Annotated in this window: 56 protein-coding genes and 1 riboswitch (1 of these 57 only partly in view); of the genes, 32 read left to right on the forward strand and 24 right to left on the reverse strand. The window is 50.9% G+C overall.

Annotated features, from left to right (window positions below; all coding sequences use genetic code 11):
- The first annotated feature begins 178 nt into the window (after positions 1 to 178).
- Positions 179 to 281, forward strand: a riboswitch (TPP riboswitch).
- 64 nt (positions 282 to 345) lie between these two features.
- From thiM to ACYVIY_RS18930, 13 genes are all read left to right on the forward strand, one after another.
- Positions 346 to 1,152, forward strand: coding sequence for a hydroxyethylthiazole kinase (gene thiM / locus ACYVIY_RS18870; protein ID WP_460977946.1), 807 nt, complete (start codon positions 346 to 348; stop codon positions 1,150 to 1,152).
- Positions 1,149 to 1,772, forward strand: coding sequence for a thiamine phosphate synthase (gene thiE, locus ACYVIY_RS18875; protein ID WP_460977947.1), 624 nt, complete (start codon positions 1,149 to 1,151; stop codon positions 1,770 to 1,772). The genes thiM and thiE overlap by 4 nt, the downstream gene beginning before the upstream one ends.
- Positions 1,769 to 2,575 (forward strand): bifunctional hydroxymethylpyrimidine kinase/phosphomethylpyrimidine kinase, encoded by an 807-nt coding sequence (gene thiD, locus ACYVIY_RS18880; RefSeq protein ID WP_460977948.1) that lies wholly within the window; start codon positions 1,769 to 1,771, stop codon positions 2,573 to 2,575. The genes thiE and thiD overlap by 4 nt, the downstream gene beginning before the upstream one ends.
- A 165-nt stretch (positions 2,576 to 2,740) precedes the next feature.
- Complete coding sequence (gene tenA, locus ACYVIY_RS18885) at positions 2,741 to 3,391, forward strand: thiaminase II (protein ID WP_460977949.1); 651 nt, start codon at positions 2,741 to 2,743, stop codon at positions 3,389 to 3,391.
- Between the two features lie 209 nt (positions 3,392 to 3,600).
- Complete coding sequence (locus ACYVIY_RS18890) at positions 3,601 to 4,323, forward strand: hypothetical protein (protein WP_460977950.1); 723 nt, start codon at positions 3,601 to 3,603, stop codon at positions 4,321 to 4,323.
- 118 nt (positions 4,324 to 4,441) lie between these two features.
- A complete protein-coding gene (locus ACYVIY_RS18895; protein WP_460977951.1) occupies positions 4,442 to 4,735 on the forward strand; it encodes a hypothetical protein in 294 nt (97 codons plus the stop codon).
- 11 nt (positions 4,736 to 4,746) lie between these two features.
- Positions 4,747 to 5,031: a hypothetical protein gene (locus ACYVIY_RS18900; protein WP_460977952.1), complete on the forward strand. Its 285-nt coding sequence runs from the start codon at positions 4,747 to 4,749 to the stop codon at positions 5,029 to 5,031.
- Positions 5,018 to 5,353, forward strand: coding sequence for a DUF4160 domain-containing protein (locus ACYVIY_RS18905; protein ID WP_460977953.1), 336 nt, complete (start codon positions 5,018 to 5,020; stop codon positions 5,351 to 5,353). Before ACYVIY_RS18900 ends, ACYVIY_RS18905 begins: the two co-directional genes overlap by 14 nt.
- A gap of 65 nt (positions 5,354 to 5,418) precedes the next feature.
- A complete protein-coding gene (locus ACYVIY_RS18910) occupies positions 5,419 to 6,198 on the forward strand; it encodes a TIGR00266 family protein (protein ID WP_460977954.1) in 780 nt (259 codons plus the stop codon).
- A 59-nt stretch (positions 6,199 to 6,257) separates the two neighbouring features.
- Positions 6,258 to 6,548 carry a hypothetical protein gene (locus tag ACYVIY_RS18915; protein WP_460977955.1) on the forward strand — a complete coding sequence of 97 codons (291 nt, stop codon included), beginning with the start codon at positions 6,258 to 6,260 and terminating at the stop codon, positions 6,546 to 6,548.
- 88 nt (positions 6,549 to 6,636) lie between these two features.
- On the forward strand, positions 6,637 to 7,224 hold the full coding sequence (gene gldD / locus ACYVIY_RS18920; protein ID WP_460977956.1) for a gliding motility lipoprotein GldD: 588 nt from the start codon (positions 6,637 to 6,639) through the stop codon (positions 7,222 to 7,224).
- A gap of 27 nt (positions 7,225 to 7,251) precedes the next feature.
- Positions 7,252 to 7,665, forward strand: coding sequence for a c-type cytochrome (locus tag ACYVIY_RS18925; protein WP_460977957.1), 414 nt, complete (start codon positions 7,252 to 7,254; stop codon positions 7,663 to 7,665).
- Positions 7,666 to 7,732: 67 nt separating this feature from the next.
- Positions 7,733 to 7,951 (forward strand): protease inhibitor Kazal-type, encoded by a 219-nt coding sequence (locus ACYVIY_RS18930; RefSeq protein ID WP_460978052.1) that lies wholly within the window; start codon positions 7,733 to 7,735, stop codon positions 7,949 to 7,951.
- A gap of 57 nt (positions 7,952 to 8,008) precedes the next feature.
- On the opposite strand, the gene ACYVIY_RS18935 is transcribed toward ACYVIY_RS18930, so the two are convergent.
- The 4 genes from ACYVIY_RS18935 to ACYVIY_RS18950 all read right to left on the reverse strand — a co-directional run bounded on the left by ACYVIY_RS18935 (position 8,009) and on the right by ACYVIY_RS18950 (position 12,397).
- Positions 8,009 to 9,643 (reverse strand): acyl-CoA carboxylase subunit beta, encoded by a 1,635-nt coding sequence (locus tag ACYVIY_RS18935; RefSeq protein ID WP_460977958.1) that lies wholly within the window; start codon positions 9,641 to 9,643, stop codon positions 8,009 to 8,011.
- Between the two features lie 105 nt (positions 9,644 to 9,748).
- The gene (locus ACYVIY_RS18940; RefSeq protein ID WP_460977959.1) at positions 9,749 to 10,330 is read right to left on the reverse strand and encodes a Uma2 family endonuclease; all 582 of its coding nucleotides are present in this window, start codon (positions 10,328 to 10,330) and stop codon (positions 9,749 to 9,751) included.
- Between the two features lie 93 nt (positions 10,331 to 10,423).
- Positions 10,424 to 11,431 (reverse strand): MlaD family protein, encoded by a 1,008-nt coding sequence (locus ACYVIY_RS18945; RefSeq protein WP_460977960.1) that lies wholly within the window; start codon positions 11,429 to 11,431, stop codon positions 10,424 to 10,426.
- A 138-nt stretch (positions 11,432 to 11,569) separates the two neighbouring features.
- Entirely contained in the window at positions 11,570 to 12,397 is an 828-nt protein-coding gene (locus ACYVIY_RS18950; RefSeq protein ID WP_460978053.1) for an N-acetylmuramoyl-L-alanine amidase family protein, read from the reverse strand.
- Positions 12,398 to 12,650: 253 nt separating this feature from the next.
- Between ACYVIY_RS18950 and ACYVIY_RS18955 the strand changes: the two genes are divergently transcribed.
- Together ACYVIY_RS18955 and gldG are read left to right on the forward strand one after the other, a co-directional pair.
- A complete protein-coding gene (locus ACYVIY_RS18955) occupies positions 12,651 to 15,692 on the forward strand; it encodes a putative LPS assembly protein LptD (protein WP_460977961.1) in 3,042 nt (1,013 codons plus the stop codon).
- A gap of 86 nt (positions 15,693 to 15,778) precedes the next feature.
- On the forward strand, positions 15,779 to 17,446 hold the full coding sequence (gldG, locus tag ACYVIY_RS18960) for a gliding motility-associated ABC transporter substrate-binding protein GldG (protein ID WP_460977962.1): 1,668 nt from the start codon (positions 15,779 to 15,781) through the stop codon (positions 17,444 to 17,446).
- Positions 17,447 to 17,619: 173 nt separating this feature from the next.
- On the opposite strand, the gene ACYVIY_RS18965 is transcribed toward gldG, so the two are convergent.
- The 3 genes from ACYVIY_RS18965 to ACYVIY_RS18975 form a co-directional block, all read right to left on the reverse strand.
- Positions 17,620 to 18,147, reverse strand: coding sequence for a CopD family protein (locus ACYVIY_RS18965; protein WP_460977963.1), 528 nt, complete (start codon positions 18,145 to 18,147; stop codon positions 17,620 to 17,622).
- A gap of 13 nt (positions 18,148 to 18,160) precedes the next feature.
- Positions 18,161 to 19,828, reverse strand: coding sequence for a complex I subunit 4 family protein (locus ACYVIY_RS18970; protein WP_460977964.1), 1,668 nt, complete (start codon positions 19,826 to 19,828; stop codon positions 18,161 to 18,163).
- 66 nt (positions 19,829 to 19,894) lie between these two features.
- On the reverse strand, positions 19,895 to 21,811 hold the full coding sequence (locus tag ACYVIY_RS18975) for an NADH-quinone oxidoreductase subunit 5 family protein (RefSeq protein ID WP_460977965.1): 1,917 nt from the start codon (positions 21,809 to 21,811) through the stop codon (positions 19,895 to 19,897).
- Positions 21,812 to 21,999: 188 nt separating this feature from the next.
- On the opposite strand from ACYVIY_RS18975, the gene ACYVIY_RS18980 reads away from it, so the two are divergent.
- Positions 22,000 to 22,983 (forward strand): hypothetical protein, encoded by a 984-nt coding sequence (locus tag ACYVIY_RS18980; protein ID WP_460977966.1) that lies wholly within the window; start codon positions 22,000 to 22,002, stop codon positions 22,981 to 22,983.
- 101 nt (positions 22,984 to 23,084) lie between these two features.
- Positions 23,085 to 24,041 carry a phytanoyl-CoA dioxygenase family protein gene (locus tag ACYVIY_RS18985; protein ID WP_460977967.1) on the forward strand — a complete coding sequence of 319 codons (957 nt, stop codon included), beginning with the start codon at positions 23,085 to 23,087 and terminating at the stop codon, positions 24,039 to 24,041.
- On the opposite strand, the gene ACYVIY_RS18990 is transcribed toward ACYVIY_RS18985, so the two are convergent.
- From ACYVIY_RS18990 to ACYVIY_RS19010, 5 genes are all read right to left on the reverse strand, one after another.
- Positions 24,038 to 24,652, reverse strand: a complete 615-nt coding sequence (locus tag ACYVIY_RS18990; protein ID WP_460977968.1) for a 2OG-Fe(II) oxygenase — start codon at positions 24,650 to 24,652, stop codon at positions 24,038 to 24,040. The genes ACYVIY_RS18985 and ACYVIY_RS18990 overlap by 4 nt on opposite strands.
- A gap of 21 nt (positions 24,653 to 24,673) precedes the next feature.
- On the reverse strand, positions 24,674 to 24,985 hold the full coding sequence (gene nuoK, locus ACYVIY_RS18995; protein WP_460977969.1) for an NADH-quinone oxidoreductase subunit NuoK: 312 nt from the start codon (positions 24,983 to 24,985) through the stop codon (positions 24,674 to 24,676).
- Entirely contained in the window at positions 24,969 to 25,514 is a 546-nt protein-coding gene (locus ACYVIY_RS19000; protein WP_460977970.1) for an NADH-quinone oxidoreductase subunit J family protein, read from the reverse strand. The genes nuoK and ACYVIY_RS19000 overlap by 17 nt, the downstream gene beginning before the upstream one ends.
- 41 nt (positions 25,515 to 25,555) lie before the next feature.
- A complete protein-coding gene (locus ACYVIY_RS19005) occupies positions 25,556 to 27,202 on the reverse strand; it encodes a 4Fe-4S dicluster domain-containing protein (protein ID WP_460977971.1) in 1,647 nt (548 codons plus the stop codon).
- Positions 27,203 to 27,294: 92 nt separating this feature from the next.
- Entirely contained in the window at positions 27,295 to 29,700 is a 2,406-nt protein-coding gene (locus tag ACYVIY_RS19010) for an alpha-ketoacid dehydrogenase subunit alpha/beta (protein WP_460977972.1), read from the reverse strand.
- 243 nt (positions 29,701 to 29,943) lie between these two features.
- On the opposite strand from ACYVIY_RS19010, the gene ACYVIY_RS19015 reads away from it, so the two are divergent.
- The 6 genes from ACYVIY_RS19015 to ACYVIY_RS19040 all read left to right on the forward strand — a co-directional run bounded on the left by ACYVIY_RS19015 (position 29,944) and on the right by ACYVIY_RS19040 (position 35,542).
- Positions 29,944 to 30,390 carry a DUF1573 domain-containing protein gene (locus ACYVIY_RS19015; protein ID WP_460977973.1) on the forward strand — a complete coding sequence of 149 codons (447 nt, stop codon included), beginning with the start codon at positions 29,944 to 29,946 and terminating at the stop codon, positions 30,388 to 30,390.
- 161 nt (positions 30,391 to 30,551) lie between these two features.
- A complete protein-coding gene (locus ACYVIY_RS19020) occupies positions 30,552 to 31,700 on the forward strand; it encodes an acyltransferase family protein (protein ID WP_460977974.1) in 1,149 nt (382 codons plus the stop codon).
- 113 nt (positions 31,701 to 31,813) lie between these two features.
- Positions 31,814 to 32,263 carry a GatB/YqeY domain-containing protein gene (locus ACYVIY_RS19025; protein WP_460977975.1) on the forward strand — a complete coding sequence of 150 codons (450 nt, stop codon included), beginning with the start codon at positions 31,814 to 31,816 and terminating at the stop codon, positions 32,261 to 32,263.
- Positions 32,264 to 32,352: 89 nt separating this feature from the next.
- Complete coding sequence (locus tag ACYVIY_RS19030) at positions 32,353 to 32,859, forward strand: CvpA family protein (RefSeq protein ID WP_460978054.1); 507 nt, start codon at positions 32,353 to 32,355, stop codon at positions 32,857 to 32,859.
- 75 nt (positions 32,860 to 32,934) lie between these two features.
- Entirely contained in the window at positions 32,935 to 33,990 is a 1,056-nt protein-coding gene (gene rlmN / locus ACYVIY_RS19035) for a dual-specificity RNA methyltransferase RlmN (protein ID WP_460977976.1), read from the forward strand.
- A gap of 130 nt (positions 33,991 to 34,120) precedes the next feature.
- Positions 34,121 to 35,542 (forward strand): inorganic phosphate transporter, encoded by a 1,422-nt coding sequence (locus tag ACYVIY_RS19040; RefSeq protein ID WP_460977977.1) that lies wholly within the window; start codon positions 34,121 to 34,123, stop codon positions 35,540 to 35,542.
- Between the two features lie 19 nt (positions 35,543 to 35,561).
- Here the strand turns inward: ACYVIY_RS19040 and ACYVIY_RS19045 are convergent, their stop codons facing one another.
- Positions 35,562 to 36,365 (reverse strand): lysophospholipid acyltransferase family protein, encoded by an 804-nt coding sequence (locus ACYVIY_RS19045; protein ID WP_460977978.1) that lies wholly within the window; start codon positions 36,363 to 36,365, stop codon positions 35,562 to 35,564.
- 532 nt (positions 36,366 to 36,897) lie between these two features.
- Here ACYVIY_RS19045 and ACYVIY_RS19050 point away from each other — a divergent pair.
- Together ACYVIY_RS19050 and ACYVIY_RS19055 are read left to right on the forward strand one after the other, a co-directional pair.
- Positions 36,898 to 37,590: a porin family protein gene (locus ACYVIY_RS19050; RefSeq protein ID WP_460977979.1), complete on the forward strand. Its 693-nt coding sequence runs from the start codon at positions 36,898 to 36,900 to the stop codon at positions 37,588 to 37,590.
- Positions 37,591 to 37,863: 273 nt separating this feature from the next.
- A complete protein-coding gene (locus tag ACYVIY_RS19055; RefSeq protein WP_460977980.1) occupies positions 37,864 to 38,895 on the forward strand; it encodes a fatty acid desaturase in 1,032 nt (343 codons plus the stop codon).
- Positions 38,896 to 38,978: 83 nt separating this feature from the next.
- Here ACYVIY_RS19055 and ACYVIY_RS19060 read toward each other — a convergent pair whose 3' ends face one another.
- A complete protein-coding gene (locus tag ACYVIY_RS19060) occupies positions 38,979 to 41,090 on the reverse strand; it encodes a protein-disulfide reductase DsbD family protein (RefSeq protein WP_460977981.1) in 2,112 nt (703 codons plus the stop codon).
- 142 nt (positions 41,091 to 41,232) lie between these two features.
- Positions 41,233 to 42,066 (reverse strand): phytanoyl-CoA dioxygenase family protein, encoded by an 834-nt coding sequence (locus ACYVIY_RS19065; protein WP_460977982.1) that lies wholly within the window; start codon positions 42,064 to 42,066, stop codon positions 41,233 to 41,235.
- 157 nt (positions 42,067 to 42,223) lie between these two features.
- Between ACYVIY_RS19065 and ACYVIY_RS19070 the strand changes: the two genes are divergently transcribed.
- From ACYVIY_RS19070 to ACYVIY_RS19090, 5 genes are all read left to right on the forward strand, one after another.
- Positions 42,224 to 43,096, forward strand: a complete 873-nt coding sequence (locus ACYVIY_RS19070) for a cupin domain-containing protein (protein ID WP_460977983.1) — start codon at positions 42,224 to 42,226, stop codon at positions 43,094 to 43,096.
- Between the two features lie 164 nt (positions 43,097 to 43,260).
- Positions 43,261 to 44,553 carry a serine hydroxymethyltransferase gene (locus ACYVIY_RS19075; protein WP_460977984.1) on the forward strand — a complete coding sequence of 431 codons (1,293 nt, stop codon included), beginning with the start codon at positions 43,261 to 43,263 and terminating at the stop codon, positions 44,551 to 44,553.
- Between the two features lie 105 nt (positions 44,554 to 44,658).
- On the forward strand, positions 44,659 to 45,516 hold the full coding sequence (tatC, locus tag ACYVIY_RS19080) for a twin-arginine translocase subunit TatC (protein WP_460977985.1): 858 nt from the start codon (positions 44,659 to 44,661) through the stop codon (positions 45,514 to 45,516).
- 92 nt (positions 45,517 to 45,608) lie between these two features.
- Positions 45,609 to 46,238: a Uma2 family endonuclease gene (locus tag ACYVIY_RS19085; RefSeq protein ID WP_460977986.1), complete on the forward strand. Its 630-nt coding sequence runs from the start codon at positions 45,609 to 45,611 to the stop codon at positions 46,236 to 46,238.
- Between the two features lie 2 nt (positions 46,239 to 46,240).
- A complete protein-coding gene (locus ACYVIY_RS19090) occupies positions 46,241 to 46,459 on the forward strand; it encodes a hypothetical protein (RefSeq protein ID WP_460977987.1) in 219 nt (72 codons plus the stop codon).
- On the opposite strand, the gene ACYVIY_RS19095 is transcribed toward ACYVIY_RS19090, so the two are convergent.
- The 9 genes from ACYVIY_RS19095 to ACYVIY_RS19135 form a co-directional block, all read right to left on the reverse strand.
- On the reverse strand, positions 46,456 to 47,802 hold the full coding sequence (locus ACYVIY_RS19095; RefSeq protein ID WP_460977988.1) for a DUF58 domain-containing protein: 1,347 nt from the start codon (positions 47,800 to 47,802) through the stop codon (positions 46,456 to 46,458). The genes ACYVIY_RS19090 and ACYVIY_RS19095 overlap by 4 nt on opposite strands.
- Positions 47,799 to 48,620: a tetratricopeptide repeat protein gene (locus tag ACYVIY_RS19100; protein ID WP_460977989.1), complete on the reverse strand. Its 822-nt coding sequence runs from the start codon at positions 48,618 to 48,620 to the stop codon at positions 47,799 to 47,801. Before ACYVIY_RS19100 ends, ACYVIY_RS19095 begins: the two co-directional genes overlap by 4 nt.
- On the reverse strand, positions 48,617 to 49,627 hold the full coding sequence (locus ACYVIY_RS19105) for a hypothetical protein (RefSeq protein WP_460977990.1): 1,011 nt from the start codon (positions 49,625 to 49,627) through the stop codon (positions 48,617 to 48,619). Before ACYVIY_RS19105 ends, ACYVIY_RS19100 begins: the two co-directional genes overlap by 4 nt.
- Positions 49,628 to 49,689: 62 nt before the next feature.
- The gene (locus tag ACYVIY_RS19110) at positions 49,690 to 50,679 is read right to left on the reverse strand and encodes an AAA family ATPase (protein WP_460977991.1); all 990 of its coding nucleotides are present in this window, start codon (positions 50,677 to 50,679) and stop codon (positions 49,690 to 49,692) included.
- Between the two features lie 40 nt (positions 50,680 to 50,719).
- Complete coding sequence (locus ACYVIY_RS19115) at positions 50,720 to 51,910, reverse strand: DUF4350 domain-containing protein (RefSeq protein WP_460977992.1); 1,191 nt, start codon at positions 51,908 to 51,910, stop codon at positions 50,720 to 50,722.
- 13 nt (positions 51,911 to 51,923) lie between these two features.
- On the reverse strand, positions 51,924 to 52,691 hold the full coding sequence (locus ACYVIY_RS19120) for a DUF4129 domain-containing protein (protein ID WP_460977993.1): 768 nt from the start codon (positions 52,689 to 52,691) through the stop codon (positions 51,924 to 51,926).
- A gap of 8 nt (positions 52,692 to 52,699) precedes the next feature.
- Entirely contained in the window at positions 52,700 to 53,593 is an 894-nt protein-coding gene (locus ACYVIY_RS19125) for a hypothetical protein (protein WP_460977994.1), read from the reverse strand.
- 21 nt (positions 53,594 to 53,614) lie between these two features.
- Positions 53,615 to 54,499 carry a hypothetical protein gene (locus tag ACYVIY_RS19130; RefSeq protein ID WP_460977995.1) on the reverse strand — a complete coding sequence of 295 codons (885 nt, stop codon included), beginning with the start codon at positions 54,497 to 54,499 and terminating at the stop codon, positions 53,615 to 53,617.
- Positions 54,483 to 55,454, reverse strand: coding sequence for a stage II sporulation protein M (locus ACYVIY_RS19135; protein WP_460977996.1), 972 nt, complete (start codon positions 55,452 to 55,454; stop codon positions 54,483 to 54,485). The genes ACYVIY_RS19130 and ACYVIY_RS19135 overlap by 17 nt, the downstream gene beginning before the upstream one ends.
- Before the next feature lie 157 nt (positions 55,455 to 55,611).
- Here ACYVIY_RS19135 and ACYVIY_RS19140 point away from each other — a divergent pair, with 157 nt between their 5' ends.
- Both ACYVIY_RS19140 and ACYVIY_RS19145 read left to right on the forward strand, forming a co-directional pair.
- Positions 55,612 to 56,307, forward strand: a complete 696-nt coding sequence (locus tag ACYVIY_RS19140) for an RDD family protein (protein WP_460977997.1) — start codon at positions 55,612 to 55,614, stop codon at positions 56,305 to 56,307.
- Positions 56,308 to 56,357: 50 nt separating this feature from the next.
- A protein-coding gene (locus ACYVIY_RS19145; protein ID WP_460977998.1) for a M20 metallopeptidase family protein crosses the window boundary here: on the forward strand, positions 56,358 to 57,286 show its 5' portion. 259 nt of this gene lie beyond the right edge of the window; only the first 929 of its 1,188 coding nucleotides appear in the window; it begins with the start codon at positions 56,358 to 56,360; its stop codon lies off the right edge, out of view.

The raw sequence follows: 57,286 nt of genomic DNA on the forward strand, positions 1-57,286 counted from the left end.
AACCCTTTTAAATCGTTAGCAGTACATTAGCCAGATTAAAACTGGCTCGAGCGCATTGCATGTTAGCCGACAAGTTTATCGAATGCAGTAAACAGTCGACCTCTTTATGAGACCGGCGGGCTATCCCCGAAGGTACTATTCCACTTGCCCTGTTGCCGAAAAATCCGTTACCTTTGGCGTACAACTTTAGGGGTGTCAGTTCGAGAGTTGGGCTGACTGAGACAATACCCTTATCACCTGATGCAGTTCATACTGCCGTAGGGAAAAGTTAGCCTCGCTTACTGGCCTGCCAGATTGCGGTCTTTTCTCCCCTGAGGTTGTCGTACTTCCTTAACGCAGCCGATTATGACCGCAACAGCCCAATCCATCTGGAACGACATAGAACAGATTCGTCTCCAGTCTCCCCTCGTTCAAAGTATTACCAACTTCGTTGTCATGAACAACACGGCCAATGCCCTGTTAGCCTTGGGTGCTTCACCCGCTATGGTGCATGCCGAAGACGAAGTTGACGACTTCGTCACCATTGCCAGTGCGCTGGTCATAAACATCGGCACGCTCGATCAAAACTTTGTAGCGGGCATGAAACGAGCGATACGCAAAGCTCACGAACTAGGTAAGCCTATTGTGTTTGACCCCGTTGGCGTTGGTGCCACCAGGTACCGGAATGAGGTGAGCCGCGAACTTCTGACCCTGGCTGCTCCGACCATTATTCGGGGAAATGCGTCGGAGATTATGGCGCTGGCTGGATTAAACGCACAAACGAAAGGCGTTGATAGTGTACACGGTTCTTCGGCGGCACTTGATAGCGCCCGGCAACTCAACGCGGAGCTGGGTAGCATTGTGGTCGTTAGCGGAGCAGAGGACTATATCGTCGGAGCCGATCAGGTAGCAACCGTAGCGAATGGTCACGCCATGATGACTAAAGTAACGGGCATGGGCTGTACCGCAACGGCGTTGACCGCTGCCTTTGCTGCGGTGAACACCGATTATTTCCAGGCGGCTGTGCATAGTATGGCGGTTATGGGCATTGCGGGCGAGCTGGCCGCACAGCGTTCACCCGGTCCCGGTAGTTTACAATTGAATTTTCTGGATACGCTCTATCAATTGACGCAGCAGGACGTATCTGCGAATCTCAAATTAGGTCAGCTATGAGCGACGCCGTGTATTTGGTAACTGATAGCGCCATCTGTCAGCAGGCAGGGCATACCTTGCCGTTTGTGGTGGAAGAAGCGTGTCGGGCGGGCGTTCGCTGGGTTCAGTTGCGGGAGAAAGCTATGACGACCCGCTCCTTTGTGGAGCTAGGCACTACGCTTAAAACGATTACGCAGCGTTACGGGGCCAGATTGATTATCAACGACCGCGTCGACGTCGCGCTGGCGGTTGATGCGGATGGTGTACACATCGGTCAGGATGATATGCCGTATCCGCTGGTTCGTTCACTGCTTGGGCCGGGTAAGATTATTGGTTTATCCGTCAACAGCCTGACTGAACTGGTAGCCGCGCAGGGTCACGACGATATCGACTACTTAGGTATCGCAACCATCTTCGCTACCGGTACCAAGCTCGACACAGTTAGTTTGTTGGGACTTCCCGGCTTGCAGGACCTCTGTAAGCAAACTCAACTACCGACGTTTGCGATTGGCGGTATCAATGCCACGAATGTTCAGTCCGTAATGCAGACCGGCGTAGCGGGCGTAGCTGTCGTGTCCGCCATTTGCGGCCAGGCATCGCCGTATGAAGCCGCCCGTGAACTCATTCAACTAACTCAATGAAAACATATACCCGGGTTCTAACAATTGCCGGTTCTGACAGCGGTGGTGGCGCCGGTATTCAGGCTGATCTAAAAACCTTTTCGGCGCTGGGCTGCTATGGGCTTTCGGTCATCACGGCGCTTACGGCGCAAAATACGTTAGGCGTGAGCGGCATTCATTCGATACCACCCGCTTTTGTGGCCGAGCAGCTTAAAGCAGTACTGAGCGATATTGGCGTCAACGCCGTTAAAATCGGCATGCTCCACTCGCCCGACATTATTCGGGTTATCGCCGATTCGCTAACAGAGTTTGGTGTGCGGACGATTGTCGTCGATCCGGTTATGGTGGCAACCAGTGGCGACAAGCTTTTACAAGACGAAGCCATCGACGCCTTAAAAACGCATCTGCTACCCCTAGCCACGGTGATTACCCCAAATCTACCAGAAGCGGGTGTCTTGCTGAACCGCCCGCTCAATACGTTCGCCGATTTACAGCAGGCAGCCGCAGACCTTGGCGGTCAATATCCTGGTGCGATCTTATTGAAGGGTGGGCATTTACACGACACGGACAGCACAGATTTGCTATACATCTCTTCCGACGAGCAGATTCTATTTCCAACAAAACGTATCGATACACCTAATTCGCATGGTACGGGCTGTACACTCTCCTCAGCCATCGCGGCATACCTGGCCAAGAGTTTACCTTTGCATGAAGCCGTCTACCACGCGAAAACGTATTTGACGGGTGCTTTACAGGCTGGGGCTGTATATACACTTGGGCACGGTCACGGTCCTGTTCATCATTTCTTTTCTAACTGGCAGTAAGTAAACATAAACTATTGAAATTTTCTGTCATCCCGACGCCAGGAGGGATCTTCTCAAACTAACGATTATGACTGGTTACAGAAGATCCCTCCTGGCGTCGGGATGACAGAAAATCGCTCATTTGGACTTAAAGACCTAACCAATACTTACGCTAAACAATTACCGATGCGCTTCACTGATCAACTCTGGCAGCAGATTACACCCTTGTACGAAACCATCGTATCACATGGCTTTGTGCAGGAACTGGCGGTTGGCACCTTACCCGCAAATAAGTTTCAGTATTACATTCAGCAGGATGCTCTTTATCTGACTGATTTTAGCCGGGCGCTGGCGCAGTTGGCCGTTAAAGCATCGGCACCCGGCGATATTTTAGCCTTCACCGAGTTTGCCGCCAATGCGATCCGGGTGGAGCGAATCTTGCATGAGACGTACTTTGCCCTCTATGAGATTCAACCTGAAACTGAGAAAAAGCCGTCCTGTTTTGCCTATACGAACTTTTTGTTGGCTACAACAGCCACTCAGTCGCTGGCGGTGGGGGCAGCTGCCGTACTTCCTTGTTTCTGGATTTATCGTGAAGTAGGCAAACATATCTATACCCAGGCTCGTGAACAGAATCCCTATCAGGCCTGGATTGATACCTACGCCGGTGACGAATTCGATCAGGTCGTCGGCCAAATGCTCGACCTTACCGAACGACTGGCCAATGAAGCGAGTCCGACCGAACGCGAGAAGATGCAGGTAGCCTTCGTCCAGTCAAGCCGCCTAGAGTGGTATTTCTGGAACGACGCGTACCAGTTGACTGACTGGCTGGTTTGACCTTTGCCCTAACTACTAAGGGAGATAGCCACCAACTATTTGGGCGGAGAAATAGCGTAACTCACTAAAATAGACTCCAATTTTGCGATTAGTTTTCCTGAGTCACGAAATGGGCTTCGTGCACTCGGTGAACTGTTGTGCCAAAAATCGCCTATTGCTTAGCGTAACCATCCAGAATGACGAATATTCTCCTTCTCAAAATGACGCTCATGCCTACCATAATCGCCTTGGTTACGCTAGCGATTCGGAAGTGGGGAAACAAAATTGGAGGATTAATTGGCAGTATGCCCTGGGTAGCCGGAGCCATTCTGCTGTTCTTCATTCTCGAACAGGGTAAAGCCTTTGGTATCCATTCGATTCAAGGCACAATGACAGGCATCCTGGCCTTAATCAGCTTTTGTTTCAGCTACTCCGTTTTTGCCCGAAAGTTTACCTGGTTACCGACGCTTTTATTGTCATACAGCTTGTACACCGCCACAGCGGTAACCTTCAATTATCTACAACTCAGTTTATATTTGAGTTACGCACTTGTGATTGCGTATGTCTTGCTGACTTTGTGGCTCTTCCCTAAGCCGTCTGATCAACCCATAAAGGCTCGGCATTTACCATTTGATATTCCGATACGTATGGCTGTTGCTACGTTATTTGTCCTGGTCATTACCGGCCTTGCCAGCGTATTAGGGCCGGGTTGGAGCGGCATTTTAACGCCCTTTCCTATTCTAACTTCGGTTCTGGCTATTTTTTCGCATACGCTTCAGGGGAGTAATGCCACCATTACGACCCTGCGCGGACTCGTGATCGGTTTACTCGGCTTCACTACGTTCCTGTTTCTGCAAGCCTTTCTGTTACCGCTGTTTTCGGTTGGCGTATCGTTCGGGGTCGCGTTCGTTGTAAACTCAGTCATCAACGTAATTGCCAATCGGGTGTGGTAGCACTTCCAAATCGTTAATACGCTCTGATTGTCGCGAAACATGTTACCGGCCGACGTTGTTAAAATGGCGACTATCCATTTCAGAAATTACGTTTGCTTATCGCATAAACCGCTTAATCATGGCTAAGAAAAAGACGAATCCCGACGAAAACGAAAAGCCCCGTGTTCATAAAGAACTCGAAGGCTTCGATATTCAGATAAACTCCTTTGGTGAGATTACCACGAGTTTCGATATAGACAAGATCAATCAGTTTCTGAATAAGACGGTTGACGATAAGAAATTGCGCCATCGAACGGATCTGAACCTCAAAGGTGAGCCCAATCCGGACGAAACCGATGAAGAGTCGACGGATGAGGAACGGCTGTTTGATGAATCAGACAATGATCTGCCCGACGATATTAATTCACGCTAAGCAAGAAATGCATGTTTCCCTATTTGACTCACGTAGAAGCTCCCGAAAAATATAAGCTAAGATTGCGTTTTGATGACGGTACTCAGGGAGTCATCGATCTGTCAGCACTAGCCGGGAAAGGCGTGTTTTCAGCATGGGATGACGACAATCTTTTCCTGCATCCATTCATTAGCGTAACGGGGGCCATAGCTTGGAACGAGTGGCTCGATATTGATTCCAACAATGCCTACTTAATGTTGAAAAGAATGACGTTTGACGAATGGAAGCAAAACAAGCTTTTACATGCCTCAGATTAGCCGATTCTTCGGAATTATTATCGCGATGTATTATGATGATCATAATCCACCCCACTTTCACGCCAAATATGGTGACAGTGAATGCCTCATAAGCATTAATGACTTAAGTCTGCTTGAAGGTGAGCTGCCGTCCAGAGCCTTAGGCATGGTCATTGAATGGGCTATAATGCACCAAGAGGAGCTACTACTAAATTGGGAATTGGCAAAGAATTTAAAACCGCTCAATATTATTGAACCCTTAGTTAGTTTCAAGCCTTTTTACCCGACCTGCCAAATCGCCCGGTCGGGCTTTTTTTGTGCCGTTTGTACGAAAAACAGCTAACCAAATCGCCCGAAATACGTAGTTTCGAACATCGAACACAATTTATTTCCTAGCTAAAACTACGTATGTACTCCCACGAAATCGACTACAAAATCATTGGTGAAGACATCCAGATTGTAGAGATTGAACTTGACCCGCACGAGACGGTCATCGCCGAAGCGGGCTCAATGCTGTTTATGGAAGATGGCATTGAGTTTGAAACGAAAATGGGCGATGGTTCGCAGCCAAATCAGGGCTTTATGGGTAAACTGCTCCAGGCTGGCACACGTATGCTTACTGGTGAATCGCTGTTTATGACGCACTTCACCAACCGGGGCGCGGGCAAAAAGAAAGTAGCCTTTGCCGCGCCTTATCCGGGCACAGTGATGCCGATTAACCTGGCCAATACGTATGGCAATACGTTGATTGTGCAAAAAGACGCGTTTTTGTGCGCAGCTCTCGGAACCAAGCTGAGCATTCAGTTCAATCAGCGCCTTGGTTCAGGTTTTTTCGGAGGAGAAGGTTTCATCTTGGAGAAACTACAGGGCGATGGCATGGCGTTTATTCACGCGGGGGGTGTGGTGATTGAGCGCACGTTAAACAACGAAATGCTACGTGTCGATACAGGTTGTGTGGTTGGTTTCGAGCCAAGTATCAACTTCGATATTCAGCGGTCAGGTGGCCTTAAGAGCATGATTTTCGGAGGTGAAGGCCTGTTCGTCGCTACGTTACGTGGTTCGGGCAAGGTCTGGATTCAGTCGATGCCAATTTCTAAACTCGTACAGCGCCTAGCCCCCTACGGTGCCCAATCGCACAAGGAAGGCGGCTCAGTAATAGGGAAGTTAGGTAACCTGTTCGAAGAGTAACCGGGAATCTGTTCTGCCGAATAGCTGTTATCTTTGTCAGGATTTGGAGAGAACGAATTATGGAAGTCATTTGCACCAACGATAATTTTCCCGCGCCAGTACTGGCTTTCTACGCCGAGTTCGGCGTTCAGACGCCCAAGCGCGATCAACTGTACACGATTCGTCAGGTTAAGCGCCATACAACCGGCGAAACGGGTGTGCTGCTGAACGAAATTCAGAACCCAGAGGTGCCCGTAAAGCATCCCGTGATGGGTGAGGTCTGGTTTGAACCAACATTTAACATTAACCGGTTTGCCACCTTACTCGGCCAGCCTGTCCGGCAGGAAGAGCTGGCTGACGTAAATGTGTAAATCCATTGTACTCCGAAAGCAAGCCTGGCACCAAACTGCCGGGCTTTTTCGTTGTTTTGTAGCCTGACCGGGCTATCGAAAGAAATTAATGATAAAGCACTTATTTGTCCTTCTGATTGCGCTCTTATCAGCGGCCTGCGGAACCAGCTCATCCGAGAACTACACGCCCAAACCGAAGGGGTACCCACGTATCGACTTACCAACGCCGAAGTACACCTTACTTGAGCCGACGCATCCCTACCAGTTCGAGTACAATGGCATCGCCCGAATTTTACCCGATACGTTCGCCCGCTCGGAGCCGCACTGGATTTTTATCAACTATCCAGCCTATCATGCCAGCGTTCAACTAACGTACAAGCCCATTAATAACGACATCAATCGACTGCGGGCTATACTCGAAGATTCTTATAAGCTGGCTGCTCGTCATAATATCAAAGCCTATTCAATTGAGCAGCGAAAAATAAGGATGAAATCGGGCCTGGAGGCTAGTGTCATTGATCTGACTGGCGAAGTACCCAGTCAGGTGCAGTTTGTCACGACGGACTCGACTACCCATTTTCTGCGAGGGGCTCTGTATTTTAACACGGCCACCCAAAACGATTCATTACAACCCGTTATTGACTACATTCGGAAAGACATGCTACACATGTTGAATACACTCAAATGGAGAAAATAACGGCATCATTCGCCTGGTAATCATCTTATGAAAGCTTTACTTACCCTTGTTGCCTGTTTGTCATTATCAGTCGCCGTTGCGCAAACGCAAAAGCCAGTTCCTAAACCCGCTGCCCCTGCTAAAACGCCTGGCCAGATTATCTACGAACAAAATTGCCTTACCTGTCACCAGGTTAACGGTTCGGGCGTTCCCAACTTGAACCCTCCGCTACGTGGTACAGATTGGGTAGTAGGCGATAAAACCCGGCTGATCAATGTGCTGCTAAAAGGCCTGCAAGGCCAGGACATCGAAGGTGAACCATACGACAATGCCATGCCCGCCCACGACTTTCTTGGTGATCAGCAGATTGCCGACGTATTGACGTACATCCGCAGCAACTTCGGCAATAAAGCATCAGCTGTTACCGCCGACGAAGTCAAAGCCGTACGAGCTACGAAGTAGGAAACCAATTTCTGACAGGATTCGAACCGTTGATTTTCAACTTGAATCCTGTTAGAAATCGACGATGATGAGGGCCTTCTTTATTCTCCTTTTCGGGTTAAGTATTGGAGCCGGTTGCAAGCCAAAGGTTGATCCAAGTTGCGTTGAAGCCGTTCCAACATCCGGTTGTGCATGTGGGTATATTCTTCAACCCGTTTGCGGCTGTAATGGCAAAACGTACAGCAACCCCTGCCTGGCCGAATGTGTAGGTATTATAAACTACACGCCCGGCGAATGCAACCGGTAAGTTGACTCAGAAAGTAACGGGGCTTAGCGTCAGCTATTTATTCATAACTCACATATACTACGTCTGTATCACCCCAACGGAAAATGGCTTGGTAATTGGCGCGTGATTAGCAGCGGCTATACCTTCGGAAAGAATTTGCCGGGTTTGGAGGGGATCGATCACGGCATCAACCCACAACCGCGCAGCCGCGTAATAGGGCGAAAGCTGTGTATTATACTGATCCGTTATTTTTTGCAGTAAGGCTTGCTCGGCTTCGGGCGTAATGATCTCTCCTTTTGCTTTGAGCGATGCCACCTGAATTTGAAGCAGGGTTTTAGCTGCCGAAGCGCCACTCATCACGGCCATTTGCGCCGTTGGCCAGGCAAGCATTAGTCGCGGGTCGTATGCTTTCCCACACATCGCGTAGTTTCCGGCTCCGTACGAGTTGCCAATAACGACCGTGAACTTCGGTACAACTGAGTTGGCCATGGCGTTGACCATCTTCGCTCCGTCTTTGATGATGCCGCCCTGCTCAGCTCGGCTACCGACCATAAATCCAGAAACGTCCTGCAGGAACACAAGCGGAATACGCTTTTGATTACAGTTCATAATAAACCGAGCGGCTTTGTCAGCAGCATCGCCATAGATAACCCCGCCCATCTGCATTTCGGTCGGCTGACCGGTACGTCCTTTCGCCTTCACTACCTTCCGCTGATTGGCTACGATGCCTACCGCCCAACCGTCGATACGGGCATAGCCACACAGCAGCGACTGGCCATAACCAGGTTTATACGCATCAAACTCCGAGTTATCCACAAGTCTATCCACAATTTCCTGCATGTCGTACGGCTTGACACGGTCGGCCGGTAGAATCTGATAGATTTCTTCGGAATTTTTGGTTGGAAGCGCTGGCGTAACGCGATCAAAACCGGCTGTTTCGGTATGGCCCAGTTTGTCGAAAATGCGCTTGATGGCATCTAGACAGCTTTTGTCGTCTGGGTATTTATTATCGACTACGCCGGATATATCCGTGTGCGTCGAAGCGCCACCGAGAGTTTCGGCATCGACATCTTCACCAATGGACGCTTTAACTAGATAGGGACCCGCGAGGAAAATAGAACCGGTGCCTTCAACAATCAGCGCTTCGTCGGACATAATCGGCAGATAAGCACCACCGGCCACGCAACTACCCATGATAGCGGCTACCTGCAAAATTCCCATCGCCGACATCTGCGCATTGTTCCGGAACGTACGGCCAAAGTGTTCTTTATCTGCGAACACCTCGTCCTGCAACGGCAGATACACACCGGCGCTGTCAACCAGATAGATAATGGGCAGGCGATTCTCCATGGCAATTTCCTGCGCCCGGAGGTTTTTCTTGGCCGTAATCGGAAACCACGCCCCCGCTTTTACGGTGGCATCATTAGCGACAATCACACACTGCCGCCCCGATACGTAGCCAATACCAACCACAACACCACCCGATGGACAGCCGCCGTGTTCGGCGTACATGCCATCGCCAGTAAAGAGCCCGATTTCGGTAAATGGAAGGCCTTCGTCAATGAGGTAATCAATACGTTCGCGGGCGGTAAGTTTTCCTTTCTTATGCTGATCGTCGATACGTTTCGTGCCACCGCCTAGTTTTGTTTGGGCCGACCGGCGGTTCAATTCGTCAAGGAAAGGGACTAGCGAATGGAGATTTTCTGTGGTCATGGGTGAGTTGATGAATTCGAGTAAACACAAACGGGCGACCTGCTGAGTCGCCCGCTAATAAAACGTAATTTTCTTCAGTATGTTAGCCGAAGACTATAGGCATTTTTAAGAAGCTATGTCCACAGCCCGGTCATACACCTTTTGTAACGTAACGCTCAGTTCAATGCTTTGAATCCTGAATTGGCCCACTGGATCGTTCGTTTGTTCCATTAAGGTCCATTGACCGAGATCGTTCTTACGCCAAACCTCAACCGCTACCCGCTGCGAGTCGATCAGGACGTATTCCTGAAAAGAGGGGATAGCTCGATACCTCAGGAATTTTCGGCCACGGTCGTAGTCATCAGTTCCTTCGGAAAGCACTTCGATGAGCACCGTTGGATTCAGTAGGTTGTCAAATTCGTCCGGTAAAAACTGCGGCTCTCCGCAGACGATGACGATATCAGGATACGCATACAACCCTGTTTCAGGCAAATGTACACGCATATCCGAAGAGAATGACTGGCACATACTATTGTCGAGCGATGCGCCAACCCAGATTGATAAATTTTCTTTAACGCGGTTGTGGTTGCGGGTCGCGCCTGCCATAGGGATTAGTTCGCCATTGAAAAACTCACTTTTGTCAAGGGCCTGCCGCTCCGCCGTTAAATACTCCTCAGGGCTCATTACCCGCTTTTCGACCGCTATCATAGCTCAGGAAATTTACTCGTATGAAGATACGGTACTGACAAATTAAACGCAATTGACTTCGTCTGGTGTCCTTAACCGACCTATAGTAAATGTCTACTGGAGCCGGGTCGAATCAACTTTGGTGTTCGTAATCGTAGTTGTAGTGACGGTTGCGCTGCCGGGTTTGGCGGGGGCGGTCTTATCTTTCTTGCCGAACAACGAAAAATGAACGTAACGTTTCGGGTTCTCACGCAGATCCGTCAATAGTTTTTCGAGGCTGGCTGTAGTCGCATTGACGTTACTATACAGTTGCTCGTCGGAGGTTAGTTTACCAAGCGAACCCTTACCACTGTTCACGTCAGCCAAAATCCGTTGGAGATTATCAACCGTTTTGTTAACGGTGGCGAGTGTCTGCTTCAACTGCAACCCCTGAAGCGAATCGGCAAACGTATCAGCCTTAGCGAGGATCGGCTTGAGCTGCTGTTCCGTTTCCACGAGAGAAGCCGACAAGCGGCTTACGTTCGCCAGTGTGGCCTTTAAGCCCGCGCGGTTTTCTTCAATGGTAAGGTCAAGCGTTCTGACTCCCTGGTTGGCACTACGTAACGTTTGATTCAGCATGACCCCGGTTTGATCAAACTGGGCAACAACACGGTTGAGTTGATACGTCAGCGAATCGACGTTATTTAGAACAGGCAGGGTTTTCTCCCTAATCAAAGCGGATAAACCTGATTCTTTCGCAGCTACCAGCATTCCGCCATCTTCGAGTTGCGGAGCACCCGGCTTAATAGTCAGCAAAATGACTTTGCCACCGAGTAAGCCATCATCGGCTAGTACCGCGCGGGAGCCGCGGGTTACGATAATTTTCTTGTCGAGATCTAACGTAACCAGCAGTTTATTGCCTTGATTTTGAAGGATTTCAATCGTTTTAACCCGACCAACCGCCAAGCCATTAATCCGGACTGGGTTTGAGGCTGTCAATCCATCAATATTGTCGTATACTACCTGATACTTCGTTGACGATGAAAAAAAATCAGATCCTTTTAGAAAGTTGAATCCGAAATAAAACATCAACAACGTTATTACTGCCAGTAAGCCAACTTTTACTTCCTGTGAAACTTTCATGCGTGTAAGAAGAAGAACGACCGTTTAAGGTCACGCCAACCGATTTGGCTTCCCGTATAACCAAGTTTGGCGCGTGTTTGTCCCGTAAAGTTGGCGAAAATGGTAAACGGTTCTCCGAAGAACTGGATAAACGGCCAGCTAGTTTGCCGCTTCGATCTCTTGCTTGTACTGCGCAAATGCCTTGTAGATGGCGTCTGAAATCTCATCCTGCCCTTCCTCCGACATCAGGTAAAGCTCTTCAGTAGGGTTGGTCAGATACCCGGTTTCGATGAGTACACTCGGCATGGTCGTGCGCCACAGCACCAGAAATCCGGCCTGCTTGACGCCGTTGCTTTTGCGGTCGGCATTGTGCCGGAAGCTCCGTTCTACTTTCTCGGCGAAATTGATACTACTGCCCATAAACGCGTGCTGGTAGTTGGCCAGCATAATATGGGCTAAGGGCGAATTGGGGTTAAACCCTTTATAGGTTTGCTGATAGTTTTCTTCCTTCAGAATAACGGCGTTCTCGCGCTTGGCTACGTCCAGATTGCCATTCGTTTTGTGCAGCCCCATGGTATAAGTTTCCGTTCCATAGACCCGGCTCGACGATGGGCTGGCATTGCAGTGGATTGAAATAAAGAGATCGGCCTTGTTTCGATTCGCAATAGCCGACCGTTCGGCCAGTTCAACAAAATGATCCGAAGCACGGGTGTATATTACCCGTATATTCGGCATCTCTTCCTTAATTTTACGACCAAGTTGCAGCACAAGTTTAAGTACCACCCGAGATTCGCGCGTCCGGCGACCAATACAGCCAGGGTCTTTGCCGCCGTGTCCCGCATCGAGCACGACGGTGCGGAGCCGGTTGGGAGCCGACTCAGTATCCTGACTGGCTTCGGCCCGACGGATCGTGTCCTGATATAGGCCGGGCGCGGGTAGTACCGTCAGCGCCAGCAGGGGTAGCGTCAGCAGTACCGTTGTTACTATTCCGGGTACCGGACGAAGACGGCGAAGGCCGGTTGAATTAATAATTTTTAACAACGGAAAACGTTCCAAAGCAATAGTGGGATAACTGTTCGTGAATACCTTTGTAAGCCATAGACTTAACGGTCTTTTGGCAAATATAATTTTTCTTATAAATCTGAAAAAAGGATACCTTATTTTGCGGCCTCAGCGGATACGACAGATTTGGGTGCGGATTTTGGCCTGCATTACCGGATTACTATGGGTTGTTACGGCAATGGGACAAAGTAACCCGACGCCCCGACAACCTGGCAAAGGAGGTCTCCCTCCGGCTACGGTACCTGCTCAGCGGGTGCCTGATGCGCCTTCGGGTACACCGTCTGGCAACACGCCTGCTTCGCGTACGTCGACCAACAATCCCGCTGCGGGTACAACAACCCCTGGCTCCCAAACCACTGCTGCCAGCCCTACGACACCGGGCATTGTATCACCTAACGTAGTTCGGCCACAATCCCGCATTGGGGCTGACACCTCCCGAATAGCCGCAAATGATTCGGTGAAACGGGATACGGCCCAAACTGCGGATTCGTTTCAAACCACTGTCAAATACCAAGCCAAAGATTCAACCATTTATGCCGCTGATGGTCAGACGGTTGAATTATTCGGCGACGCCAGCGTAATATACGGCGATATATCCCTAAAAGCGGATTATATCCGTTTAAATTATCTAACCAACGAGGTATACGCCAAAGGCCGGTACGACTCAACGGCTAAGAAACAAATTGGCCAGCCCGTCTTTCAGGATGGAGAAGGCAAGTACGATGCGAAGGAAATCCGCTACAACTTCAAGTCGAAAAAAGGGCGGATTCAGGGCGTGATCACCCAACAGGGCGAAGGCAATATTCGGGGCGTAACGGTGAAGAAAGATGCCGAGGATAACCTGTACATTGGGAAGGCCATTTACACGACCTGTAATCTGGCCACTCCGCACTTCCACATCAACGCCAGTAAACTCAAGGTTATTCACAACAAACAGGTCGTAGCGGGGCCGTTTAATCTGGTCATTAATCAGATTCCGTTGCCCATCGGGCTTCCGTTTGGCTTCTTTCCGTTTCCGAAGCGAAAAGAAATTGGCGTTTCGGGCATTCTGGTTCCGCAATACGGTGAAGAACCCAACGGACGGGGATTTTATCTACGTAATGGCGGCTACTACTGGGCGGTGAGCGAAAACCTGGGAATGCAGTTTACCGGCCAGATCTACTCACGCGGCAGTTGGGGCGCGGGCATATCAACGGCTTACAACAAACGCTACCGCTACAGTGGCGGAGTTAACTTCCAGTTCAACCGGAACCGCTCCGGCGACCGGGTCGATACCACCCAAACGCCACGTAGCGACTTCTCTTTTACGTGGTCGCACTCGCCCGTACCACGCGGCCGGGGTAGCTTCTCGGCAAACGTGAACGTCAGCAGCAATAGTTACAATCAGTTCAATTCGTTCAGCACCCAGCAGTATATTTCGAACGTAGCGGGGTCTTCGGTGCAGTATAGCCGCACCTTTGGTCAGTACGTGCGGGCCGGGGCCAACGTTCGGGTGAACCAGCAGTTCGGACAGGTAAACCCGAATACAAATGTTCGGCAAAACGGTAAAACGGATATTTCGTCGGACTTCAACATTGGTATCAATCAGATTTCACCTTTTGCACTGAGGGGTGGCACCGGGCGGTGGTACGAGAGCTTTCGGGTTGGCCTGGATATCAGCGGCTCAATCGGCGTTAGCAACACCATCCGGCGGCAGGTCGATACCACGGGTTTAGGCTTTCCGGTGCTAACGGATATTCCAACGATCAACACCGTTCAACGGCTTCTGGACAGTACCCGGCGGGCCAATAACCTGCGCTTAGGTATTGTCGACCCTGATCCGAACCTGATTCCGTTCAGCGTAGATAATGCCAATCGAATCTGGCAGAATCGTGTTGTTCAGGCTCGGTATAGTATCCCAATTTCCCTACCGAATATTAAGCTGTTACGTTATATTAACCTGACGCCGGGCTTCTCGCTGCAAGGAGATATTTACACGAAGAAGCTGAATTACGTATTCGTGCCCGATAGCAACAAAGTTCGGATTGATACCGCCCGTGGGTTTTTCCCTTCCTACAATTTCTCGGTCAACGCCAGTATGAATACGCGCTTCTACGGTACGTATTTCATACGCGGTAAACGGATCGAAGCGATACGTCATACCGTAGCGCCGTCTATTTCATTCAGCTACGTTCCTGATTTCACCAATCCATCTTTTGGGCAGTTCCAGATCTTACCGAACACACCAGGAACAGCGCTGGCCGACTTACCCCTCTACCGCCGAACGCTGTCGGTCTTTCGAGGGTTGGGTGGCAGTGGGGGTAGCGGCAGCACACAGGCAGCCTTTATTTCGTTTGGGATTGTGAACCAGCTCGAAATGAAAGTTCGCACGCGTAGTGATTCGACTGGACAGGATTTTAAGAAGATACCTATTTTTGATAACCTTAGTCTGACGGGCAGCTATAACCTGCTGGCTCCAGACTTTAACTTATCGCCCATTGCTGTCAGCGCGAACACGCAGATATTTAAGAATATCAGCTTTAACTTTTCGTCGACATTCGATCCGTATGCGTACCGAGCGTATGGTGGAACACCAGTTTATGATTTGCAAACGTACCCAATTGGTGGAACCCCAATAACGCCGTTAAGCTACTCGCCAATATTGCTCAGAGCCACTAGTTATGAAAATCAGCAGTATATACGAGTGCCTAAGCTATACGCTATTCAAGCGGGGCAGGGACTATTACGCCTGACAAATATACAGGCCTACGCCAGCGCACGATTTGCACCTAAACAAGCGAATAAGCCGAAAACAAGCGCCAATGCAACCGATGCTACGTTGAAGGCTATAAACAACAACCCGGAGCTATACGTTGACTTCAACATCCCCTGGTCGATGAATGTCAGCTACACCTTTGGTTTATCGAAGATCACTCCTAAAGATCCACAAATCATCCAAGCATTAACACTGACGGGCGATTTGAGCCTGACGCCGAAGTGGAAAATAACGGTCAATACGGGTTACGATTTTACGTTCAAGAGTCCAACGCTGACGACCATCGGTATCAACCGCGATCTGCACTGCTGGGAAATGGCCTTCAACTGGACTCCCTACTCGGGTAGTAATATCCGGTCGGGTAACTACTCGTTCGATCTGCGGGCCCGGTCGTCAATCCTTCAGGAGCTAAAACTCAGCCGTCGCCGGAGTTTCTACGACAACGGCGGTTTTTACGGCCGATAACATACCGCAACGGGCGAGACGCCCTTATCGTAAAAACTAGCTGGTCGCATAGACAGTACGGGTTTGGGTATTCGTTATAGTAACCTATGAAAATCGCATCGCTGCGTACGATTCTTATTCTTGCGGCTATTCTGGCCGTCAATATGCTGTCGGCCTTTGTTTTCTTTCGGCTCGACTTGACCGAAGAGAAACGGTACACGCTCTCCGAAGCTACGCAAACCCTGTTGAGCAACCTACCGGATGATGTCCACGTCGAGGTCTACTTAACCGGCGACTTGCCACCGGGCTTCAAACGACTCGAAACCGCCGTTCGGGAGACGTTAGACGAATTTCAGGCTAACGCAGGTCAAACCGTTACGTATCGTTTCACCGATCCGGACGCGATTACCAAGGCCGATGAAAAAGCGAAACTGATTGACAAGCTGCAACAGCGCGGTTTGCTACCCACTAATCTGTTCGCTAACGAAGGCGGTAAGCGGATCGAAAAGCTTATTTTTCCGGGTGCCGTCGTATCCTACAAAGGCAAAGAAGCGGCCGTTCAGCTTCTGAAAGGCAACAAAACCGCGTCTCCGCAGGAACAGCTCAACCAATCGTATGAAGGCATTGAATTTCAATTGGCGTCGGCCATTCGGAAACTAACCCAAACCGAAGGCAATCGGCGACGTATCGGCCTGCTGTACGGACATACGCAGGTTCCCCCCTCCCGATTTGCCGACCTACTGGCGTCTGTCCAGGAGAATTACGATCTGTTCTTCATCGACATGAGCAAACCGGGGCCAATTGAGGGCCTCGATGCGGTCGTAGTGCCAAAACCCGACAAGCCGTTTTCCCAAGACGAAATTTTTAAGATCGATCAGTTTGTTGTTAAGGGTGGGCGGGCTCTATTTTTTGTGGATGGGCAGCGCGTCGATTCGGTCAGCAACGAAGGCACCTATGCACAACCACTTGATCTGAACCTCGACGATCTGTTTTTCCGCTGGGGCATTCGCCTGAACCGCGACGTAATCAAGGACTTTTACTGCGCCCCTATTCCGCTTAATGTCGGTAATCTTGGCGATAAGCCGAATATTCAGTTAGTTCCCTGGCGCTTTTATCCGTTAATCAACAATTTCGGAACGAGTGGCAACCCGATTGTCCGCAATCTGGATGCGCTGTTAAGTCGCTTCGTGAGTACACTCGACACCGTACGGGCTCCTGGCATTCAGAAAACACCGGTGCTGTTAACGTCGCCCTACACCAAAGTCTTAAAGGCACCGGCGCTGATCTCGTACAACGAAGCGCGGCAGCAGCCAGACCCGAAAACCTACAACGAGGGTGTCAAGATTGTCGGCTGTTTGCTAGAAGGGCAGTTTCAATCGTTGTTTGCGAATCGTATTTTGCCGGGTGATCCACGCGCCAATGGCTTTCGAGCCGAAGGTGAGCCATCCCGAATCCTCGTCTGCTCCGACGGTGATCTGATTGTGAACGATGTCGATTATAAGCGAAACACTCCGTATCCGCTCGGCTTCGACCGCTTCACCCGTACTACGTTCGCCAACAAAGATTTTGCCTTGAATGCCATCGACTACCTAGTAGATCCCAATGGCGTCATTGCCGCGCGGGCCCGGACCGTAACGCTTCGGCCGCTGGACAAGATCAAAGTCAACGAGAGCCGTACGATTTGGCAGCTGCTTAACCTACTTGGGCCACTCGCCCTGGTTGGACTAGTGGGTGTTATCTGGCAGGTAGCCCGCCGACAGAAGTACGCGAAATAGCGTCCTTAAGTCATTGGTCATTTGCTGTCATTCGCCATTCATAGTCATTGGTTATTCATGTTAACCCAGGTGTGACTATCATGTGTTATCAATAGCTATTGTGAAATGGGGAACAATAGTTAGCGTCAGCAACATGACCACCAATGACAATTCATGGCTAATGACCAATATGACTAACTTTCCCTAACTCGCTTGTAGATCCAGATACCCGCCATTAGTAAGGCGGCAAACGCGGCCAGCCCCAGCAGGCCCCACAGCATGCCGAGTGCATCCTTGAGGACGACCAGAAACACAATGCTGAATAAAAACAACGTAGCGACTTCGTTCCAGATACGTAGCTGGGTTGATGTATAGTGTAGTTCACCGCGCTCCTGCTGCCGAAACAGGACGTGACAGGCGATATGATAGGCATAAAGGCCCGCGACGAACGTAAGCTTGTAGATCAGCCAGGAAGGTGTAGACCCGTAGTTATACCAGGTGTTTAAACCCAGGATGAGCGTAAGAAAGGCCGATGGCCACGTAATGCCGTACCACAACCGTCGCTGCATAAGGGCCAGTTGCGTTTGCAGAACTGTACGGGTAGGTTCTGGCTGCTCGGCTGCTTCGGTGAAATAAATAAACAGGCGTGGTACGTAAAAAAGGCCCGCAAACCAGGTGACCACGAAGATGATGTGCAGGGCTTTTACGTAGAAAAACGTCATATCTCACGATACCTTATTCAACCGCAAACTTCAAAAGCCATTGTCCCACCGTCGCACTTGTTACGTTAAAAACAAGGTTCGGAAACAAGCCCAGCGCTAATGCCATAGCTCCAAGCGGTATCAACAGGAGTTTTTCGCGGGGGGTCAAATCTGTTAGTACCGCTCCCGCTTCGTGCCGACTCCAGTAGGGACCGAAGAACATCCGTTGTAAAGTCCACAGAAAATAACCCGCAGCCAACAGAATACCCGTTGTGGCAACGGCCGTCAGCCAGCCCGGCAACCAGGCCGACTGGAAACTGCCCATCAACGTGAACAACTCGCCAACGAAACCCGAAAAGCCAGGTAGCCCCAGCGATCCGAAAAAGGCAATGGCGGTCAACGATGCGTACTGCGGCATCGGTTGCATCAGGCCCCGGTAGGAGTCGATACGTCGGTCGTGGGTACGGTCGTACACAACCCCGGCAATAAGGAACAACATGGCCGACAGAACGCCATGGCTGACCATTTGGTAGACAGCGCCATTGATACCTTCGGCAGTCAACGAAGCTACGCCCAACAGCACGAAACCCATGTGGGAGACGGACGAGTAGGCAATCATCTTTTTGACATCGTTCTGCGCCAGCGCGTTTAAACCGCCGTACACAATAGACAGCGTTCCTAATATGGCCAGCGTTCTGGCGTATTCGGCACCACCGTCGGGGAAGAAATTCCAGGCGATCCTCAAAAATCCGTATCCACCAATTTTCAGGAGTACGCCCGCCAGCACGACTGATACGGGCGTTGGGGCTTCAACGTGTGCATCCGGCAGCCACGTATGCACCGGAACAATAGGCAGCTTGATGGCGAAGCCGATAAATACCGCCCAGAAAGCCAGCATCCGGGCGGGTACGCCTAACACCATTGGCTCGGCGGCCGGATTCAAAAATGCGTCAGGCAGGTAGTTTCCACCATCGGCCAGGTAACGCATATCGAAGGTATGAACGATCTGCGCCGGATTAAGCTGCCCATTCTGTAAGTTCGTTTGAACAAGTTGATAAATCTCGTCGGATACCAGTGACGGATCGTCAACGTATCCAGCCAGAACCGCCGTACTCACTGGGTCCATAACCGATAGGTAGAGACCAATCATAACCAGCAAAATCAGGAGTGATCCCAGCAACGTATACAGGAAAAACTTGATCGACGCGTACTCCCGGCGCGGGCCGCCCCATAAGCCGATCAGGAAGTACATCGGCAGGAGCATAAACTCGAAGAAAAGAAAGAACAGGAAGAAATCGAGCGTCAGAAAGCAGCCCATAATCGTGCCCGTCAGGAGCAGGTAAAGCGCGTAATAGGCTTTGGTTTTCTCCGTAATCGTCGTCCACGAAGAAATTACGCCAACGACCATCACAACCGCCGATAAAACAACCAGCGGCAGGCTCATGCCATCGACACCGACCAGATAGTCGATGGAGACAATACCCAGATTACCAAGCGGCAAGGTGATCCAGTCGGTTTGTTCGAGCAACTGATAACCGGCCAGGCTCTTGTCAAAAGCAACGTAAACCATGACTGCCAGCACCAGGTCTGCCAACGTAACGCCTAAGGCAATTTTGCGAAACTGCGCGGTTTGACCTTCCGGCAATAAGGCTACCAGCAACGACCCAAGCAGTGGAATAAAAATCAGTAACGAAAGAATCATACATGTCTCCGGCAGCACCCGCTACCAGTCTTTAGGACAATGACAGCTCAGCGCTGCCGACGACAGTTAAAGCAACCACCAAAGCACAATCAATAATCCAACAACAGCCGCTGTAATGTACGATTGTACCCGACCGTTTTGCACCGACCGGACAATTCGCCCTAGTCGGCCAGCCAGCCAGGCGGCCCCGTTCACGAGCCCATCGACGCCGTACCGGTCTACTCCGCTGGTGAGATACGCCAGCACTACCGTCGAAACGCCAGCCCCGTTCACGGCCCCATCAACTACCCGTTGGTCTGTACGAGTTAAAAGAACTGCTAATTTCATCGCTGGGTTGATGATGAAGTATTGATAGATGGTATCCAGAAAGCCGTACTCAACGGACAATCGGACGTAACTGCGCGTATGGTTTGGTTCTTTCATCTGGAATCCAATCCAGCCACCCAACAAGACTAGGCTAATCGACGCGGGTGCTAACCACCAACTGCTGTGTTCCTCGGCCATCGGCATCACCGAAAAGAACCAGCTTCCGTGCGCCGAAAACGGATTCAACGCAAACCAGAACGCGATCGATAGTACGGCCAGCACGACCATTGGACCGCGCATAAGCCAGTCGGGCTCGTGTGCCTGCGCTAGTGGAAGGGACTGATTTCTGTAATCGTCGAAAAAAATCAGGCGCCATTGCCGGACCATGTACAGCGCCGTTAAGCCAGACGAGATCAGCAGGGATACAGGGATGAGGTACGATAAACCATCATTCTGCGCATCCGCCCAGGCAAAGGCCCCACCCAGAATCGCTTCCTTCGACAGGAATCCTGAAAAAAATGGAAGTCCGGCCAAAGCGGCTGCACAGACTGAATAAACCAGAAAGGTTGTGGGTAAGACTTTACGCAGCCCACCCATCTGTCTCATGTCCTGCGTATGCACCGCGTGTATAATAGCTCCAGCACTCAGGAAAAGCCCGGCTTTGAAAAAAGCGTGGGTGAGCAAATGAAACAGAGCGCCACTTACGTTACCGGTGCCCATGCCAGCCACCATCAATCCGAGCTGTGATACCGTTGAGAAAGCCAGAACCTTTTTAATATCCGTCTGGAATAAGGCCGAATACCCGCCCCAGATAGTAGTTATTGTACCGATCAGGGTAATCACCACCAACGCATCGGGCGACAATAGTGGGTGAATACGAGCCAGCAGAAAGATTCCGGCGGCCACCATCGTGGCCGCGTGCAGCAGAGCCGATACGGGTGTAGGGCCTTCCATAGCGTCGGGAAGCCAAGTCAATAGCGGAAACTGGGCTGATTTGCCCACACATCCCATAAACAGGCACAGACCTATGGCGGTCGGCGGAACCGCAAAGGCATCATCGGTCAGTAACGCCGACAACTCTAACGTACCGTAGTAATGGTACGTTAGAAAAATACCGATCAGGAACCCCATATCCCCTACCCGATTCATCAGGAACGCTTTCTTGGCGGCCTGACTCGCGCTGGGACGCTCAGCATAGAAGCCAATGAGCAGATACGACGCTAAACCGACTAACTCCCAGAAGCCGTACAGAACCAGCAGGTTACCGGCCAGGACGATACCCAGCATGGAGCCAACAAACAGCTGCAGGTAAGCAAAATAACGAGCGGCCTGGTTCGGGTTATCCGCAAACTCCTCCCGCATGTACGAGACCGAGAACAGTTGAACGAGGAGTGCCACAAAATGAACCAGGATCAGCATCAAAGCCGTAAGCGCATCGAGCCGAAAACTGATCGAGAATAACTGGCTGGCAAACGTGGCCCACTGCGCCTGATACGTTACTGGCTGATTTGGCAACTGAATGGCTAACACCACCGAAGCAACAAATCCAACGGTCGTCAGGGTAACTGCCAACCCGCCTACCATACGCCGTTTACTAGCCGCTAACACCAGCGCTCCGCTAAACGGTAATCCCAGCAAAATAGCAATCAAAGGGCGTAGTAGTGCGTCGTCGGGCATCGGTGCTGATTAATCCTCGCGCAAATATCCCCAATCCAGCGTCTTTAAACAAACCCGGTTACTGACCACCCGTAGACAAGCAGAATTCAGCAGCGAAACACACTTGTTTATGAATTTGCTACGTTGATTCGTTATCGTACAACTTTATAGCCAATCGGAAACGATCAGTAAGGCTGTTCCTCTTCTTCATGACCGCGCCTGCTCTTGTAATTCTGCATCGGGGAGACCCGTATTACCTGAAATATTGCCTCTATCAGGCACGCCACACAAACCCCGATTCAACCATTTACCTGATCGGTGACGAATCGAACGGTCATTATAAAGGCATTCATCATCACCTGACGAGCACGTACTGGACCAGTGCAGCTGAATTCACAGACGCCTACGTCCATTTATCGTCCCGCGGCTACGAGTACGAGCTGTTCTGTATTCAGCGATGGTTTGTCTTACTCGATTTTATGCGGGCTCATCAGTTGGAGCGATGCGTTCACCTCGACTCCGACGTATTGTTGTATGATAATCTGCACCGAACTGGGGACTGGCTAGGCCATGATATTCTCCAGTATATCCACTGGATTCCGCACGTCATGTACATCAACAGCTTATACGCTTTGGAACAGTGGTGTAGCTATGTCACCCAGTCGTACGAAGACTCGGCAAGGCTACAGGTGCTTCAGGCGCTGTATCAGCAGTACACAGATGGTCAGGACCCCGGATTCATAGGGGTATCCGATATGACGCTGCTTGAACTTTACCAGAAACAATACGACGAACGCACATCGAACCTGTTCAAACGCCGGGAATTCACTGACGCCGTTCATGATGACAACCTGAATACCGGCAGTCGGTTCAACACCAGTTCGTCGGGATTAGGTAAACAACTAGTCTGGCGCAGGGGTGTTCCGTACGGTTATTTCGAAGGTAAGTTTCTCCGGTTTCAGTCCCTGCATTGCCAGGGTTATGCCAAAGCCCGGATGCCGGTATTGTCAACGTTTCCGAAAAACAGCATGCAGACTGCTTATTGGAAAGACGCGTTGACAGTTAGCTGGCCGTACATCGCCAAAACCTGGTACAGGGCCTTACGATACGGCTCAGGAACCGCTAGGAATCAGGCAGCCACGCAGCAAGTCGAACACCCACCCGAAGAGCCATTAACCGCTTACACACAATAGATTGCGACTTCGAATAAGTTAATGGTGTGGGGCGTGAAATTAGTACGTCTTTTTGATAGATTTGCTTTTAATCGCTCTCTACACCTCTTATTCTCAGTCACATGACAACCGCGGCAACGATTAATCTACCCTGGGTCGAATCGCCATTTTTCAATCAGGAACTTCAGGCTGCGAATCTGGACCCAGCCACCGCCGAGCAGGTACGCCGGTATGCCGAAGATGGCTACTTGATTTTCGATCCCGAAATCGACGAATCGGTACTCGACCGGGCTATTGAAGAGGTACAGCCGCTGTATGGTAATGACCTCAGGAAGCAGGATGCCTGGCAAACAGTTCAGGCCGTGCGGCACATTGCTACAGCGCCCAAAATTCTGGAAACGCTTCGGTTACTGTACCGCCGAGAGCCGATTCCGTTTCAAACCCTAAACTTCCCGGTCGGCACGCAGCAGCGCACGCACTCGGATTCGATCCACTTCAACTCCATCCCCCAACGGTTTATGTGTGGGGTTTGGGTAGCCTTAGAAGATGTCCGCGCCGACAACGGGCCGCTTCATTACTATCCCGGCAGTCATAAACTTCCGTTCTATGATTTGATCGACATGGGGCTGAAAGGCTCGGAAGCGCAGACGGTGGAAGAGATTTACGGCGGAACATACGCACGATACGAGGAGCGGCTGGCGGAAATTGTTCAGGCGCATGGTCTGAAAAAAGCCGTTCTGAACATGCCGAAGGGCAAGGCCATTATCTGGTCGGCGAATCTGCTGCACGGGGGCGAAAAAATCCTGACACCCGGCGCATCACGGCATAGTCAGGTTACGCATTACTTCTTCGAAAACTGCGTGTATTACACGCCCCTACGGTCCGACGCTACGTTAGATAAGCTCTATGTTCGCAAGATTACGAACATTGCCACCGGCCAGCCCGTACCGAACAAGTATTTTAATCAGCAACTGGCTTACGATAGTGAGGGGTATGCCAAACGGTATACGATTCCGGCTCCGGTACGGCGGTTAGGCCGGTTTGTACCTCGTTTTCTGATCAATATGCTCAGGCGTTAGAACAGAGCCGCTGTTTTTAACCAGCCTGTCACGCTGAGCCGTTCGCGGGTGGCGGGCAACACTTCGTGCTCCAACCGACCGCTTTCGAAACACACTAACCGGCCGCCCAGGGGCGCAATCGTCAAGGTTTTTTCGGTGCCGTCCGGCTCGGGTACGTACAGCGCCAGTTGTCCCCCATCGCTTTCCTGCCAGTCGGTGTTCAGGTAGCAGATCACCGAGAGTTTCCGGCGCGAGTCGCTGCGAAACTGATCGAGGTGGCGTTTGTAAAACGTGCCGGGTGGATACAGGGCATAGTGAAACTCATAATCCCGAAGCCCTAAATAACAGGTCTGGTTTACGTAGTCGACGAACTCGCGAATCCGTTGCAGAAAAGCACTTTCTTCGGGAGTAGCCGTAGCGGCATCGAGCCACAGGATTTCATCGCCCCGTATCTGGCTTTCAACCGTTACCTGCTGATTGCCGATGGCCGCAGCCTTAAATTGCCCGGCCTGTCGGCGTTCGCGCAGTCGCATAGCCAGTGCGGTGACTTCTTCGGCCGTCAGAAAATTATCGTGAATGCCGTAGCCATTGGTCGCAATACTGTCAATGATCGGCTCGAAAAGCGTTTCCATACCCGTTTGGACAAATAGCAGTTAATGTTTCAACTCATTGAGTTCGTCCAGTTGCGCCGTACGGAAATGACGATACACCTGAAGAACAATGGCCAGCGCAACCGCTGACTCAGCAGCCGCCACAACCATCACGAATAAGCTGAACATCTGCCCCTGTAACCGATCCGGGTCGTATTGACTAAAGGCAACCAGGTTGATGTTCACTGCATTCAGCATTAGTTCGATGCCCATCAAGACGACAATGGCGTGTCGTTTCAGCACCACTACGGCCAGACCGATGCTGAATAACGCGGCCCCAATCAGCAAAAACAAATGACTATGAACGGGTTCCATTTTTCAGGGTTTTAAGCGATGGAGCGGCCAGATAAGTTGCACCAACTAGAGCCGCCAGCAGCAGAATACCAGCTATTTCGAACGGGACTACGTACTCGGTCATCAGTTGCTTGCCTATCGTATGTATGGTACTTTTCCAGCCAACCGGCTCGCGAAGCAACGCGAAATCGGCTCGAATCAGCAGGGTATACAAAGCAGCAAACAGAGTGGCCGTTAGTAACAAAGCCGCGATCCAGCTTCGGTTGGCCGTCAGAACGCGGTTAGGAGCCTGACTGTTCGTATCCGTAGGTAAGTCAGGCTTATGCGTCAGCATGACGCCAAAAATAACCAATACCAAAACACCCCCAACGTAAATCATGATCTGGGCCACCGCCAGAAAGTCAGCACTCGCCAGCACGAACAATCCGGCAACACCTAATAAGGTCAATAGAAGAAAAAAAGCCGCATAAAGCACATTTCGGGTGAGCAGAATGGCCAGCGCGCTGATCAGCGTAAGTGCGGCAAAAGCGTAGAAGGCAAGCTGAACCACGGATTCGTTAGTTAGGTAAACTTAGATACGATTTATTCAGGCTACACAGCTTCCCCGTCGTTTTCCGGCTTAGACTGGTCAGCATCGGGTTTAGGTCGCATGGTCGGTCGGAACGCGGGCTTAGCTTTAAGCGGCTGTTCGGACGTCAAGTCGGGTTGCTCCTGCTCAACCGAGGTTTCGTTCGCCGACTCTGTGGCGGCCGGTCTCGCGGGCTTCATCGTCGGCCGGAAGGCTGGCTTCGGCTTTGCTGGTTCCGACGTTGCAGCCACGTCAGGTTCTACTACGTCCGGTGCCTTCGCAGCCGGTTTCATCGTCGGCCGGAACGCGGGTTTTGGCTTAGGCGCTTCAACTGGCGGTGTTACGTCCGTTTCAGCCTTACCTTCCTCCTTGGCCGCTTCGGCGCTGGGCTTCATGGTTGGCCGGAAGGCGGGTTTTGGTTTCGCAACTTCGGCATCCGACGAATCAGTCGTTGCTTCTGCCGGAGCCGCTGGTTTCATCGTTGGTCGGAACGCAGGCTTTGCTTTCGCCGGTTCAGCCGTTGGTTCCGAATTAACCGCTTCGGACGTATCAGTTGGTACGGCTGGCTTCATCGTCGGACGAAAGGCCGGCTTGGGTTTAGGTGTTTCCGCATCCGATTGTTTAGCTGATTGAGCCTCTTCGGCCGCAGTCGGTTTCATCGTCGGGCGGAAGGCCGGTTTTGGCTTGGGCGGTTCAGCCGGAGCTTCGGCACTAGGTTCTTCCGGAGACGTCTTCGACGTCGGCGGCTTCATGGTCGGCCGGAACGCAGGCTTCGCCACGGCTGGCTTATCTTCCTTACCGACTTCGGCCTTGTTTTCCGCAAGTGGCGGTTGTGCTTCCTCAGTCACCGGAGGCTGGGCAGCGGGCTTCTGCGTCGGCTTAAATACGGGACGTTTTTTAGCTTCTAAACCACCCTGCGCGATCTGCTGCATCTCCTCCGGTGTAGCATCGGTCAGTGGATGTTCAATGGCGCCATGGGTCGAATTTTCCGTTGGGTCGGGGGGGGCAGCGGGTTTGGCGGTCGGCCGAAACACGGGACGTTTGGGCGCGGCTGCGGTCTCACTCGCCTGCGTAGCTTTGGCCTGAGCCGCTTTGGCCGCAGCCTGAGCGGCTTTCGCTTCTTCTTTCTCCCGAACGAACTGTTCGTAGAGCGCCCGCTTTTCGTCGGCCTGTTCAGGTGTTAACTCAGCGAAACTATACGTAAGCTTACCCAACTCAAATTCGCTGTAATCGAACTTTTTGTCCATCGTCAGGCACTCCGTCGGGCATACAACCGTACACAGTCCGCAGTAGCAGCACTTAGCCATGTCAATGTCAAACGTAGCGGCATACAATCGAATGGGCGACCCATCCGACGCGCGACCTACCTCTTCGGTTGCTTTAATGGCGTCAATCGTGATGCAGTCGACCGGGCAAACTTTCGCGCATTTGTCACAGACGATACAATCTTCGATTTCGTTACGTAGTCGATACCGGCCATTATCAGGAATGGGCAGCTGCTCATGCGGATACTGAAGCGTAACGAGACCGTTCTGCTGATCAAAGTAATTGTCGCTCGCAATGCCCATCGGCGTTCGACGCTGCGTGGCATCACGCAGGTGACGTAACGTCAGACTTAATCCCTTAAGTGTCGTCCGAATACCGGACTTTATATCGTCAAAGTAAGTCATGTTTAAATGAATGAGTGAGTTAGCGGATGAGTGATTGAGTGAATAACCAGTAATAAAACATTCACTCAATCACTCATCCGCTAACTCACTCATTAAATAGTTGGAAACCGATTGGGTTCGGCTTCGCTCATCAGCGAATACACGACCTCAATGACGTCGTCAACGTTCGGTTTCGAGAAATAATCCCCGTCAGACCCGTAGGGCGGACGGTGCGCTTTAGCCGCTAACGTTCGCGGAGCTGAATCCAGGTAGCGATACGCGTTCTGTTCTTCAAGCACTTTCTGCATCATATAAGCGGAAGCGCCACCGGGCACATCTTCGTCGGCAAAAACGACCCGACTGGTTTTTTGAATCGACTGCACAACGGACTCATGCACATCGAACGGCAGCAGCGTCTGTACGTCAATCACCTCTACGTTTATGCCCAACTGAGCCAGTTGCCCGGCTGCTTCCAGGACAATCCGGCACATAGAACCATAGGTCACCACAGTTACGTCCGAACCGGCCCGTAATATTTCCGGGACGCCCAACGGAACACAAAACTCGGCTAGATTGTCAGGAACCCGTTCTTTTAACCGGTATCCGTTCAGCGATTCGATGAGCAAGGCCGGATCATCGCCTTGAATCAAGGTGTTATAAAACCCGACGGCTTGGGTCATGTTCCGGGGTACCAATACGTGTAACCCTCGTAAACTGCTGAGCATGGCCCCCATGGGCGAGCCCGAATGCCAGATACCTTCCAGCCGGTGCCCCCGCGTCCGGATGATTACCGGCGATTTCTGACCACCTTTCGTTCGGTAAAGAAGCGTGGCTAGGTCGTCCGTCAACGTAGCAAGGGCGTAAAAAATATAATCGAAATACTGAATCTCAACGATGGGTCGCAGGCCCCGCATGGCGAGTCCGATGCCTTGTCCGATAATCGTTGTCTCGCGGATTCCGGTGTCGGTTATACGAACTTCACCGTATTTCTCCTGCAAGCCAGCAAATCCCTGATTTACATCGCCAATGAAGCCAACATCTTCGCCCAGTGCGACTACACGAGCGTCACGGCCGAACAAACTATCGAAGTAACGCTGCATCAGTAAGTACCCGTCAACAGTTGGACTTTCATCGGTATACTGCGCCGGTACGCCTTCGATTAATAATGGAGAGTCGGGCGATTGGCTGTACAGATGCGAGCTAAACCGTTCGGCATTCTCAGCATTAGTTCGTTCCAGCCAGGCGTGTAATTTTTGACGGCCTGCACTCTGATCATTGCGCAATACCCGCAGGGCCTTACGCACAGCGGCTGTCGCATCACGGCGCAGGGGTGAAAACGCTTTACGCAGTTCTTCGCGAACGGCCATCAAATCGGCCGATTTTGCATGATGACGAGCCGCCTGCTGCAACAAATCAAGTGCTTCGTCAAAGTCGCTTTTCATCGATGCCTGAAAGGCATTCCAGGCGTCCAGACGAGCTTTCTTGGTAGACTGCTTGGCATCGTTTTCAATCGCTTCCAGCTCGTCGTTCGTAGCATATCCATTTTCCAGAATCCATTGCCGGAACGTTACGTTGCAGTCGTGCGCGGTTTCCCAGGCCAGGCGCTCTTTCGATTTATACCGTTCATGCGAACCTGAGGTTGAATGTCCCTGCGGCTGGGTAAGCTCCTGTACGTGAACAAGTACCGGTACATGTTCTTTGCGGCAGATGCGGGCGGCCCGTTGATACGTTTCCAGCAGAGCCACGTAGTCCCAGCCTTTTACGGTAAAAATTTCGATGCCCCGGTCCTCGGCGTCGCGCTGGAAACCAGCAAGCGCTTTCGAAATACTTCCTTTTGTGGTCTGGTACTCAACTGGCACGGAAATCCCGTAACCGTCGTCCCAAACTGACATCAGCAAAGGCACCTGCAATACACCGGCGGCATTCATGGTCTCCCAGAACATGCCCTGCGACGTAGAAGCATCGCCAATGGTAGCGAACACAACTTCGTTGCCGTTATGCGAAAACTGAGTTAGGTCACTTAATGCCGGGTTGGTTCGATAGAGCTTGGATGCGTAAGCCAATCCAAGCGACCGCGGAATCTGTCCCGCTGTTGGTGCAATGTCACAAACCGAGTTAAACATCTCGGTCTGGTTCCGCCATAGCCCCTGTTCGTCCAGCCATCGTGTGGCATAGTGGCCGTTCATCGACCGACCAGCCGTATTCGGGTCACGCGTTACGTCGGTATCCGCGTAGAGCTGAGCGAAAAATTCGGTCCACCGCAATTCGCCGAGGGCCGCTACAAACGTCTGATCCCGATAATAGCCCGATCGGAAATCTCCCCGCTCAAAAGCATGAGCGGCAGCCAGCTGAGCCAATTCTTTACCGTCGCCGAAGATGCCGAATTTGGCCCGACCGCCCATTACGTCGCGCCGTCCCAACAAACTTACCTGTCGGCTTTCGCAAGCCAGCCGGTAGTCAGATAGGATTTTTTCGGGGACCAGAATATCAGTCGAGCGAAGTTGTTCGTTTGCTATCACAACAGAGCTACGGGTTGAAAGCGTACAACAATCAATTTATTGATGAAGTGTTTGGCAGCCAACAAGTCGGCTATCAAGTGAAAGTAAAAATAAGGTAAAACATCACAGCTTTCAAAAAAACGATTTTCTGCGTTTCTTTGTTGACCGGACAGCGACCAACAAGAATTTGGCAAACTGTTTGCTTTAACAACGTTTTTTGAAGTACATTATCTTAACAACCAAACCATAATTCCGTTTAGTCCAATGAAAAAGTTTTTTTCACTTTTCGTAGCTTTATTTGTGTTCGTCGCAGTTGGCTACGCTCAGAAGGGAGTAATGAAATTCTCTGAGGAAACGCACGATTTTGGTAAAATCGAGCAAGGCAAGCCAGTTACGCACGTATTCACATTTAAGAATACAGGTACTGATCCAGTTATTATCAATGATGCGCAGGCATCTTGTGGCTGCACCAAGCCAAGCTGGACTCGTGAGCCGGTCTTGCCCGGTAAGACAGGTACTGTATCCGCTACGTTCAACGCGGCAGCGGGTGGCCAGTTCACCAAGACGGTGACGGTAACGAGCAACGCGGAAGCTGGACAAACGGTTTTGTATCTGAAAGGCGAAGTCGTTTCGCAAAAACAGGCTGAAACGGCTGCAGCTCCAGCCACATCGGCCCCTGCTAAGAAAAAAGGCACAAAAACTTCACGCTAACACGCTGAAGGGTTAATAGTGTGGTTAAGAAAGGCATTTGGTAGTGTACCGAATGCCTTTTTTTACGTCCTTTCCAGACCTTATCTCCTCGTTTAACCGACAGCCACTCGGCTGTCCTTTCTTTTTGTAATTTACCGCCTACTTCCTAAACCCTGCTTTGCATGCAAACTGCTACTAATACTGCTCAGGAAACCGCCGTTGCTCAGCCAGCCCCCGTCAGGCGTTTACTTTCGCTCGACGCGTTACGGGGCTTCGATATGTTCTGGATTATGGGCGGTGAAGACATTTTTCACGTCCTGGCTAAAACAACCGGTTGGGCCTGGGCTATTCTCATGGCCGATCAGTTTACACATGTCGACTGGAACGGGTACCGGCCGTACGACAATATTTTTCCGTTATTTCTATTCCTCGCGGGCGTATCAACTCCGTACTCCGTTGGCAGCCGACTGGCAAAAGGAGACTCTAAAGCAAAACTGTCCCGGAAGATCATCACACGCGGGCTTCTGCTGGTAGTGCTCGGTATTATCCATAACAACGGCTTATTCGAAAACTCATTCGACGAAATGCGCTTCCCGAGCGTACTGGGCCGAATTGGCCTGGCAGGTATGTTTGCGCAGTTGATTTACGTATATGTCCGCAATGAACGAGCGCGCTACGGAATTTTTGCTGGATTGCTCCTGGGGTATTGGGCGTTGCTGATGCTCGTGCCAGTACCGGGTTACGGTGCGGGTAATCTGACGATGGAAGGCAGTCTGGTCGGCTACGTAGATCGACTGCTTATACCAGGTCGACTGTATAAAGTGGTGCATGACCCCGAGGGATTGCTCGGTATTTTGCCCGCTATCGGCACCGGTTTGCTGGGCATTTTCGCCGGAACGCAGCTGCGACGCCGGGACATTGGCGAAGGGCGCAAACTTCAGCGTCTAGCCTTGGCGGGCGTTGTCTGTCTGGCTATCGGCTGGCTATGGCATCTGGTGTTTCCAGTCAACAAAAATCTGTGGACCAGTTCATTTGTGCTGGTAGCAGGCGGCTGGAGCTTGCTGCTGCTCAGTTTGTTTTACTGGATCATCGACGTACGGAATAGTCGTCGGTGGGCGTTTTTCTTTGTCGTTATCGGCATGAATTCCATACTGATTTATCTTGTTGGCGATATCATTGACTTTGAGCACACATCGCGCTATCTGTTCAATGGCGTGCTTCAGTTCTTCGCCAAACCCGTTCAGGCCCTAGGTGCCGTACTTGGGTTTCTGGCCGTAAAGTGGGCGTTTCTTTACTTTCTGTACAAAAAGAATGTATTCCTGCGTGTGTAGATGGGGCGGTGAGTCTGTCTGCCGCACTCGCCGGCCAACAACGTAGCTCAGGTCGGCGAAGCGCATAGTTTGGGGAAGATTACCTAATTTTGGCTATTCATCTGTTAACTATTATGGCCTTAAAACAACAAATCGACGCCGATATTAAACAAGCGATGCTGGCTAAAGACCAGGACCGTCTGCGGGCACTACGCGCTATCAAATCCATGATTCTGCTGGAAGAAACAAAAGAAGGTGCGCATGGTGAACTGAAGCCGGAAGACGAAACCAAAATCTTGACAAAGGCTGTCAAGCAGCGTAAAGACTCGGCTGACATCTATCGCCAGCAGGGCCGCGAAGACCTGCTGAAAACCGAAGAAGTGGAAATTTCGATCATTGAGAATTACCTGCCCAAACAGCTTTCGGAAGACGAATTAAGAGAAAAGCTACAGGCGATTATCGCGCAGGTAGGCGCGTCGGCTCCTTCGGATATGGGTAAGGTAATGGGCGTGGCGACTAAAGAGCTTGCCGGGCAAGCTGATGGAAAAGCGATTTCAACGATGGTGAAGCAGCTTTTGCAATGAGCCAAAGAGTGAGAGAGTGAATGAGCGTAAGGCTGAGTCACTCTCTCACTCATTCATTCTCTCACTCATTGAATACCCTCGACATTTTTATGATTATCCCCCTGGCGTGGGGCGCATTTAACGGATACCGCAAAGGCCTCCTAGTCGAGATTGTTGCGGTTATTGCGTTTGTCATCGCTATGATCGTCGGATTTAAGTTTCTGGCGTTCGGCATCGACCTGCTGAGTCCGTACATCAGCCGGGAACTGGCTCGTAAACTGTTGCCCTGGCTGGGTTTTTCGGTGATCTTCTTTCCTACTGTGTTCATGATCAACCAAATGGGGTTTGCCCTTCGCCGATCGCTCAAATATACCCTACTGGGTACGTTCGACAGCGTAGCCGGTGCTGCGGTAGGTCTTTTTACGTGGGTTTTTGGAATTAGTGTAATCCTTTGGTTGTTCAGCTATATGGGGGTCAAAATGCCCCCCCGCCATACGGACGGCGCGTTCTTATATCCTTACATTCTGCCTATTGCGCCGAACGTAATGGACAAAGCCGCCGTTTGGGTGCCGAAAGGATTAGAAGCCGGAAAAAAGTGGCGGGCTCAAACCAATTAGTGATTTAGTGAATGAGCGATTGAGTGCATTTCACTTTGCCACTCAATCGCTCATTCACTAAATCGCTCATTAGAAATGGAGATACAGAAAAAAGACATACGTAAGCTAACGGCCGCTCAGCTTAAAGACTGGCTGACGGAACAGGGGGAACAGGGATTCCGGGCGAAGCAGATTCACGAATGGCTCTGGAAGAAATCGGCGTTATCGTTTGAGCAGATGACTAACCTGTCGGTGCCAACGAGAAATTTGCTGGATACGCATTTTGAGATTCGTCCCCTCACTGTCGATCAGCAGCAACGTAGCAACGACGGTACCATTAAGTCTTCGTTTCGCTTATTCGACGGAAACCTGGTCGAAGGAGTCCTGATTCCGGCCTTACGGAATGACGACAACAACCGGATGACCGCCTGTGTATCGAGTCAGGTTGGCTGCTCGCTTACGTGTAAGTTCTGCGCGACGGGTTATATGGACCGGAAGCGGAATCTGGAAGCTTCCGAAATCTATGACCAGGTTGTAGCCATCGACCGGCAGGCGAAAGAGAATTATAACGTACCACTTTCGAACATTGTCTATATGGGCATGGGCGAGCCGCTGCTGAATTATAAGAACGTACTGGAATCAGTAGATCGCATTACGTCGCCAGATGGGCTAGGCATGTCGCCGAAGCGAATTACGGTATCAACGGCGGGTATTGCCAAGATGATTAAGCAACTGGGTGACGACGACGTAAAATTCAATCTGGCGCTGTCGTTGCACGCGGCCAATGATTTGAAGCGCGACCAGATTATGCCCATCAACGAAAGCAATACGCTACAGGCTCTAGGCGATTCGTTGGGTTACTTTTATAAGAAAACAGGCACCCGGATTACGTTTGAATATATCCTGTTTTACAATTTCAATGATACGATTCAGGACGCTCAGGAGCTTTGGAAGTTCACCAAGCGCGTACCGGCCAAAGTAAACATCATCGAGTACAATCCGATTGCGGAAGCGAACTTCAAAAACACCGATCCGCAAACCCTCGACCGATTTGCCTATTTTCTGGAGAATAAAGGCGTTACGGTAAATGTCCGGCGAAGTCGGGGTAAAGATATTGATGCGGCCTGCGGTCAATTGGCAGGTAAAAAATGATGGGGCTTACGAGCCCCATTTTTGTTGCTTAACAATTTGGTAATATGGCTCTAGTTAGTTTGCCGTACTTTTGTGTGCATACTTGGCATACAGATCCGCTGTTTGCCTGATCATAGAAGACAAACCTCTCATGTTTGGATTAGAAACGGATGTTTTTATCCTCCTGTTTATCAGCTTATTTGCTGCTTGTGCGTTTGAATTTGTCAACGGTTTCCACGATACCGCCAACGCAGTTGCCACCGTTATTTACACCAATTCGCTAAAACCAACCATCGCTGTTGTCTGGTCGGGCATCTGCAATTTTACGGGTGTCTTGCTGGGCGGAATCGGGGTGGCCATGGGCATTGTGAACCTGCTGCCGGTTGAGTTACTAGTCGATCAGAACGTTTACCATAGCATAGCCATGGTGCTGGCTTTACTGATCAGCGCTATTATCTGGAACCTCGGTACGTGGTACTTTGGGCTGCCCAGCTCTAGTTCGCACACGCTCATTGGCTCCATTCTTGGCGTTGGCCTTGCCTTCGCTACGTTACCCGATAATAAAACCGGGTCGGCCGTAAACTGGGAAAAAGCCATTGAGACGGGGCAGGCCCTGTTGCTGTCGCCATTGCTGGGCTTTAGTCTGGTTATTATCATCATGTTTTTTATCCGCCGGACAGTACCTCAGGAGACCAAAGATCAGTTGTTTAAGGAGCCTAAGAAAAACGCGCCCCCACCGGCCTGGATTCGCGGCATCCTGATTGCTACCTGTTCGCTAGTTAGTTTCTTTCACGGCAGCAATGACGGTCAGAAAGGCGTGGGCCTGATTATGCTTATCCTGATCGGAGTTGTCCCCTTTCACTTCGCAATCAAGACCGATCTAGACCCTCGTCTGCTTCAGCCCAATATTGCGGGTATTGAGCAGACCGCTGCGGCCATCAACGCTAAACAGCTTTCTCCTACCAATCAGGCTCGTCTGGCCCGCACCCAGACCGAACTGTCGGAATTGAAAGCGTTGATTAACGGCCCCCTGGTCGACAATCGCATCCCCCAGGAAAAACGCCTGGACGTACGCCGGGATCTGTTGCTGATCAATAGCAACATGAACAAGATTGTGGAAGATGAAGGGGCTAATTTGAGTTCGAACCAACTCGCCGTTCTCAAAACTAACCTAAGCGAAGAAAGCGGATTACGCCGGTATACAGACTACGCTCCTTTGTGGGTAATTTTAATGATTGCGCTCTCTTTAGGGCTGGGAACCATGATTGGCTGGCGCCGGATCGTCGTCACTGTCGGCGAAAAGATCGGTAAGCAGCATTTGACCTACGCACAAGGTGCATCGGCCGAATTAACCGCGGCCACCATGATCGGGCTAGCGTCGTGGATGAAATTGCCCGTCAGTACTACGCACGTCCTGTCTTCCGGGATTGCCGGTAGTATGGTCGCTAACAAAGGCATTAAGAATTTACAGGCCGGAACCGTTCGAAATATTGCGCTGGCGTGGGTGCTGACCTTACCCGTCTCCATGCTCCTGTCGTTTACCCTGTATATTTTCTTCCGCTGGGTCCTCTAAGGAGTTGGTCATAGCCAATTTACTTTACCCACTCGGGCGCATCCTGCTCGATGGCGTGTCTGACTTTGGCAACAATGTCGTCAATGGACTCGTCTGGACCGAATTGCAGCGGCTCTTTGAAGCGAACCGTAAGCAACGTGTTGCGCTTTTTGAACCGCAGTCCTTTTTTGTCAAACGCTCTCCGGAAGCCATTAATCACCACCGGCACTACAATCGGTTCGTTGTTTTTGATCAGGTGGCCAGTTCCCTTTCGCACGGGCGCATAGGGACTAGTGGTTCCCTGCGGGAAGCTGACGACCCAACCGTGCGCCAGCGCTTTGGCTATTTTGTCGTTGGCTGACGTATCGACGGAGCGCTGAACTTCACGGCCCTCGGCTCGCCAGGAGCGCTCAATCGTCAGTGCCCCTCCAGCCGCGAATATGCGCGGCACAAAGCCTTTATTCATCGTTTCGGAAGCGGCTACGTAATACTGTCTGGCACGCGGTCCTAACAGATAAACGGGAGGCAACATAGTATTTTGAAACCCCCATTTGACGGCGCAAAAAATATGGAAGAAGGCAATTACGTCGGCAAAATACGTCTGGTGGTTCGACAGGAATAAGACGTTGTTGATGGGCAGGTTTTCCAGATTCTCCGTGCCTTCGATCTGAATTCGATTGACAACTGTGTAGCGTGCATACGTAAGCCAGCCCACAATGGCAATTAGCATTCGCCTTACCAAGAGTGAGTTGCCAAACGGGTCACGCTCGAAAATGCCGAGCACATCTAGTGGCATCAAAAACTTAGGCAGGTAGCTGAATTTAGTTGGCTTGATGTAGTTCATCGGAGGTTAAGATGGCACGTAGCTAGTAAAGTTACAAGGCCGTTACAATGTTTTCAAGAAATAGTGCAAACGACTAAATCGCAAATAAAAAGCCCGCAAGAGCCATATACAAGCCTGGGTTTACGAAAGCAAACCAACCCGAAATTTAGCCCGTTTGCCTTTGCATTTGATGTATTTCCTAGCGAGCGCCATTCCAGATGTAATTCCAATCCCAAACACCTGGATACTCTGCACATATACTTTGCCTGAACATTGGCGCCACTGGATAAAGACGTAACGCTTGCCCAACAACGGCAGATATAGTGTCTGCTCATGGCGCTTAACCTACTACGCTGTAAACACATCATGAGCAAACGCCTAGTCAACTAACTCACTTCTAATTGATTATAAATTATTTGAAAGTTAATTAATCCTTTGAATCGCTACGTTGTCAAACCGACATATCACACAAAAACACAACCTGCCTATTGCTGACGATCTACACAATTACGTTTAGTTTACTTCTTTACCAATCTGTTTTCCCTTCAAAGTCATGAAACGAATTGTGCTCGCTGGTATCGTTGCCCTTGGTTTGTCATTCGCTCAAACAGCAGTTGCTCAGGTGCAGGTAGGCATCCGGGGCGGAGCCAACTGGGCCTTTGCCTCTAAACCCGAGTTCCTGGGTAGCCTAACGCCCGACTTCCACCCATCGCCCGGCCCTACAGGTGCCATTTTCTTAGACATTCCGCTGAGCGACTACGTATCGTTTCGGCCCGAGATTTCATACATACAAAAAGGGTTTATGGTTAAAGAAGGTGTTGACCTGAATCTAGGTGGCGTTTCACTGCCGATTGGGGCTCGAATTGCCTACCAGTCGCAGAACCTCGAAGTGCCCCTTCTGTTTAAAGTGAATTTTTCGGATGGGCCAGTTCAACCGTATCTAATTGCCGGTCCAGCCGTCGGCTATGCACTTGACGGACGCGTTCGCAGCCGGGCCACGGCCCTGCTCGTTACCTCTCAGCCTATTGATGTAGACGTAAATTACGGCGGTGCCTTGAATCGCTGGGATGTGAGTGCCGTAGGTGGTTTAGGGGTAGCGATGGATGCTGGCCCTGGCAAATTCTTCATCGAAGGTCGGTATACTCATGGCTTCACGCGCCAGGTGCAGGTGCCCGTTGTCAACGTGAACGTACGGAACCGCGGAGTAGGCGTCTCGCTGGGTTACTCCTTCCCCATAGGTTATTAAGTGAGGTTAGGGTAGTGGTGTAGCATATAGTCCGTTCCCCCCATTCACTCGCTACATTCACTATCCTTACTTCACTGAATCAACCACCATTCCTATTTATTTTGTTGAATCAACCTGAATCAGTAAAAGCGAAGCCAGTCGGCTTCGCTTTTCTTTTTGATGAATAGACGGTTAAAATTGTAGAGTTTTCGGTAAACACATGATTGCATCAACTGAAAAGGTATTATTTTTACCTTTCGTTATTCACCGAATTTGTTCTGGCGTCACCCAACTATGGCAAGATTAACCGATTTTGTTCGCTCAAGCAGTACCGAACCGCACCGTATTCGTACCCGGCAAATCCTGAAAGCGCACCCAGAAATTAAGAAATTAATTGGTCAGAAGAACCCTACGACGTTCTGGGTCATTCTGGGTTGTGTTTCGCTTATGACTGGCATGGCATATCTGCTCAGGGATCAATCGTGGTGGCTGGTGGTGGCAGCAGCCTGGTTCATTGGCGCCTTTCCGGCGCATACGCTGTTCGTGTGCATTCACGAAGCCGCACATAACCTGATCTTCCGCAAGCCAGCGGCCAACGCCTGGGCAGCCATTTTTGCCAACCTGCCGACCGTATTTCCAACGGCTTTATCATTCAAAAATTTCCATATCAAGCACCACGCGTTTCAGGGTGTTCACGAACTGGACGCCGACCTGCCGGACTGGTACGAAGCAAAGCTCATCAATAACTATTCGATCGGAAAGGCGCTCTGGTTGCTGCTGTTCCCTATTTTCCAGGCTATCCGTACGATTCGTATGAAAGAACTGGCGGTCATCGACAAATGGGTAGCCGCTAACATCATCGTCCAGCTTGCCTTCGACGTGCTGGTGGTGACTTTGTTTGGCTGGAAGGCGCTTATCTTCATGCTGTTGTGCCTGTTTTTCTCGGTTGGTCTTCACCCACTGGGTGCCCGCTGGATTCAGGAGCACTACCTGACGCTCGACCCAGAACAGGAAACTTATAGCTACTATGGTCAGTTGAATGGCGTTAATCTGAACGTAGGGTTTCATAACGAGCACCACGATTTCCCGTCTATTCCCTGGAACAGACTTCCAGAAATCAAGAAATCAGCTCCGGAATACTACGATACGTTAAAATACCATACGTCTTACGTTCGCTTGTTCTTCCGCTTCCTGTTCGACCAGGAGATTTCGCTGTACTCGCGCATTGTCCGTAAAGAACGGGGTCGTGTAACCATTGCCGACCAGTCAAAACCCGACATTGAGCTGGTTCAATCGCACGCTATTCCAGCCGAAAGTGCAGTGTAATAAGTTACGCTGACACAAGCACACATCAACAAAAAAGCCGAAGCAATTGATTGCTTCGGCTTTTTTGTTGGTAACCTTATCGATTAAAACTTTGCTTTTCCAGAGTCCAGGAACGTAACAAAATTAGCAATGCTGCGGTCGTAGTTCTTAGGCGCTACCAAGAGCTTACCTTCGCTATTCACCAGGCAGTAGTGCGGCTGCGCATTGTTGTTGTACTGCGTGATTTGCAGGTCGGCATTTTGGGCTCCAATTGTCTTTTTTACCTTCCCGTCATAGGTAGAGGTATACCAATCCGTTTCGGGCAATTCAGTTTTATCGTCTACGTAGAGTGCAACCACTACGTAATCATTCTGAAGCCGGGATAAAACGGACGGATCTGACCAAACGCGCGCTTCCATTTCCCGGCAGTTCACGCAACCATGACCCGTAAAGTCAATGAACACGGGTTTGTTCACCTTCTTGGCGTAAGCCAGCGCCTGCTTATAGTCGAAGAAACCCTGCAACCCCTGCGGCAGCTTGAATAGGTTCGCGTATTTAGGCGTTTCGCCCAACGTATTCGTCTCCGTGTCTCTGGAAGATGATGAACCGGCTGCCAGGCTAAAGTCCTGTGAGGTAGCCGGTGGTAAGTAGCCTGACAACGCTTTTAACGGGGCACCCCACAAACCTGGAATCATGTACACGACAAAGGCAAACGTAACAATAGCCAGCAACAGACGCGGTACACTTACCGTTTTCGTTTCGCTATCGTGAGGCATCCGCACTTTTCCTAGGAAGTAAAAGCCGATCAGAGCAAAGATCACAATCCAGAACGACAAGAATACTTCTCGGTCGAGCAGGCCCCAGTGGTAAACCTGATCGGCAATGCTCAGGAATTTCAAAGCTAATGCCAACTCCAGAAAACCTAATATCACCTTAACTGAGTTGAGCCAGCCGCCAGACTTAGGCATACTCTTTAGCCACTGCGGAAAAGCTGCAAACAACGTAAACGGCACGGCGAAAGCGGACGAGAAAGCCGTCATACCAATGATCGGCTTGATAACCTCTCCACCCGCCGACGCAACGAGCAGACTGCCCACAATCGGACCGGTGCAGGAAAACGACACCAGAACCAGGGTAAACGCCATAAAGAAAACGCCACCCAGACCACCCCGTTCAGCACGGGCATCGGCGCTGTTCACTAGGGAGGTAGGCAGCACAATCTCGAATAAACCCAGAAAAGACAGGCCAAAGACAAAGAAAATGGCGAAGAAAAGCACGTTGGGTAACCAGTGCGTACTGACAAAATTGGCAAAAGCCGGGCCGTTTATGCGCGAAACGACGGTGCCCACCAGAACGTAAATACCGATGATCGACGCGCCGAAGAGCAAGGCTTTCCAGCGACCTCCCGCCTGATTAGTAAAGAAACTTACCGTCATCGGAATAATGGGGAACACGCAGGGTGTCAGCAACGCTAACAGGCCTGATAAAAAAGCCGCGACAATAAAGCCCATCATCGACGTATCGGCAGATGTATCCGACGCGGCTGTTCCTACGATTTCCTCCGGTGCTTTGAGAGCCTCTTTCACCCCTGCGTCGGATACGCTTACTTCAGGCGTAGCCGTATCGATTGGGGCAGCAGCCACAACGGCCGTTTCAGAAGTCGGAGCTGTCGTAACCGAATTCGCTGCGGGAGCCGTCGCGACCGAAGCAGCCGAAGTTGACACTGGCGCTGTTGCCGCTACCGCACTGGCTTTAAGGTCGGCGGAGAACTCAACTTCGGCCGGTGGCAGACAAACACCGTCTTTGTCGGAGCAGACCTGGTACTCGGCGGTGCCCGAAAACGTACCGACAGGCTTAAGAACCTTTATCTTCTGCTCAAAAACGGCTTTATTTTTGAATTGCCGAACCTTTGCGGCCCATACTTCCTCGAAGACTTCCTCTACACCTATCGGTGTCGGCTTTCCAACCAGCGAATAGGCGTCGGAGCTGTTAAACTTGAACGTTGTCGGAATCGGACCAATATTGGGATCCAAGTCATTGGAATACATGTGCCAGCCACTGCCGATGGTAGTCTCGATACGAACGCTGATTACGTCACCGACCTGAGCAGGCTGTTTCACTACTTTTGCCGACCAGGAAGTCGGATCTTTACGGATTTGCGCTACAGTTACAAAGCTGATTAACAGCCCAATCACCAGCGCGAAAATTGATTTCATACCGCTTTGGGTAAGTGATGGTTTCTTGATGAACAGAAATACCACAAAAATATTTCCATTTCCTACCTGAACCAACAAACAAAACCCTGACCACGGCCAGGGTTTGCGAATGAACTACGTAACGAACGCTGTTTACTACAGCTTAGTAACTAAACAAAACAGGGTTAAGCGCATCCTGTGGCGTACCGCCGATGGGTGCGTTCGCCAGCCACTTGGCATGGTCGGCTACCTGATAGGAATTGCGAGGCTGCATGATTACCTGATCCCTATCCATATAAATCATGGTCATTACCTTACGGGGTTTACTCGACAGGTTCGGCCCAGCCCGGTGGAAGGTCCAGCCCGCATGATAGCTTACCTCACCGAGTTCAAACGGCGTATCGTTGAGCGGAAAATTCTGTTTTTGCAACGTATCGGCCAGAATCGCTTCGCTCTCGTCGCTGATCTCAATATCACGGCCAATCTCCACGTGCTGACTGCCTTCCGCAAACGCCAGCGGCCCCATTTCCATGGGCGTTTCCTGCAGCGGAATCCAAACCGTTGCGGTATTGGGCGACGCTAAAGGCCAGTAAAACTGATCCGCGTGCCAGGGCGTAATGCCACCGGAGGGTTCTTTGTACAGGGCCTGATCGTGGTAAAGCCGCACCGATTTGACACCCATTAGATCGGCCGCGATTTTGGCCAGCCGTTTCGAGAAAACGAACGCTTTTGCCTGCTCATCTTCCTGCCAGAGGTTCATGATCTGAAGAAACGCGCGTTCATACGTAGTGCGCTCTTCCATGGGTTTGGTTAACGTATTGAGCCGAAACACCAGTTCTGTGATGATGTCTCCATAATAGCTGAGCACGGCTGGACTCAGCACCTGCTTCAGCTTAACGTACCCATTCTGACGGTAAAAGGCGATTGCCTCCGGGCTTAACGCGTACGGCGTATTTAACTCTTCGGACAGAACAGCTTTGTCGATGGTGGCTTCCATAGGGTTTGGATCGTGCAGAATTAGATTTAGGAATAATTGAGTATAACAAAAATAGCTCCGCCGGGCCTATCGAAATAAAGCATCGTTCACCAATTTATAGTCATTATTGACCATTTTTAGCCAATTTTTACGTTTTCTATGGTAAGAAAGCGCACGTATGAAAGCTTTATTTGAAAAAGTGACAATCAGTGATCGTAGCTCGCTCCTGGTACGCCGGTTTCAGCTGGCGTATTTCGATGCGCCCTGGCACTATCATCCCGAATATGAGCTAACCTATATTATACGTGGGCATGGCCGTCGGTTTGTGGGCGATCATCTTGAATTCTTTCAGGACGGAGATCTGGTGTTGCTGGGTCCGAACCTGCCTCATTTCTGGCGTAGTGACGATTCGTTTTACCAGGCCCATACTGATAAACAGGTCGAATCGGTAGTCATTCAGTTTCCCGTTACGTTGGATGAGCAGGTTCTGGCAGCGGTACCGGAAGCCGAGCCCGTTCGGATGCTGTTCGAGCGTGCCCGCTACGGATTATGCTTCAGCCCGGCAATACGCCAGCGGGTGGCGGCTGAGCTTGATGCCCTGCCGACCCATACGGGTTTAACACAGGTTGTAAGCCTGCTTACCATTCTAAATACCTTAGCTACCGACCGGGATGCGTACCTACTGGCCAGCGAGGGCTATCAGCTGGCACCGGGCGCGGCTGAGACAGAACGTATGAAACGTATTCTTGACTGTATACTCACCCACTTCAGAGACGAACTTCAACTTGAGCAGGTGGCGTCCATTGCCGGTATGACGCCGGCCGCTTTCTGCCGCTATTTTCGGAAACGCACCCGCAAAACATTCGTTGCATACGTAACGGAACTGCGCATCAGCTATGCCCGCAATCTGTTGGCCCAAGGCGACTTGAGTATTAGTCAGGTTGGACTTGAATCAGGCTTTACAACAATCTCCCACTTTCACCGGCACTTTAAACGCCAAACCGGTCTGACGCCCCTGCGCTACCAAGCTGTAGTTCGCGGAGGTACCTGAGCCCCTAAAGTTAAAGCAGAGCGACCGCGTAAAATCTTCCTGATTCTACCATTTTCTGCCGTACATTTGTCTATACTAAGCTAATTGTCTGAGGAACTCCTACGTAGTAGAATTGAAGCCGACAATCAGCGCTTTATACAACCAAACACAAACCTACGCGCAGCATGACGACCGCGACCACCACCGCCCGCGATACGCAGGTGTTTGACCTGATTGCCAAAGAACAACACCGGCAGGAATCAGGTATTGAACTGATTGCTTCTGAAAACTTCGTGTCTCCCCAGGTGATGGAAGCGGCCGGAAGCGTTCTGACCAATAAATATGCAGAAGGTCTTCCCGGAAAACGTTATTACGGCGGCTGCGAAGTAGTTGATCAGGTTGAGCAGATTGCGATCGACCGCGCCAAAGAATTGTTCGGCGCTAGCTGGGTTAACGTTCAGCCGCACTCGGGCGCACAGGCCAACACGGCGGTGTTTCTGGCGTGTCTGCAACCCGGCGATACCATTCTGGGTTTCGATCTGTCGCATGGCGGGCACCTTACCCACGGTTCGCCCGTGAACATTTCGGGTAAATACTTCCGGCCTACTTTTTACGGCGTAGAGCGGGAAACAGGCGTCATCAACTACGATGTTGTGGAAGAAACGGCAAAACGCGAACGGCCAAAGATGCTGATCTGTGGCGCGTCGGCTTACAGCCGCGACTGGGATTATGCTCGCTTACGGGCTATTGCCGATGAAGTTGGCGCGTTGCTTCTTGCCGACGTATCGCATCCGGCGGGTCTGATTGCAAAAGGTCTTTTGAATGACCCATTGGCCCATGCCCACATTGTAACCACCACTACCCACAAAACACTACGTGGTACGCGGGGCGGCATGATCATGATGCGGAATGATTTTGAGAATCCATTCGGTATCAAAACAATAAAAGGCGAAACACGGCTGATGTCGTCGCTGCTCGATTCAGGCGTTTTCCCGGGTACACAGGGTGGTCCACTGGAGCACATCATTGCCGCCAAAGCCGTAGCGTTTGGCGAAGCCTTGACCGACGATTTTTATGATTATGCCGTTCAGGTGAAGGCTAATGCGCAAGCGATGGCCAAAGCCTTTACGGATCGTGGGTATGCGATCATTTCGGGCGGTACAGATAACCACCTGATGTTGATTGATCTGCGCTCGAAAGGGTTGACGGGCAAGCTGGCCGAAAACACCTTAATCAAAGCCGACATTACCATTAACAAAAACATGGTACCGTTCGACGACAAGTCGCCCATGGTTACGTCGGGTATGCGCGTTGGTACTGCGGCCATGACCACCCGCGGGTTGAAGGAATCGGACATGGAGCAGATTGTCGTATATATTGACCGCGTGCTGATGAATCACGACGACGAAGCCACGCTTGCAACCGTTAAAGAAGAAATTAATGAGTGGATGAAAGCGTTTCCACTCTACAAAAGTTAAGCATTAAAGCGTGAAAGGGCGGAAGAGGGAATGAGTGACTTATTATGCTGATGCCCATTCATCTTCGCTCTTTCACGCTTTCACTCTTTCACTCTTTTAGTACACATGCCACTCGACCAACTGACCGACGAGGAGATTGACGCTGAAGGCAAGGAGATGTCCTTTCTGGATCATCTTGAAGAACTTCGTTGGCATATCATTCGTGCTGTAGGCTCCATTTTTGTATTTGCCATCATTGCCTTCGTTTTCATCGAAGAGATCTTTGATAAAGTAATTCTTGCCCCTAAGCGCCCGGACTTCTGGACGTATCGCATGATGTGTAAGCTGGCAGATATGACTGGCTATGCCGACCTGTGCGTGAAGAAGCTGAATTTTGAGTTGCAGGCGCTGGGTATGGCCGACAACTTCACGATGGCCATGACGTCGTCGCTGATCATCGGATTATCGTTCGCTTTTCCCTACGCGTTCTGGGAAGTGTGGCGCTTCATTAAGCCGGGTCTGATGCCAACCGAAAAGAAAGCCGCCCGTGGAGCCGTTTTCTACGTGTCCTTTCTGTTCATGCTGGGTTTGTTGTTCGGGTATTTCATCGTGTCACCCCTGGCCATCAACTTCTTAGCTAATTTTACGATTTCACCGGAAATCAAGAACCAGTACGATATTACATCGTATATCTCTACGCTGGTAACGCTTTCCTTGGGTTGTGCGCTGATTTTCCAGATGCCCATGATCGCGTTTGTGCTCTCGAAAGTAGGAGTTCTGACCCCGGCTTTCATGCGGGAATACCGCAAACACGCCTGGATTGTTATTCTGATCGTAGCGGGTATCATTACCCCATCTCCTGATATTTATAGCCAGATTCTGGTAGCCCTTCCGTTAACCTTGCTGTATGAGGTTAGTATCCTCGTTTCTGGGCGCGTTCAGCGAGCCCGACTCAGAGAACAGCAGGCTCTGGAAAAACAATAAGAATGCTTAAAAACGAAAAGAGCCCTCCTGCGCAGGAGGGCTCTTTTCGTTTCTGGATGGTTGTGGTATATTTACTGTAAACGAATACGTGTATGCAGGCTTTAGAGAAGATACAGCTCAGCGACGCACAGGAGGCTATGCTGGAAGAAGGTGAACTGATTCTTATTCCAGCATCGTGGGAAGAATTTGAAGAGTTCCTGACCGAAACAAACCATCGCGTAGAGTACCGCGACGGCCACATCGTTTTTATAGGTTTAGCTACAATTATCCACGAGTTATTAGTAACGCAGTTAATCTATTTGCTCAAAGGCTTTTATCTTGAAAAACCGTTTTACGTACTGGGCAGCAATACCGGTATCCGTAAAGACGGAAAAAAAGGCCATTATAATGGTGACGTACTGGTTGTAAAAGGCCAGCCTGTTTATCAGGGAAAGTCTAGGTCCATTATTACAAACCCGTATTTAATCGTCGAGATTCTTTCCAGGTCTACGCTGAACTACGACCTGGGCGCCAAGCGTCAACAATACGAGAAAATGGATACGGTGAATGAATTGATTTTCGTTAATCCATTCGACCGTGAAGTTGTTGTGTGCCGCCGTACCGACCAGGCGAATGCCTGGCTGGAAACAACGTATTCTAACCCGGAAGATCGGGTAATTATAGACGAGTATCAGGTTCGGTTAGGCGATGTGTTCGCCAATCTGCCCGAAGAAGACAACTGACAATGCAATACGATTTCAGAAAATACCACTACCGCTCCATTAACGCAGCTACCGACGCGGAACGAGCCGAAATCAATCAGGAGTTGAAAGACCTTTACGCGGGGCTATCCGACGACGAAAAGCAAGAATTCAACCGCCAGCTTCAGGCTTTTTTGGCGAAAGAGATGGGACGTATCAAGTCAGATTATGAGTCAGTAAAAGGCGGGTTAGGCAACAATTAAATCATGCCCCGCGCTTTCAGCTCAAGGTATTTGTTGACCGTATTGGCAGTCAGGTTTTCCGGAGCAGTCAGAATGGTTTGAATGCCATATTGGGCCAGCTCTTTCACAATCTGCTTTTTCTCGAAGGTAAACTTCTCCCCAATTGTTTTCAAATAAATCTGCTCAGTATCCGCAGCAGGCTGATCAAGCAGGGCGCGGAGTTCCGTATTCTCGAAGAAAACGATCAAGAGCAGGTGATCTTTAGCCAGTCGGCGGAGATAAGGAAGCTGCCGGTGCAGCGCACTCACGGTTTCGAAGTTGGTGAACAGCAGCAACAAGCTTCGCTGGCGAACGTGCGTACGAACACTAGCGTATAAGCTCTCGTAATCCGTTTCCATAAAGCGCGTTTTCTGACGATAAAGCACTTCGAGAATCTTGAGCATGTGCCCCGAGCGCCGGTCGGCCAAAACTAGTTGACCAACGTGATCCGAGAAAGTCAGGATACCCGCCCGGTCCTGCTTCATCAGCGCGATATTGCTCAGCACCAGACTAGCGTTGATGGCATAGTCGAGCAACGTCAGCCCGTTGAAGGGTGATCGCATCACGCGGCCTTTATCAATCAGGCAGTAGATGGGCTGCGACCGTTCGTCTTGGTAGGCGTTAATCATCAGCGACGCCCCCCGCGGATCGGTACGTCGGGCGGTGGCTTTCCAGTTTACCGTGCGCACGTCGTCGCCGGTCGTATACGGACGTACCTGCTCAAACTCCATACTATGCCCGATACGTCGAATCCGTTTAACGCCGACTTCGTTCAGACGATTGGTGGCCGCTAATAGTTCGTACTGCCGCATTTGCAGAAATGACGGATAGACCGCCACCGTTTTCCCCTGCTCGAACTGATACCGGCGTTTCAACAAACCCAGGGGCGTTAGGACAAATACGTTAACGGCTCCGAAATTGTATTCTCCCCGACGGATAGGCCGTAACTCGTAGCGAATAGCTTTCGTTTCGCGGGGCACAAGCTGACTCCGAAACAGAATATCACGTCGTTGGAATTGAACCGGAATTTCGTCAATCACCTCTGCGTCAGCGCGGAAGGCATACCGGTTTTCGAGGTAAATAGTGAGTGGGTTCTCGTCGCCGTTCGACAAGCGCTCAGGTACTTCGCGCCGGGCGAAAAAGCCTGATTTCTGACGAAATAACAGCCAACCATCTATACCGATAGCAACCAGAAACAAGATAAAGCCTAGCTGTACTATAGGCAGCAAAACAGGAAAAGCGTAGGCTGCAACGAACCCCAACACAAAGGCGATCAGCGCAAGCCATAACCGCGTGGCGACGAAAACAGGTCGTAAAAATTTCAATGGTTTGCGTTTTTTAGGTTGGCCAGTGCCTCCTCAATCTCCGACTCAAAAACCGGGTTAAAATTATCCTCCTGATAGTTACCCGCCCGTTCGTACCGTAAGGCTTTGCAAAAGAAAGACGCATCCTGAAAAGCCGTTCGGGCATCGGTTAGGCGGTTAAGCTGCACAAAAGCTTGTCCCCGGTAATAATGGACCAGTGCACTACGTTTAAAATTCTTAATTGCTTTATCCAGATCCGCCAGCGCTTTTGCGGGCTGCTGCGTGGCCAGATAACTGACGGCGCGGCTAACGTAATGCCGGTAGTTAACCCATTCGGCACCGTGCTTCGCTTCGAGCGGCTCAATGCTGATTGAAAACTGTTCGATCGCTTTCGGATGATCGCCTAAGCTACGATACGTCAGGCCACGTAGGTAACTCACGGGATTGTTGTTAATCATATCATCAAAAGTCGGCGTCAGGGCATCGAAAGCGTTGAGGTGTTGCAAGGCCCGCGGGTAATCGTGTAGCATTGATAGATAAACTTCGCCAACGGTTCCGTGCTCTTTCGGGAAGAGATCAGCCGTGTTTTCGAGCCAGTAGGCGGCCTGTTCGTATTCGCGCTGCCAGACATATCCCAGCGCCCTGAAGCGGTAGTTCATGCCGGAGGCCGATGCAGTATCGGGGCCCGCCGACGCTCGTTTGAAGCCCGCCCGGACGTACGCAGGTGGTACGGTAAGGTTAACGGCCAGCGCAGACGCGTATGCATCCAACCTTTCCTCACCCGTTTGAGCAAGCACCGAGAGAGGATGTAGCCAGCAAACAAAGCAGAGCCATTTCATGGTAAAATATCAGTCAAACGGCCATCTTTTAGCCGAAACGTGAGTGATATTGCCGAATCCTGCGGTCGATAAGCGGCCGGGTCAGCCGCGTTCACCGCCAGGTCGGCGGGTATGTGCTCCCGGCAGATTTTCAGCAACTGACCGGTGATTTGTGCCGCAAACGATCTGGGACAATAATCTTCATCAAAACCGGCTACGTCGAACAGACCCCGTTCGCCCTGGCAGTTGATCGCAAACCGTACGCGCACGAGACCCGACTGCCCCGGCTGATAAACGGGTTGGTAATAAGTCCTGACAAGTTGGGCTACGTTGTATTTTTCATTTCGACTACCGAAGAAACCGTTCTCCATGCGGGAAAAACAGGTAACGCAGGTCTGGAAACCGTTTGGCCTACAAGAGTCGCCGGGCGGTATCTGCTTAACAAACCGGAAGCTTTCAGTCGCTACGCTTTGACCATTCCAGCTAATCACCCGAAACTGACTAGTTGTTACGTCGGTAAGCTGCCAAAGGAGTTTGTAGCCCCCATCACGCTTATACAACGTACCGCTGACGACGAGAAACACCGACGTGCCGAATCTGGCTAACCGCCAGTAATGCACCGTGCGCTGGTTCGTGCAGGCATTTTCCAGACTTACCTGGCCACTGGCGTACAAATTCACGATCAGGCTGTCGGACTGCCAGGTCCGCCCCACGAGTTGCTTATACGCATTAGCCGAATCGATGGGCACGTCTTGGAACCGCCGAAAGCGCATTGGATAATAAGCCCCCAGTTGAAGCAGGTCGTTGTGCAGGTGAACAAGCCGCGGAGCGTATCGGATCGTATCTAACCGAAACGCCTGGTTTGTAATACCCCAGGTTGACAATCGCTCAGTTGCCGAGCCATCGACCATACCCAGGTGATACGTACTGTCGGCATCCAGTTGCAAGTAGATGGGCAGCGGGCAGAACGTTTCCAGGTCAACCTCGGTATGAATACCAATCCAGGTACCGACCATTTGTTCATGCATTGGCGTCTGCGCAGCTACAAGCTGGCAAACACACAAACAAACGAACAGCCAGCCAGCCCTCCTCATCTCGGAACTTCAATTTTTTGAACGAGCTGCGCTACAACCTCATCGGCCGTCCCACCTTCCATCTCCCGCTCGGGCGTAAGCAGAATGCGATGCCGAAGCACCGGGACTGCGAGTTCCTGCACGTCTTCGGGCGTAATGAAGTCGCGTCCCCGGAGCGTTGCGAGGGCTTTTGCGCCGTTGAGTATAGCCACCGAAGCGCGGGGTGACGCGCCCAGGTACAGCGATTTGTTGGCCCGGGTGGCCTGCACAATTTGCGCAATGTAATCGAACAGTTTGTCTTCAACGTGCACCTGATGCACCTGCGCCCGGAGCGTTGCTATTTGGTCGGCAGTTAGTACCGCACTTACCGCAGCCACAGCATCGGAGAGGTTCTGACTGCCCGCGCTCCGGCGCTGATGATGCCCCCGCAGAATGTCGACTTCTTCGGCAGGTGCTGGGTAACCTACCACAATTTTGAAAAGAAACCGGTCGAGTTGTGCTTCGGGTAGCCGATACGTTCCCTCCTGCTCGATCGGATTCTGTGTCGCCAGCACCATAAACGGCTCACTAAGGTGATAGGTCGTGCCGTCGTTGGTAACCTGGCGCTCCTCCATCACTTCAAACAAAGCCGCCTGCGTTTTGGCGGGAGCCCGGTTGATCTCATCGATCAAGACGATATTCGAAAAGATAGGCCCTTGCCTGAACTGAAAGTCACCGGTTTTCGGCATAAATACGGACGTGCCCAGCACATCCGACGGCATCAGATCAGGCGTAAACTGAATGCGGCTAAAATCGACTGACATTGTCCGGGCCAACAACTTCGCGGTGAGCGTTTTGGCTACGCCCGGAACGCCTTCGATCAACACGTGCCCATCGGCTAGAAGCGCGGTTAGCAGCAGATCAATCGTTTGCTGCTGCCCAACAATGACTTTACCAACTTCGGCGCGGATCGCGTCGATGGCGGCTGTGAGCGGGGTAAGATCTATACGAGATTCGAATGGAGTCATGCTAATAGGTTTATCATCCGGATTGGCGGGATGACCGAAATTACACAGTTATAAGTTTATTGAATTTTTCGATAGCGTCGTTGAGCGCAAGTAAATCATGTTCGGAAAGATCAATACGTTTCTGAACGTTACGTAGTTGCCTGACCAGTTCGTTGGTTTCTTCCAGCGAAGCCCCACTCTTACGGGCCAGTGTCTGCGTAAACTCGTTGTCGAGGTTGTTTGTATTCAATCCATAGCGGTCGCGCAGTTCCGCCAGAAAATACTGAACCTTCTGACGAGCCAGGTTGTCGTGATCGCCCTGTTGAAAATACAACTGCCCAACGGTTTTAACGAAATCCAACGATGTGTTTTGAATGGGCTCGACTACCGGAATAATACGTTGTGTTCGCTTGCCGGCGAAAATAGCGTAGAAAATGAGGCCGAATACGATCAGGTAATACGCCCAGTTCAGCGCGGGCTGCGACCGAACGTAACGCAGAATGGACTGCTGTTCTTCATCAAATCGGCCTTGTTTCTGGTATTCATCCCAGTATGTTGGCAAGGCTGGCAAGTACGATAAGGCCTTAAACGCGTAGTCCGACGTTTTCTGGTCGAGTACGTAATAATTAGTAAACGCCAGAGGCAGATTATGGATAAAGAACTGTCCTTTGCCGTACTGAACTCTGATAAAAACAGGTTCTTTTCGGGCGTTACGTCCCAATACAGTAATGTTCTTGGCCTTCCGAATGATCAGGTAATTCCGGCCGTCGTCATGAAAAAAATTGTAGCCTTTAGCCGTGCGCAACTGGGAATTAACAAAGTTCTGGCGTAAGGTCGTATCGGCTTTGGTAGGCTCCTGAACCTCGGCTTTGAACCCAAGCGCTACGCCAAGGGAATCCGGGAAGTCATACGCCGAAATCAGCGCGTTATTGCCCTGGCTAACGTAACGCAACAGCAGCCGCTGGTCGTTTCGGTCGGCGTTGAAGTCACGGCAGATCACTACGTAGTTGCTTGGTTTTGGCAGCTTCGTTTCAGAGAAAAAATTATAGACCGGCAACCGCACCGTCTTCACTGCGGGCTGCTGCATCAGACCCGGTAAGAGTTCATACAACGCCTGGGTGCCAAACGGAATTTTGTCGTCGTTCTCGTATGTAGGCTGCCAGTCAATCGGCTTCGGCCGGTAATACTCAAAGAGCATGTAAGAGACGATCGTCACCAGAAGTATGAGCAGGTATTTGTTGGCCTTCAGCAAAGGAATTTTGGGATTAAGCGTTAACGGAGTTTAGCCGCGATGAGTTGAAACGTTTGAACTGATCCCGGATGGCCAGAAAACGAGCTTCGTCAACCGGAAAATCGCCGTACCAGACGAATTCAAACTGCTGCGTCAACCGCTCGAAATCGGCCCGAAGCGGTGAACCTGCCAGTTCAGACACATACTGCCGATTCGTTTTATCGGGTTTATACTGGATCAATCCGGCGTCGGTCAACCGCTTGAGCGATTGCAGATAAAGCAAGCGGACCGCGAGTCGAAAACTTCGTTGGTTAACAGCTTCTTCAATGGCCTGATCGAAATTAATCTCATGAATATTTTCGGCAATGTCTTCGTAATCCAGCGAACCGGTCATTGCTTTCTTCGGAAATAGATACGTTAACACCTCGGCTTTCAGAAGCAGGTAGATCACCAGCCCGGCAATACAGGCCAATATGACGTACTGCCAGAAATTCTGGTAGGCTTCGCTGCTCAAAAAATTCAGGAGTCGACGGTACAGGTAATCAATAAACCGGGCAAAGGGATTATCGGGCGGGGCCACGTCGCGGCCGTACTGATACTCCCGGTCCGTCTGATACTCCTTCAGCCGGTCGGGCATCGGGTAGCGTACCCGCACTGGAGTACGGTCATCAGGTGCCTGAACTGTGGTTACCGACGCTGGTTTCTGCTGCGCTTCGGCACTAATTGGCCTGGCCAGACCCATCAGCAAAACCAGGAAATAGCTAATCTGGCGCAGAAAGCCATTTTGCCAATCAAACCGCATCTTATCCATTAATAATCCCCTTCATCCGTAGCTCGGGGCTGGGTCGGCGTTGTGCCGATGGAGTCAATCGCCGAGAGCAGCCCCCGCCCCTCCTGACGCTCCACTAAATTTGTGTACTGAAACCCAATCGCGACATAAATCAAACTGCGTAGTAGCGTACCGCCTACCGTACCAATTACGTTACCCAGCACAATCCAGAAGCCCGATACGTTGGGTAGGAGTTTGGCCGCAACCAGAAAGTTGATGATGCCCGCCGGTAGCGTGAAAATTAAGCCGACAATACCCGAAATAATGCCCATGACCAGCACGAGCCCGAAGGTTGACCACCATTTATCGCGAATAAGTTTAAAGCAACGATCCCAGGTTGGACCAAAGTCGGTCCCCTCGAATGTGGTAACCGCCAGCGCCAGCACAAGCACTATGGCTACGTAAACGCCAGGAATGACAAAGAATAAGAAGCCAACCCCCGTAATGATGGAGCCCAGCAGACTAATAACTAAACCGCGCCCGATAACCGGCTGCATTTCCTCCCAAACTTCGGCAACGGTAACAAACTCGCCATTTTTTCGGGCATACACCTTCATGTGGGCGTAAGTGGTCAGACTCACCACCAGAATCGCCAGGATACTGAAGAAGATCGTCACCCAGAACGCGGGCGAAAAGACGCTGCTCATCAGGCCAAAGACCGCCGTTGGGTTATTCTCCGGATCAAAGTCAGCACTACGTCTGGATAAGTTCAGCACATTCGACTGAAGAATCCCCGAGGCAATACCGGCGATCAGGGCAACCGGCCCCACAATGTAAAGCAACGCCAGACCCAGGCTGCGAAAATTCTGGGATACGTATTGAAACGTGACGTTGATTTTATCGCCAAAGTCGCGTTGCTGAAACAGGTTAATCATGGGTAATAACGAGTTAAGGGTTTATTCATTATCGACAGAAAATTGCTCACTGGTAGAAATTTGGCCGATCGCTTCCACACGGTTTAATAAGCCAATACCCTCTTTCTTCTCTAACAAACTATAGTACTGAAGCGCCATTGCCACGTACATAACCGCAGTAGCTATGGCATCGACAACGGTGACAAGCGCATTGAGCACACTCTTAAACGAGCTAACGATCACTGGCGGTAAGAAACGGTATAGCAAAGTCACCAACAATCCCAAGCCAAACGCAAAGGCTAGCTGCATCAGAATAAACACTACCACTAATCCAAACCCAGTCCACCACTGGCCTTTATACAAGGCTATGCTTCGTTGGAGCGTATCAGGAATCGACGCACCCTCTCGCATGTGGATGAGTAAGGCAATCAAGAAGGGAACAGCCAGATAGATTCCTGGAATCAGGAAAAAAGCCGAGGCAATCAGCAGCAGAAAAGCCATCGTGAACCATAAACCCAAGCCACTGAATAAGTCAATCTCGATACGCTCCCAAAGATTCACGAACGTAATTGGCTTTTGAGGAGCCTCTTCGTACTCGATGATGTGGCTGAAAACGATGAAGGCAATAGTCAGATTGATGAACAGCGTAAAGAAGATAATAACAAAGAAAGACGGAGACAGCGTTTGGGTAAACAAGGTCCATTCGGTGAAGGGAGATGTAGGATGATCGCGTAGCCACCGGTAGGTTGCCAGGCTCGCCTGTTTCGAATACAGTTTCAGGGCCACCGTTTGTAGTAGCTTCAGAGGAGCTACAGAGCAGGCTAAAGCAATGACTAGCGTATGAAAATGCACCCGAACATACCAGAAGGCGCTGTTCATGATCTGCGCGAAGTTGCGTTGGCTATAGAGCTCAAGCGTTTTTTTCATGAACCAGACGACGATTCAGCCGGATAGGGTACAGAATAAAATACCAGATGATGAATGCCGCCGACACCAGAATGATACTTCCGCTAACAAGCGGTGGTAGCGTCAACCGCGTAATAAAACTCTCCAGAAAGCCAGCCGTAATAAAAATAGGAACCAGCCCGACCGCAATCTTCAAGCCTTGTTTGATGCCCCGTTTAAACGATTCCAGACGGGAATACGTACCGGGAAACAACAAACTATTCCCGACTGTCAGTCCGGCGCATCCCGCAATCACGATCGCCGATATTTCGAGCGTTCCATGAATCCAGATTTTCAGGATCGAGTCCAGTAATAAGCCCCGTTCATAGAAGAAATACTGAAACGAGCCCAGCATCACGCCGTTGTAGAACAGCATAGCAATCGTGCCGAACGACGCAAACAGCCCAAATATGAACGTCCGGAAGGCAACAAAAATATTGTTGAGGGTGATCTGGATAAACATGGTGGCCTGATCGCTGCTGTTATACACGCCCAAAGGATCTCCCTTTTTAATGTTTTCGAGCGTCATGTTCACGTACTGATCGCCCAGAATCAGCCGTACGAACGTATCATCGTGAGCCGCCGACACCCAGCCCAGCACCCCGGCCAGCACAAAAATCAAGGCTGAAACCGCCAGCAGCCGGTGCGACTGCCGAAACAGAAGTGGTAGTTCATACTTCCAGAACGTAATGAGCCGTCCCCGCTCTTCATGCCGGTTCTGCATAAGCCCCCGGTGCACCTGAGCCGCCAGGCCGTTCAGGTAGCGCGTTACGTTCGAGTCGGGATAAAACGTGCGGGCATACGACAGGTCGTCGGTCAGTTCAATGAATTGGTCGGTTAATTCGTCGGGGTTCGCCTGAGCCGTTTTTGCGGTCAGCTTAGCCTCAATGTCTTTCCACTTTTCGGTGTTACGTTTAACAAAAAGGGCTTCACGCATAGCCAGTTGCTCTGTAGATCCGTTGTTATAAGCGTTCGGAATAGCCGAAAGCGAAAATTTGGCAAATAATGTGCGAACGACAAAGCCTCTGAATACTATTTTTGAAAACTAGTCGGAACCCGTATGTCGCCCGGCTTCTTAACTGATCGCTTTATTCATGTCCGTTGCTATCCGCACGTCTCAAAATGTTCTGCTCGAATATGAACCCGCCAGCATTGGCGAACGGATTCTGGCGACGTTGATTGACTATCTGGTATTTTTTGGCTGGTTTCTGCTGCTGGCGGCCGTTACGGCCGGATTAAACGTTCAGGTCGGCAGGTTCTACAGCGCATTATTCCTGCTTCCTATCGTTTTTTACGACCTGCTGTGCGAATGGTTACTGAACGGACGTAGTGTCGGCAAACTGGCGATGGGCATCCGGGTTGTTAAATTAGACGGCTCTCCACCGAATTTAGGTGCGTATCTGATTCGGTGGGTGTTACGTATTGTCGAGTCAGTGGCGTTCCTGGGCGGACTTATCCCCATCATTACGGTGGCGGCCAACGGAAAAGGCCAGCGCCTGGGCGATATTGCCGCCGGAACAACCGTTGTTCGGTTGAAACCGGCAACTACCTTAGATGATGTGCTGGCCAGTCCCTTACCCGATAACTACGTTGTGCAGTTTCCCGATGTGCGCCTGCTAACTGACCGGGACATCAGCGTAGTGCGGGAAGTGTTACGTAGGGGTGATGAGGGCGTACTGATGCGCACTGCCGATAAGATTCGGGAAGTAACCGGAATAGCGAGCAGCCTGCAAAGTCGGGCGTTTCTGGAAACGGTCATCACCGATTATCAGTTTATAACAACACAGTAACGCGGGCTTGCTCCCGCGAACTTAATCAGCGGCTTTCATCCGCGTTATGTATGCTCGAATCAATCAAATCCCTTGCCCGCCAATACGCGGCTGATATTGTGCGGACGCGTCGACACCTGCATGCGCATCCCGAACTCTCATTTCACGAACGAAACACCGCCCGCTTTGTGGCCGATCAGTTAAAAGCCATTGGCATAACACCCCAGGAAGGCGTAGCTGACACGGGACTGGTCGCCATCATCGAAGGACGTAACGCGGGCAGTAAGGTGGTCGGACTACGTGCCGATATGGACGCGCTGCCCATCCACGAAGCGAACGACGTACCGTATAAGTCAACGGTCGAGGGTGTTATGCACGCCTGTGGCCACGATGCGCATACGGCTAGTCTGCTCGGGGTAGCCCGTATTCTGCACGTCCTGCGCGATCAGTTTGAGGGCACCGTGAAGCTGGTGTTTCAACCGGGCGAAGAGAAAGCGCCCGGTGGCGCATCGCTGATGATTAAGGAAGGCGTTCTGCAAAATCCGGCTCCAGTCAGCATGATTGGTCAGCACGTAGCTCCGAACATTCCGGTGGGTAAAATTGGGTTTCGGGAAGGTATGTACATGGCGAGTACCGATGAGTTGTATTTGACCGTTCGGGGTAAAGGTGGTCATGCGGCCATGCCCGACAATCTGGTTGATCCGGTCCTGATTGCCTCGCATATCATCGTAGCCTTGCAGCAGATCATTAGCCGTAACCGGCCCCCAGCTAGCCCCTCGGTACTGTCATTCGGGCGATTCATCGCCGACGGTGTAACCAACGTAATTCCGAATGAGGTGACCATTCAGGGGACATTCCGGTGCATGAATGAAGAATGGCGCGCCGAAGGAAAACGCCGTATGGTTAAGCTGGCCGAAGGCATAGCCGAAGCAATGGGCGGCTCGTGCGAGTTTGAGATTGTGCACGGGTACCCTTATCTCCAGAACCATCCCGAACTTAC

The sequence above is a fragment of the Spirosoma knui genome, from assembly GCF_054780635.1.

Excerpts from the sequence above, each read along its gene's own strand:
- thiM (WP_460977946.1), top strand. The coding sequence starts at position 346 with ATGACCGCAACAGCCCAATCCATCTGGAACGACATAGAACAGATTCGT.
- thiE (WP_460977947.1), top strand. The coding sequence starts at position 1,149 with ATGAGCGACGCCGTGTATTTGGTAACTGATAGCGCCATCTGTCAGCAG.
- thiD (WP_460977948.1), top strand. The coding sequence starts at position 1,769 with ATGAAAACATATACCCGGGTTCTAACAATTGCCGGTTCTGACAGCGGT.
- tenA (WP_460977949.1), top strand. The coding sequence starts at position 2,741 with ATGCGCTTCACTGATCAACTCTGGCAGCAGATTACACCCTTGTACGAA.
- ACYVIY_RS18890 (WP_460977950.1), top strand. The coding sequence starts at position 3,601 with ATGCCTACCATAATCGCCTTGGTTACGCTAGCGATTCGGAAGTGGGGA.
- ACYVIY_RS18895 (WP_460977951.1), top strand. The coding sequence starts at position 4,442 with ATGGCTAAGAAAAAGACGAATCCCGACGAAAACGAAAAGCCCCGTGTT.
- ACYVIY_RS18900 (WP_460977952.1), top strand. The coding sequence starts at position 4,747 with ATGTTTCCCTATTTGACTCACGTAGAAGCTCCCGAAAAATATAAGCTA.
- ACYVIY_RS18905 (WP_460977953.1), top strand. The coding sequence starts at position 5,018 with ATGCCTCAGATTAGCCGATTCTTCGGAATTATTATCGCGATGTATTAT.
- ACYVIY_RS18910 (WP_460977954.1), top strand. The coding sequence starts at position 5,419 with ATGTACTCCCACGAAATCGACTACAAAATCATTGGTGAAGACATCCAG.
- ACYVIY_RS18915 (WP_460977955.1), top strand. The coding sequence starts at position 6,258 with ATGGAAGTCATTTGCACCAACGATAATTTTCCCGCGCCAGTACTGGCT.
- gldD (WP_460977956.1), top strand. The coding sequence starts at position 6,637 with ATGATAAAGCACTTATTTGTCCTTCTGATTGCGCTCTTATCAGCGGCC.
- ACYVIY_RS18925 (WP_460977957.1), top strand. The coding sequence starts at position 7,252 with ATGAAAGCTTTACTTACCCTTGTTGCCTGTTTGTCATTATCAGTCGCC.
- ACYVIY_RS18930 (WP_460978052.1), top strand. The coding sequence starts at position 7,733 with ATGAGGGCCTTCTTTATTCTCCTTTTCGGGTTAAGTATTGGAGCCGGT.
- ACYVIY_RS18935 (WP_460977958.1), bottom strand. The coding sequence starts at position 9,643 with ATGACCACAGAAAATCTCCATTCGCTAGTCCCTTTCCTTGACGAATTG.
- ACYVIY_RS18940 (WP_460977959.1), bottom strand. The coding sequence starts at position 10,330 with ATGATAGCGGTCGAAAAGCGGGTAATGAGCCCTGAGGAGTATTTAACG.
- ACYVIY_RS18945 (WP_460977960.1), bottom strand. The coding sequence starts at position 11,431 with ATGAAAGTTTCACAGGAAGTAAAAGTTGGCTTACTGGCAGTAATAACG.
- ACYVIY_RS18955 (WP_460977961.1), top strand. The coding sequence starts at position 12,651 with ATGGGACAAAGTAACCCGACGCCCCGACAACCTGGCAAAGGAGGTCTC.
- gldG (WP_460977962.1), top strand. The coding sequence starts at position 15,779 with ATGAAAATCGCATCGCTGCGTACGATTCTTATTCTTGCGGCTATTCTG.
- ACYVIY_RS18965 (WP_460977963.1), bottom strand. The coding sequence starts at position 18,147 with ATGACGTTTTTCTACGTAAAAGCCCTGCACATCATCTTCGTGGTCACC.
- ACYVIY_RS18970 (WP_460977964.1), bottom strand. The coding sequence starts at position 19,828 with ATGATTCTTTCGTTACTGATTTTTATTCCACTGCTTGGGTCGTTGCTG.
- ACYVIY_RS18975 (WP_460977965.1), bottom strand. The coding sequence starts at position 21,811 with ATGCCCGACGACGCACTACTACGCCCTTTGATTGCTATTTTGCTGGGA.
- ACYVIY_RS18980 (WP_460977966.1), top strand. The coding sequence starts at position 22,000 with ATGACCGCGCCTGCTCTTGTAATTCTGCATCGGGGAGACCCGTATTAC.
- ACYVIY_RS18985 (WP_460977967.1), top strand. The coding sequence starts at position 23,085 with ATGACAACCGCGGCAACGATTAATCTACCCTGGGTCGAATCGCCATTT.
- ACYVIY_RS18990 (WP_460977968.1), bottom strand. The coding sequence starts at position 24,652 with ATGGAAACGCTTTTCGAGCCGATCATTGACAGTATTGCGACCAATGGC.
- nuoK (WP_460977969.1), bottom strand. The coding sequence starts at position 24,985 with ATGGAACCCGTTCATAGTCATTTGTTTTTGCTGATTGGGGCCGCGTTA.
- ACYVIY_RS19005 (WP_460977971.1), bottom strand. The coding sequence starts at position 27,202 with ATGACTTACTTTGACGATATAAAGTCCGGTATTCGGACGACACTTAAG.
- ACYVIY_RS19015 (WP_460977973.1), top strand. The coding sequence starts at position 29,944 with ATGAAAAAGTTTTTTTCACTTTTCGTAGCTTTATTTGTGTTCGTCGCA.
- ACYVIY_RS19020 (WP_460977974.1), top strand. The coding sequence starts at position 30,552 with ATGCAAACTGCTACTAATACTGCTCAGGAAACCGCCGTTGCTCAGCCA.
- ACYVIY_RS19025 (WP_460977975.1), top strand. The coding sequence starts at position 31,814 with ATGGCCTTAAAACAACAAATCGACGCCGATATTAAACAAGCGATGCTG.
- ACYVIY_RS19030 (WP_460978054.1), top strand. The coding sequence starts at position 32,353 with ATGATTATCCCCCTGGCGTGGGGCGCATTTAACGGATACCGCAAAGGC.
- rlmN (WP_460977976.1), top strand. The coding sequence starts at position 32,935 with ATGGAGATACAGAAAAAAGACATACGTAAGCTAACGGCCGCTCAGCTT.
- ACYVIY_RS19040 (WP_460977977.1), top strand. The coding sequence starts at position 34,121 with ATGTTTGGATTAGAAACGGATGTTTTTATCCTCCTGTTTATCAGCTTA.
- ACYVIY_RS19045 (WP_460977978.1), bottom strand. The coding sequence starts at position 36,365 with ATGAACTACATCAAGCCAACTAAATTCAGCTACCTGCCTAAGTTTTTG.
- ACYVIY_RS19050 (WP_460977979.1), top strand. The coding sequence starts at position 36,898 with ATGAAACGAATTGTGCTCGCTGGTATCGTTGCCCTTGGTTTGTCATTC.
- ACYVIY_RS19055 (WP_460977980.1), top strand. The coding sequence starts at position 37,864 with ATGGCAAGATTAACCGATTTTGTTCGCTCAAGCAGTACCGAACCGCAC.
- ACYVIY_RS19060 (WP_460977981.1), bottom strand. The coding sequence starts at position 41,090 with ATGAAATCAATTTTCGCGCTGGTGATTGGGCTGTTAATCAGCTTTGTA.
- ACYVIY_RS19065 (WP_460977982.1), bottom strand. The coding sequence starts at position 42,066 with ATGGAAGCCACCATCGACAAAGCTGTTCTGTCCGAAGAGTTAAATACG.
- ACYVIY_RS19070 (WP_460977983.1), top strand. The coding sequence starts at position 42,224 with ATGAAAGCTTTATTTGAAAAAGTGACAATCAGTGATCGTAGCTCGCTC.
- ACYVIY_RS19075 (WP_460977984.1), top strand. The coding sequence starts at position 43,261 with ATGACGACCGCGACCACCACCGCCCGCGATACGCAGGTGTTTGACCTG.
- tatC (WP_460977985.1), top strand. The coding sequence starts at position 44,659 with ATGCCACTCGACCAACTGACCGACGAGGAGATTGACGCTGAAGGCAAG.
- ACYVIY_RS19085 (WP_460977986.1), top strand. The coding sequence starts at position 45,609 with ATGCAGGCTTTAGAGAAGATACAGCTCAGCGACGCACAGGAGGCTATG.
- ACYVIY_RS19090 (WP_460977987.1), top strand. The coding sequence starts at position 46,241 with ATGCAATACGATTTCAGAAAATACCACTACCGCTCCATTAACGCAGCT.
- ACYVIY_RS19100 (WP_460977989.1), bottom strand. The coding sequence starts at position 48,620 with ATGAAATGGCTCTGCTTTGTTTGCTGGCTACATCCTCTCTCGGTGCTT.
- ACYVIY_RS19105 (WP_460977990.1), bottom strand. The coding sequence starts at position 49,627 with ATGCATGAACAAATGGTCGGTACCTGGATTGGTATTCATACCGAGGTT.
- ACYVIY_RS19110 (WP_460977991.1), bottom strand. The coding sequence starts at position 50,679 with ATGACTCCATTCGAATCTCGTATAGATCTTACCCCGCTCACAGCCGCC.
- ACYVIY_RS19120 (WP_460977993.1), bottom strand. The coding sequence starts at position 52,691 with ATGCGGTTTGATTGGCAAAATGGCTTTCTGCGCCAGATTAGCTATTTC.
- ACYVIY_RS19125 (WP_460977994.1), bottom strand. The coding sequence starts at position 53,593 with ATGATTAACCTGTTTCAGCAACGCGACTTTGGCGATAAAATCAACGTC.
- ACYVIY_RS19130 (WP_460977995.1), bottom strand. The coding sequence starts at position 54,499 with ATGAAAAAAACGCTTGAGCTCTATAGCCAACGCAACTTCGCGCAGATC.
- ACYVIY_RS19135 (WP_460977996.1), bottom strand. The coding sequence starts at position 55,454 with ATGCGTGAAGCCCTTTTTGTTAAACGTAACACCGAAAAGTGGAAAGAC.
- ACYVIY_RS19140 (WP_460977997.1), top strand. The coding sequence starts at position 55,612 with ATGTCCGTTGCTATCCGCACGTCTCAAAATGTTCTGCTCGAATATGAA.